42 protein-coding genes and 2 pseudogenes (2 of these 44 cut by a window edge) are annotated in these 57,671 nt (G+C 40.6%); 19 read left to right on the top strand and 25 right to left on the bottom strand.

Annotated elements, in window-relative coordinates:
- On the bottom strand, window positions 1-2,704 hold the 5' portion of the coding sequence (gene rapA / locus PSI06_RS02465; protein ID WP_273602732.1) for an RNA polymerase-associated protein RapA. 191 nt of this gene lie to the left of the window's left edge; the window shows 2,704 of its 2,895 coding nt (coding positions 1-2,704); the start codon lies at window positions 2,702-2,704; its stop codon lies off the left edge, out of view.
- Between the two features lie 306 nt (window positions 2,705-3,010).
- Between rapA and PSI06_RS02460 the strand changes: the two genes are divergently transcribed.
- Window positions 3,011-4,375 (top strand): PhoH family protein, encoded by a 1,365-nt coding sequence (locus PSI06_RS02460; RefSeq protein WP_273602731.1) that lies wholly within the window; start codon window positions 3,011-3,013, stop codon window positions 4,373-4,375.
- On the top strand, window positions 4,375-5,757 hold the full coding sequence (locus PSI06_RS02455; protein ID WP_273602730.1) for a PhoH family protein: 1,383 nt from the start codon (window positions 4,375-4,377) through the stop codon (window positions 5,755-5,757). Before PSI06_RS02460 ends, PSI06_RS02455 begins: the two co-directional genes overlap by 1 nt.
- A 206-nt stretch (window positions 5,758-5,963) precedes the next feature.
- Here the strand turns inward: PSI06_RS02455 and PSI06_RS02450 are convergent, their stop codons facing one another.
- The 5 genes and pseudogenes from PSI06_RS02450 to PSI06_RS21465 form a co-directional block, all read right to left on the bottom strand.
- A complete protein-coding gene (locus PSI06_RS02450) occupies window positions 5,964-6,680 on the bottom strand; it encodes a hypothetical protein (protein WP_273604975.1) in 717 nt (238 codons plus the stop codon).
- 82 nt (window positions 6,681-6,762) lie between these two features.
- Window positions 6,763-7,101: a hypothetical protein gene (locus PSI06_RS02445; RefSeq protein WP_273602728.1), complete on the bottom strand. Its 339-nt coding sequence runs from the start codon at window positions 7,099-7,101 to the stop codon at window positions 6,763-6,765.
- 574 nt (window positions 7,102-7,675) lie between these two features.
- Window positions 7,676-10,969 (bottom strand): bifunctional diguanylate cyclase/phosphodiesterase, encoded by a 3,294-nt coding sequence (locus PSI06_RS02440; RefSeq protein WP_273602727.1) that lies wholly within the window; start codon window positions 10,967-10,969, stop codon window positions 7,676-7,678.
- Between the two features lie 89 nt (window positions 10,970-11,058).
- Complete coding sequence (locus tag PSI06_RS02435) at window positions 11,059-12,612, bottom strand: methyl-accepting chemotaxis protein (protein ID WP_273602726.1); 1,554 nt, start codon at window positions 12,610-12,612, stop codon at window positions 11,059-11,061.
- An 84-nt stretch (window positions 12,613-12,696) separates the two neighbouring features.
- Window positions 12,697-12,972 (bottom strand): annotated as a pseudogene (locus PSI06_RS21465) (integrase); the annotation flags it as partial.
- Window positions 12,973-14,063: 1,091 nt separating this feature from the next.
- On the opposite strand from PSI06_RS21465, the gene PSI06_RS02425 reads away from it, so the two are divergent.
- From PSI06_RS02425 to PSI06_RS02385, 9 genes and pseudogenes are all read left to right on the top strand, one after another.
- Window positions 14,064-14,912, top strand: coding sequence for a WYL domain-containing protein (locus PSI06_RS02425; protein WP_337943619.1), 849 nt, complete (start codon window positions 14,064-14,066; stop codon window positions 14,910-14,912).
- Between the two features lie 101 nt (window positions 14,913-15,013).
- Window positions 15,014-16,531: a type I restriction-modification system subunit M gene (locus tag PSI06_RS02420; protein ID WP_273602723.1), complete on the top strand. Its 1,518-nt coding sequence runs from the start codon at window positions 15,014-15,016 to the stop codon at window positions 16,529-16,531.
- Window positions 16,521-17,744, top strand: a complete 1,224-nt coding sequence (locus PSI06_RS02415) for a restriction endonuclease subunit S (protein WP_273602722.1) — start codon at window positions 16,521-16,523, stop codon at window positions 17,742-17,744. Before PSI06_RS02420 ends, PSI06_RS02415 begins: the two co-directional genes overlap by 11 nt.
- A 9-nt stretch (window positions 17,745-17,753) precedes the next feature.
- Window positions 17,754-20,282, top strand: coding sequence for a toll/interleukin-1 receptor domain-containing protein (locus PSI06_RS02410; protein ID WP_273602721.1), 2,529 nt, complete (start codon window positions 17,754-17,756; stop codon window positions 20,280-20,282).
- A 1-nt stretch (window position 20,283) separates the two neighbouring features.
- Complete coding sequence (locus tag PSI06_RS02405) at window positions 20,284-23,586, top strand: type I restriction endonuclease subunit R (protein ID WP_273602720.1); 3,303 nt, start codon at window positions 20,284-20,286, stop codon at window positions 23,584-23,586.
- A gap of 5 nt (window positions 23,587-23,591) precedes the next feature.
- Complete coding sequence (locus tag PSI06_RS02400; RefSeq protein WP_273602719.1) at window positions 23,592-24,434, top strand: M48 family metallopeptidase; 843 nt, start codon at window positions 23,592-23,594, stop codon at window positions 24,432-24,434.
- Between the two features lie 258 nt (window positions 24,435-24,692).
- Window positions 24,693-24,941: pseudogene (locus PSI06_RS02395) on the top strand (PhoH family protein); the annotation flags it as partial.
- Window positions 24,942-25,007: 66 nt separating this feature from the next.
- On the top strand, window positions 25,008-28,799 hold the full coding sequence (locus PSI06_RS02390) for a PAS domain-containing hybrid sensor histidine kinase/response regulator (RefSeq protein WP_273602718.1): 3,792 nt from the start codon (window positions 25,008-25,010) through the stop codon (window positions 28,797-28,799).
- Window positions 28,783-29,688, top strand: a complete 906-nt coding sequence (locus PSI06_RS02385; protein WP_029774391.1) for a diguanylate cyclase — start codon at window positions 28,783-28,785, stop codon at window positions 29,686-29,688. Before PSI06_RS02390 ends, PSI06_RS02385 begins: the two co-directional genes overlap by 17 nt.
- A gap of 88 nt (window positions 29,689-29,776) precedes the next feature.
- On the opposite strand, the gene PSI06_RS02380 is transcribed toward PSI06_RS02385, so the two are convergent.
- Window positions 29,777-30,157: a DUF3192 domain-containing protein gene (locus tag PSI06_RS02380; RefSeq protein ID WP_004585870.1), complete on the bottom strand. Its 381-nt coding sequence runs from the start codon at window positions 30,155-30,157 to the stop codon at window positions 29,777-29,779.
- Window positions 30,158-30,452: 295 nt separating this feature from the next.
- Window positions 30,453-31,397, bottom strand: coding sequence for a D-2-hydroxyacid dehydrogenase (locus PSI06_RS02375; RefSeq protein WP_004585871.1), 945 nt, complete (start codon window positions 31,395-31,397; stop codon window positions 30,453-30,455).
- Between the two features lie 430 nt (window positions 31,398-31,827).
- Between PSI06_RS02375 and PSI06_RS02370 the strand changes: the two genes are divergently transcribed.
- Window positions 31,828-32,967, top strand: a complete 1,140-nt coding sequence (locus PSI06_RS02370) for a 1-acyl-sn-glycerol-3-phosphate acyltransferase (protein ID WP_004585872.1) — start codon at window positions 31,828-31,830, stop codon at window positions 32,965-32,967.
- Window positions 32,968-33,075: 108 nt separating this feature from the next.
- On the top strand, window positions 33,076-33,321 hold the full coding sequence (locus PSI06_RS02365; RefSeq protein ID WP_004586824.1) for a DUF1289 domain-containing protein: 246 nt from the start codon (window positions 33,076-33,078) through the stop codon (window positions 33,319-33,321).
- A gap of 15 nt (window positions 33,322-33,336) precedes the next feature.
- Here the strand turns inward: PSI06_RS02365 and PSI06_RS02360 are convergent, their stop codons facing one another.
- Window positions 33,337-34,035, bottom strand: coding sequence for a substrate-binding periplasmic protein (locus PSI06_RS02360; protein ID WP_004586825.1), 699 nt, complete (start codon window positions 34,033-34,035; stop codon window positions 33,337-33,339).
- Window positions 34,036-34,191: 156 nt separating this feature from the next.
- Here PSI06_RS02360 and PSI06_RS02355 point away from each other — a divergent pair, with 156 nt between their 5' ends.
- Genes PSI06_RS02355 through PSI06_RS02345 form a run of 3 tightly spaced genes read left to right on the top strand, consistent with a single transcriptional unit; the run spans window position 34,192 to window position 39,326 of the window.
- Complete coding sequence (locus tag PSI06_RS02355; protein ID WP_004586826.1) at window positions 34,192-34,395, top strand: DUF3283 family protein; 204 nt, start codon at window positions 34,192-34,194, stop codon at window positions 34,393-34,395.
- Between the two features lie 3 nt (window positions 34,396-34,398).
- Window positions 34,399-34,800 carry a GNAT family N-acetyltransferase gene (locus tag PSI06_RS02350; protein WP_004586827.1) on the top strand — a complete coding sequence of 134 codons (402 nt, stop codon included), beginning with the start codon at window positions 34,399-34,401 and terminating at the stop codon, window positions 34,798-34,800.
- A 20-nt stretch (window positions 34,801-34,820) separates the two neighbouring features.
- Window positions 34,821-39,326 (top strand): EAL domain-containing protein, encoded by a 4,506-nt coding sequence (locus PSI06_RS02345; RefSeq protein ID WP_273602717.1) that lies wholly within the window; start codon window positions 34,821-34,823, stop codon window positions 39,324-39,326.
- An 8-nt stretch (window positions 39,327-39,334) separates the two neighbouring features.
- Here PSI06_RS02345 and PSI06_RS02340 read toward each other — a convergent pair whose 3' ends face one another.
- Window positions 39,335-40,279: an ion transporter gene (locus tag PSI06_RS02340; RefSeq protein ID WP_273602716.1), complete on the bottom strand. Its 945-nt coding sequence runs from the start codon at window positions 40,277-40,279 to the stop codon at window positions 39,335-39,337.
- Between the two features lie 8 nt (window positions 40,280-40,287).
- The gene (locus PSI06_RS02335; protein ID WP_028835638.1) at window positions 40,288-42,954 is read right to left on the bottom strand and encodes a bifunctional acetate--CoA ligase family protein/GNAT family N-acetyltransferase; all 2,667 of its coding nucleotides are present in this window, start codon (window positions 42,952-42,954) and stop codon (window positions 40,288-40,290) included.
- A gap of 380 nt (window positions 42,955-43,334) precedes the next feature.
- Here PSI06_RS02335 and PSI06_RS02325 point away from each other — a divergent pair, with 380 nt between their 5' ends.
- The gene (locus PSI06_RS02325) at window positions 43,335-44,051 is read left to right on the top strand and encodes an SIMPL domain-containing protein (protein ID WP_008467710.1); all 717 of its coding nucleotides are present in this window, start codon (window positions 43,335-43,337) and stop codon (window positions 44,049-44,051) included.
- Here PSI06_RS02325 and PSI06_RS02320 read toward each other — a convergent pair.
- The 8 genes from PSI06_RS02320 to PSI06_RS02285 all read right to left on the bottom strand — a co-directional run bounded on the left by PSI06_RS02320 (window position 44,043) and on the right by PSI06_RS02285 (window position 51,055).
- Window positions 44,043-44,702 carry a hypothetical protein gene (locus tag PSI06_RS02320; protein WP_273602715.1) on the bottom strand — a complete coding sequence of 220 codons (660 nt, stop codon included), beginning with the start codon at window positions 44,700-44,702 and terminating at the stop codon, window positions 44,043-44,045. The two genes, PSI06_RS02325 and PSI06_RS02320, sit on opposite strands and share 9 nt — an antisense overlap.
- Window positions 44,703-44,785: 83 nt before the next feature.
- On the bottom strand, window positions 44,786-46,618 hold the full coding sequence (locus PSI06_RS02315) for a DUF885 domain-containing protein (protein ID WP_273602714.1): 1,833 nt from the start codon (window positions 46,616-46,618) through the stop codon (window positions 44,786-44,788).
- Between the two features lie 86 nt (window positions 46,619-46,704).
- Complete coding sequence (hemW, locus tag PSI06_RS02310) at window positions 46,705-47,841, bottom strand: radical SAM family heme chaperone HemW (protein WP_004586834.1); 1,137 nt, start codon at window positions 47,839-47,841, stop codon at window positions 46,705-46,707.
- Window positions 47,838-48,437 carry an XTP/dITP diphosphatase gene (locus PSI06_RS02305; protein WP_004586835.1) on the bottom strand — a complete coding sequence of 200 codons (600 nt, stop codon included), beginning with the start codon at window positions 48,435-48,437 and terminating at the stop codon, window positions 47,838-47,840. Before PSI06_RS02305 ends, hemW begins: the two co-directional genes overlap by 4 nt.
- A gap of 4 nt (window positions 48,438-48,441) precedes the next feature.
- The gene (locus tag PSI06_RS02300) at window positions 48,442-48,885 is read right to left on the bottom strand and encodes a DUF4426 domain-containing protein (RefSeq protein ID WP_004586836.1); all 444 of its coding nucleotides are present in this window, start codon (window positions 48,883-48,885) and stop codon (window positions 48,442-48,444) included.
- A gap of 57 nt (window positions 48,886-48,942) precedes the next feature.
- On the bottom strand, window positions 48,943-49,476 hold the full coding sequence (locus PSI06_RS02295; RefSeq protein WP_004586837.1) for a YggT family protein: 534 nt from the start codon (window positions 49,474-49,476) through the stop codon (window positions 48,943-48,945).
- Between the two features lie 26 nt (window positions 49,477-49,502).
- On the bottom strand, window positions 49,503-50,324 hold the full coding sequence (proC, locus tag PSI06_RS02290) for a pyrroline-5-carboxylate reductase (protein WP_004586838.1): 822 nt from the start codon (window positions 50,322-50,324) through the stop codon (window positions 49,503-49,505).
- Window positions 50,325-50,341: 17 nt separating this feature from the next.
- Entirely contained in the window at window positions 50,342-51,055 is a 714-nt protein-coding gene (locus tag PSI06_RS02285; RefSeq protein ID WP_004586839.1) for a YggS family pyridoxal phosphate-dependent enzyme, read from the bottom strand.
- Between the two features lie 2 nt (window positions 51,056-51,057).
- Between PSI06_RS02285 and PSI06_RS02280 the strand changes: the two genes are divergently transcribed.
- Together PSI06_RS02280 and PSI06_RS02275 are read left to right on the top strand one after the other, a co-directional pair.
- Window positions 51,058-52,098: a type IV pilus twitching motility protein PilT gene (locus tag PSI06_RS02280; protein WP_004586840.1), complete on the top strand. Its 1,041-nt coding sequence runs from the start codon at window positions 51,058-51,060 to the stop codon at window positions 52,096-52,098.
- A gap of 9 nt (window positions 52,099-52,107) precedes the next feature.
- Window positions 52,108-53,241 carry a PilT/PilU family type 4a pilus ATPase gene (locus PSI06_RS02275; RefSeq protein WP_054983574.1) on the top strand — a complete coding sequence of 378 codons (1,134 nt, stop codon included), beginning with the start codon at window positions 52,108-52,110 and terminating at the stop codon, window positions 53,239-53,241.
- Window positions 53,242-53,374: 133 nt separating this feature from the next.
- Here PSI06_RS02275 and ruvX read toward each other — a convergent pair whose 3' ends face one another.
- From ruvX to PSI06_RS02245, 6 genes are all read right to left on the bottom strand, one after another.
- Complete coding sequence (gene ruvX, locus PSI06_RS02270; protein ID WP_004586842.1) at window positions 53,375-53,824, bottom strand: Holliday junction resolvase RuvX; 450 nt, start codon at window positions 53,822-53,824, stop codon at window positions 53,375-53,377.
- Between the two features lie 9 nt (window positions 53,825-53,833).
- Window positions 53,834-54,391 carry a YqgE/AlgH family protein gene (locus PSI06_RS02265; RefSeq protein ID WP_004586843.1) on the bottom strand — a complete coding sequence of 186 codons (558 nt, stop codon included), beginning with the start codon at window positions 54,389-54,391 and terminating at the stop codon, window positions 53,834-53,836.
- Between the two features lie 124 nt (window positions 54,392-54,515).
- Window positions 54,516-55,466, bottom strand: a complete 951-nt coding sequence (gene gshB, locus PSI06_RS02260) for a glutathione synthase (protein WP_029772385.1) — start codon at window positions 55,464-55,466, stop codon at window positions 54,516-54,518.
- Between the two features lie 75 nt (window positions 55,467-55,541).
- Complete coding sequence (gene rsmE / locus PSI06_RS02255) at window positions 55,542-56,276, bottom strand: 16S rRNA (uracil(1498)-N(3))-methyltransferase (protein WP_273602713.1); 735 nt, start codon at window positions 56,274-56,276, stop codon at window positions 55,542-55,544.
- A 72-nt stretch (window positions 56,277-56,348) separates the two neighbouring features.
- On the bottom strand, window positions 56,349-56,825 hold the full coding sequence (locus tag PSI06_RS02250) for a hypothetical protein (RefSeq protein ID WP_273602712.1): 477 nt from the start codon (window positions 56,823-56,825) through the stop codon (window positions 56,349-56,351).
- Between the two features lie 81 nt (window positions 56,826-56,906).
- On the bottom strand, window positions 56,907-57,671 hold the 3' portion of the coding sequence (locus PSI06_RS02245) for a DUF350 domain-containing protein (protein WP_273602711.1). The gene runs 129 nt beyond the window's last position; only the last 765 of its 894 coding nucleotides appear in the window; the start codon falls outside the window, past its right edge — the gene reads right to left on this strand; the stop codon is at window positions 56,907-56,909.

Here is a 57,671-nt window from a genome sequence, read left to right as displayed (position 1 = left end):
CACTGCGAATAACCTCAAGCTGTTGCTGAGCCATCTCTTTTGCGGTGTTGATCATTGGGTGAACCGCACCTTGTAAAGCGCCTGCTAATTTACTTGCAGTTTGACGCCCAACGGCTGAAAGCTGTTGGTTAAAGCTATCAAATGCCACGTTTTCGCCGAGGTTATTACTGGCTTTATCAAGTAATATGCGAATAGGCGTTGGCGGTAAAAAGCGACCTACTTGCAGGGCTTTTGGTGCCATAGCTTCGGCTACAAATATCAGCTCAACAAAAAAGGTACCTGGTGGTAATTTTTTGTTTTTAAGCAAAGCTACAGAGGCACTACCAAAGTCATCATCACAAATCATGTCCATCGTGCCTTGCACCATAGGATGATCCCAGCTAATAAAATGCACGTCTTCTTGCGAAAGGGCGGTATCGCGGTCAAATGTAACCGTCATGCCATCTTCTTTTAAGCTTGGGAACGATGCACTTAGCATATGCTCTGTTGGCTTTAAAATAATGGTGTTTTCGCCTTTGTCTTCTTGGCTTACTCCAAAGGTGTCGAATACGTTGATCATGTAACTTGGTAACTCAAATTGGTTATCAAGTGCTTCAATTTCTTCAACCAATGAATCGGCAGCGCCTTGGCCAGATGAATGCAGCTCTAATAAACGGTCACGGCCACTTTCCATTTGTTTGCGTAGCACGGCATTTTGTTTGGCTACTTGCTCAAGTAGAGGGTCGAGCTCTTCTTCATCACAATTATGGGCAGCAATGTAATCAAGTAGGTCTTCACTAAATTCTTTATACAATAGCTGGCCAGTGGTTGATGTGCTTTCAAATGCATCAAGGCCTTCGTTGTACCAACGCAGTAATACTTCTTGCGCTGTATTTTCAAAATACGGCACATGAATATTAACATCTTTTGTTTGCCCAATACGGTCTAATCGGCCGATACGTTGTTCAAGTAAGTCAGGGTTTAGTGGTAAATCAAATAACACTAAGTGATGCGAAAACTGGAAGTTACGTCCTTCTGAGCCAATCTCTGAACACAGCAGTATTTGTGCGTTGTCGTATTCATCGGCAAAAAAGGCTGCTGCGCGGTCGCGCTCTATAATCGACATGCCCTCGTGGAACACAGATGCTTTTATTGCTTCACGCTCACGCAAAATTTGCTCAAGGCTAATAGCGGTTTCGGCTTTGGCACAAATAAGCAGTACTTTTTCGTGCTTTAGGGTTTTAAGTGTTTCGATTAACCAATCTACACGCGGATCAAATGCGCCCCAGCTTGCACTTTCACCTTCAAACTCTTGAAATATTTTTTCTGGAAACAGCGCGCGTTGTGCGCTTAGCTCTGCACTTTGTATACCGCTCATGCTGCCAAGTACTGACATTGCTGTTTTATATTGCTTTGGCAGTGCCATTGGGTAAGCATGTAATTTACGGCTAGGGTAGCCATCAATTCCGCTGCGACTGTTTCTAAACAAAATACGACCTGTGCCGTGGCGATCAAGCAGCATGTTAAGTATTTCTTTACGCGCCGGTAAATCACCTTGCTGAGCTTGTTCAAGCACATCAGTAATATCGGTTTCTTTTAATAGCTCAATAAGTGTGGCTTTGGCTGTATCATCAAGGGCTTGCGCTTGCAGTAGCTGATTTGCCGCTTCGGCAACGTCTTTGTAATTAGCTTCTTCTTCTTTGAATACATCGTAGTCGTAAAATCTATCTGGGTCGAGCAATTGCAAGCGGGCAAAGTGGCTACGGTGACCAAGTTGATCAGGCGTTGCTGTTAATAGAATAAGACCCGGAATATCTTGGCTAAGCTCAGCCATGCGCTGATATTCGGTGCTCGGCTTACCATTGTTAATGCTTAGGTGGTGAGCTTCATCAACAACTAATAAATCCCAATCAGCAAGTGTTGCTTGTTCAAACCAGCGTTTTTTCTTGGTTAAAAACTCAAGGCTGGTAAGCACTAGCTGCTCGGTATCAAATACGTTTGGCGAGTCTGCAAAGGCTTCGTCGCAGCGCTCTTCATCAAAAATAGAAAAACGTAAATTAAAGCGGCGTAGCATTTCTACTAACCATTGATGTTGCAGGTTTTCTGGCACCACAATGAGTACACGGCTAGCACGGCCACTAATGATTTGTTGGTGTAAAATCATGCCGGCTTCGATGGTTTTACCAAGGCCTACTTCATCTGAGAGCAGTACCCGTGGGGCAAAACGTTTACCTACTTCTTGTGCAATATAAAGCTGATGCGGAATAAGGTTAGCGCGCTGGCCAATTAAGCCTTTAATAGGCGATTGCTGGCGCTCAAATTGGTGTTGCCATGTTTGGTAACGTAAGGTGTAGCGATCAAAGCGATCTACTTGGCCTGCAAATAAACGATCTTGCGGTTTATTAAACTTAATAAAATGATCTAAAAAGGTTTCTTTTAGCTTTGTTTCTTCGCCGGTATCAACGCGAGTACCTACGTAGCAAAGTAGTTCACCTTGCACTTCAATAGACTCTACTTCTAATTCCCATTCTTCAACGCTTTTGATCACATCACCTGGATTAAATGCCACACGGGTAACCGGTGCTTCTGCACTAGAATAAACACGGTTTTCACCACTGGCAGGAAATAAAATGCTGACCTGGCGGCCTTCAATGGCAACTACGGTGCCTAATCCTAAATCTGACTCTGTATCACTGATCCAACGCTGACCTAAGGAAAAATTCATGTATGTCTCGTCTATGAAGAAAAAGGCGGCTATGTTACCTGTTACATAACACCACTGCAAGGCGCTATTTGACTCACTTTTAATTAATTTTATAAGTGCGAATTAATCCCATTAACAGTGCTAACAAATGGCTCTTTTTTAGGTAAATAAAAACTATATCGTGTTTGTAATAAAACGGACTTTTATGACAAATAGACTAAACTTAGATTATGCCTTAGCAATTAAGTATTGCAGGTTTGAATTTAGGCCCGTTTTACTTAGTTATTTTGGTATAGCATAAAAATCATAAAACGTAAGGAAAGTGCTATGGAAAAAGCTTCGAACCTTGAAAGTAAAATGTATGTGCTAGACACCAATGTATTACTCCACGAACCCCTCGCTTATTTGTCTTTCCAAGAACATAACGTTGTCATTCCCATGACTGTTTTAGAAGAGCTGGACCACATTAAAGATAGAAAACACGACGTAAGCCGTGATGCACGAGTGGCTATTCGCGGCTTAGATGAGGTACTAAAAGACGCAACTCCTGAGCAAATGTTGCAAGGTGTTGCACTGCCTAGTAATAAAAAGGCAAATGCCAATTCCACCGGCACGCTCATTATTGTTAATGACCATCTTTTTGCAGATTCTATTTCGGGTTTACCGGGGGATGAAAACGACCACCGCATTATTAACTGCGCCGTGTATTTACAAAAACAGCACAGCGATTCAAAAATTGTATTGGTGACAAAAGATATAAACATGCGCCTTAAAGCAAAAGGTGCAGGCCTTAAATATGTTGAAGATTACCGTACCGACCAACTAATTGATGATATTGCTTTATTAACTAGCGGCTATAAAAAAATAGAGGGTGATTTTTGGCAGCACGTAGGGCAATGCGAAACACAGCAGCACGGCCGTGATACATTTCATTATGTGGCTAAAAACTTAATTCCAGATGTGTTTTGCAATGAGTACATACTTGATGGCAGCGAGCACTTTGCTGCGCGGGTCAAATCTTACGATAACGAGCGTATTAAATTAAAAGATATTAGTGTTGAGCGTTTAATGCACCAGCAAGCGTGGGGCGTAAAACCTAAAAATATTTACCAAGGTATGGCACTCGACGCTTTGCTTGACCCTAGTATTGAGCTGGTTATTTTAACCGGCGCAGCTGGGTGCGGTAAAACATTACTAGCACTGGCCAGTGCGCTTGAAATGGTGATTGAGCGCGGTATTTACGACAAGGTCATTGTAACGCGTAATACCCCCGAAATAGCTGAGTCTATTGGTTTTTTACCCGGTACCGAAGAAGAAAAAATGGCGCCGTGGTTAGCTGCAATTACCGACACCTTAGAGGTACTACACAAAGGAGACGAGAACCCAATTTCGAGTCGCAATTACATAATGGAAAAAGCCAATGTACAGTTTAAGTCGGTGAACTTTATGCGTGGGCGTAGTATTCAAAATGCAGTGGTAATTTTACAACCCCGAATTGAAAATAATTTAAAGTTTTTACCTCATTGTTTTTCATGGCCTATAGCAAAAGTAAAAAGAATTTTCAAAAAAATTGATTTCTTTAACTACTCTAAGCAGTCCCATAATTGCAAACTTTTACTAAATATTCGAAATTTACGAGAAGAGTACTACACAAAGTCTAGCAACAATTTAACTATTTTGGAGGCTGCGTAATGAAAAGCTCTATTGATAATCGAAATCCTCGTGTACTTGATACATCAGCATTGGTCCATGATCCTAAATCGCTTCTTTCCTATCGTGATGATGTATACATTTGTTTAACCGTGTTGGAAGAATTGGACAATCTTAAAGAGAGAACTAATAAATCTGTAAGTGCAGATGCACGGATGTGTATAAGAATGTTGGAAGACATCATAAATGGACATACAGCCGAGGAAATGGAAGTAGGTATTCCTTTACCATCTACCGAAACAGCCCAGAGAGGAAAGCTTTTCATCGGAATTGACACTCAATTGGATATGGCTAGGGAGTTAAAGCACGGGATAGGAAGTGACGCTGATAACAGAATAATTAATTATGCTTTATATCTTCAAAAAGAACTCGATAAAAATGTAACAATTGTTAGTCGTGATATTAATATGCGGTTGAAAGCTCGAACAGTTGGAGTTAGGGCTGAGGATGTTGCCGTAGATAATCAAATATCAGATATTGATCTTTTATACACAGGGGTACAAGCCTTTGAAGGAGATCTTTTTGATCGAATTAAAACAGACAAAGACTTCAAGGTTTCAGGAGAAGTTTATACATTCCCAGTAAGCTTATTTAACGATGAAGTTCAGCCAAACATGTATTGGTACGATGAAGCTGGACACATTGGGCGAATTTCAGAGGTGACAGATACTGAAGTATACACAAAGCTATTGCCTCGTAAGCACGAAAAAGTATGGGGTATTTTGCCTAAAAACCAGAGACAGGCGGTGGCTTTAAGCCAATTAACAGACCCTTATTATGACTTAAATATCATACTTGGCCCAGCAGGCTCTGGGAAAACTTTTTTAGCCGTTGCGGCAGCGCTACATCAAGTATTAGAGTTGAAAAAATATAAGAAAATAGTAGTTGTTAGGTCTCGGGACTTCATGGACGACGATCCCGGCTTTTTACCCGGTGATTTAACCGAGAAATCAATGCCGTTATTAGCAGGTATCACAGATGCACTTATATCAATGCATTCAGGTGATAATAATGAAGGTAATATCAGTGCAACTGTTGAGCATATCATAGAGCGTGCCAATATAGAGTTTACCTCTATGGCTTATTTTCGAGGTCGGTCAATTGATGATGCTGTTTTAATTGTTGATGAAGCACAAAATATGACCCGTGCTCAAATTAAAGGAATGCTTAGCCGCGGTGGGAAAAATTGTCGAACGATTGTACTTGGTAATCTAGCGCAAATAGATGATAAATTTGTAACAGCAGCTTCTTCTGGTGCAAGTGCGGCTGTTAATGTTTATAGGAATTATGAAAAAGGCTCGGTGCTCATATTTGATGAAGTAGAGCGCAGTAGCTTGGCTGAATTCACTGAAAAGAATATGTAGAAGTCAAAGTTCAATTCAAATCATTTAAAATATTGCCATAATAGCCACTGCTTTTAGTAGTGGTTTTTTATTTTTTAAAGAGGGCTCTACTCACTATAGCGGACAAAGTGGGTTTAATCTAACTCAAAAGCTAAGTGTCCTGCCATGCATATCTAGTAGCATTATTTTTTGTATCAGAAAATATTCTTAAGTATATATTTGAGTGCTCACAATGCATTCTCAATAAAATCAACACAAGCGAATGGCCTAACCCAAAAAAAACATGAGGCTGGCTCCAAAGCTATAGGGTAGTCGCAAGCATCTTTATGACTTAACAGATTCTTTTTAATTTCGTGATAGAACTGAGGGAATCTAACATGTTCATCATCTACCACTAAATACTCTAAAGTTAGCTTTTGCAATCCAAAATTAATGATAAATCTCTGTTTTTCATTTGTATTTTTTACCAAGAAGTTCACTTCAGGCGAAGCTACAACACTTTTAATTGAAATAGTAGGACAGAGCGGAAAGCCGAATACAGTATATTCTTCACCCTCAATTTGAAATGGAATGGGTAGTAAATCTGGATTATTGTTACCTATATCTGTTAAAAAATCCGTACAGTTTAAGAGCCAGTCGAGATGACATTCTGTATTTTTACAAGATGTGTACTCGGCTCGATTAACTTTAGTTTTTGCCTTATTACTCAAAGAATAAGCTGACAACTCATCTAATTTAAATTTGGTGGCAATCAATCTAAATGGGGTGTTATTCACTTGAATATCTGAAAATAAAACAAAGTGGTTATTTGTCTGTGTATTAAAATATGGCTCCCAGCATAATTTTAACTCATCAACTTTAATAATATACTTTGATTCGTCATCAAGCCCAAAGAGTTTGTATAAAAGTGAAATAAGTTGAGTTCGTGTTATGTTTATAGTCACTAACTTTTCTAATCGAAGAGCCATTTTTTCTATATTTTAATTTATACAAATGTTATTTTATTTTTCTCATGAAATCAGAAGGTTAAATACCAAAAGCTTTAATTATAATATCTTCTATTTTTCCATCCACATAGTTGGTGTTCAATGTATTGTGAAGGTTATGCACAATATTGTTCATATGGGCATCAAGTAATTTGTATAAGAAAATATCAGAATTTGGCTGAAGCGAAGCCAGCAGCAATAATTGGTTATCAAATAGGTCTGAATTTAGCGAATCTCGTAAGTGAACCCAATCATCACATTGGTAGACACACATAGCTAAATGAGATTGAGCTTGTCTTAATGGAACATTAGTATTTTTAGAGAGACGTTTTGCTTGACGTTTAATGTTCGAAAGAAGTTCGTCGTTTGATAGCGACATTATTTCACCAATAGAAATACTTCAACACAAAGCCCACGCACTTTATATCGAGTATACTTATTGGAAAAACTTAAATTGATAATTCAGGGTAAACTATTTGGCTCGCCAGTGGGAGCTGGCCTCCCTGCGAGGCCACAGCTTTAAAAATTAAGCTATGGCTATTATTACATATTTTTATAAATAATGAATAAAGTAATACTTTAAACAATGTTCAGCGGAGTTAAATTTCGACTTCAATATTTAGTCGCTCATATTTGGCCTAAAAGTTTCGATGAATAAACTAGGACTTTATCTTATAGGCAGCTAAGAGCGATCAAGAGACACTTACTGTAATCATGTGCTATCAGCTCAATTCTATAAAGCGGACATTCCCGCAACTCATTTATGCCCCACAATAAGTTAACTTAATTACTCTAAAGATGGCTTTGAGCGAAAAACAGGCTTTCAGGTCATATGCACCAAAGGCCGGCACTGCTCAAAAAGCATACGTTAATAATTACTTTCTTATATTAATCATAAAAACTGGGACATAAAACGCTAATCATTGCCACATAATTGCACTCATGTACCACACTTATAATTTTAGCTCTTCAAGTCTGCATGGCTTTCCAAAAAGGTATCCCTGATAAGTATTGCAGCCCATTCTATGTAACAATGCTCGCTGATCCTCTGTCTCGACGCCCTCAGCGATGACTTGCAGACCCATGGAGCTAGCTAATGTTATAACAGCCTGAGCAATCGCCTTGTCATTGATACTGTTAATGATGTCCCGGACAAAACTCTGATCTATTTTTAACTGGTTTATAGGCAACTGTTTCAAATATGATAAAGATGAATAACCAGTACCAAAATCATCAATAGAAAACGTAACACCGCATTGCTGCAATTCTCGCATCTTAGCTTTAACATCTGGAATATTATTAGCCAAGAGTGACTCTGTTATTTCTAACTTTAGCAGTTGAGGATTAGCGCCTGAACTTCTCAATGAGTTGATCACTTTCTGAACAAAGTTATCTTTGCTAAATTGAACCACGCTAATATTAACCGCAACGCTTAGATTTTTCGTAACAGGTTGTTTAGCCCAATTGGCTAAAGTCTCACACGCCTGTTGTAATATCCAATCCCCAATAGGCACAATAAGGCCTGTTTCTTCTGTTAGAGGGATAAATTGTGCCGGTGAAATCATCCCTTTTTCTGGATGAAACCAGCGTAACAGCGCTTCGACACCAACAACCCGCCCATGCTGGTCAATCTGCTTTTGATAGAAAAGAGTAAATTGTCTTTGCTGTATTGCGTTATACAAGTCGTGGATCAAGGTCGCTTTTGAGCTAACTGCAACCTGCATCTTGGGATCAAAAAATTGCACGGTATTGCGACCAGCCTCTTTAGCCTTATACATTGCCATGTCGGCTTGTTTTAATAGGTCCTCTGTTGGGACGCTTGTGCTATTAAACAGTGTTACCCCGATGCTTGCGGAGCTATTGCAAGTTAAACCCTCTAAGTCATATTCCTGCGCTAAGTGAGCCATGATTTTTTGCGCAAGTGATTCAGCCTGATTAGCAGCTGTTTCTTTATCATTACTTAAGTCTGATACTACGACAACAAACTCATCCCCCCCTAACCGTGACACCGTATCACCCTGCCTAACTGAACTAACCAATCGTTCAGCGACTCGGCATAACAATAAATCGCCTTTATTGTGACCAGCACTGTCGTTAAGATTTTTGAAGTTATCTAAATCAAGAAACATTAAAGCCGCAAAATTGTTGGCGCGTGAACAATGTGTCATTGCCCCCTGTAATCGGTCTAATAACAACCGTCGATTTGGTAGTAATGTGAGTGGGTCATAAAATGCTAACTGATGTATTTCTTGCTCACGCTTTTTACGCTGAGTGATGTCCCGCACGATTCCAATGAAATTAGTTTCACCAGCCATTTTTACTTCAACAACACCCAGCTCAATAGGAAATGTTGTACCATTTTTGTGCAATGCATCAAGTTCACGAATACGATCGGTAATGTCGCTGATACCACGGTTAATATAATTTGATAAGTAGATATCGTGATGTTCACGATGCGGTGAGCCCATAAGCATACTGATATTTCTGCCTATAATTTCTTCATCAGAATAACCAAAAATTTCATTTGCAGCTTGATTAAATGTAAGTACCTTACCCTTGCTATCAATGGTAATAATGCCATCAAGTAAGCTCTCGACAACAGCTTCCATCTGTTTTGATTTTTCGTTGAGTGAGCTTTCGGCCTGTATTTGGTCATTAATATCGAAGTGCGTACCCAGCATCCACTCAGCGTTACCATCATTTGTCCTTGCAGACACTCGCCCCCTGGTGTTTATCCATACCCATTCGCCATTTTTATGTTTCATTCGAATATTGGCTTCGTATATCGGAATAAGACCGGCTGCATGTTTTTCGATTTGTTCAGCACAATAGGCTAAATCATCAGGATGGGTCAGTCGTTCCCAGGTTTCTCTGGTAGTTGGCAGTAGTTCAGAAAATTCGTAGCCCAACAATGACGCCCATTTGTCATTAGTAACTAACTCGCCATTTTGTAAATTAAGACGCCATGTGCCAATAGTATTGGCATCAATCACCGCCTTAAGTAAGTTCTCACTATTGTGAATGAGCTCTTCATCCCGCTTCTCTCTCGTGATATCGGTCTGGATTGCAATATAGCCACTAAGCTCGCCTTCTTCATTGAGCAGCGGATTACAAGCTATTCTCGCCCAATATGGTTTCTGCTCTTTTGAGTAATTGAGTACGTCAACATTGAAACTCTGCTGTAAAGACAGGGCCTCTCTCATTTCGTCAACAATTTCGGGGTCAGTGTCGGCTCCCTGCAATAGTTCACCTGGCTTTTTACCCAGCATATCTTCGATGCTATAACCAGTGATGTTATTAAACGCCTCATTTATCCAGACAACAAAACCACGTATATCCGTTATCACTACGCCATTCGTTGTTTGCCTGGCAACTTCCGAAAGACGTCTGATGGCAGAATGGGCAGCGGTTTGCTCAGTAGTATTGCGAATAATAATCAGAACTTCATTTTCATCAATTTTCTTATATCGCGCCTCAAAGGATTTATTCAATTTTTTAAAGGTGTAGTTGTGATGAATGACATTGCCATTATCAAAAGCCTGCTTAACATTATCCATCAGTTGATGACCTAATTCATTAGATAATACATCAAGGATTTTCTGCCCTAAGATTTCATGTTGAGGCTTGGGTAGATCAGGATGTTCGTTACACATTGAAAAACGAAAGTTTCGGTCAATGACAAAAACCATATCTGGCAACGTTGCCATTATTGATGCCGTTCTTGTCATGCCAGCTGACAGTTTTTGTTGGAGCGTTTCCTGATCTAGTCTTGCAATCTCATACTCAACCATGTCAGCTAACTCACGTAATACTCGTTTTTCGATTATCGTCAAGTCACGAGGCTGTGGATCTATAAGGCATAATGTGCCAATAGGTTGCCCACTTGGGTCGCAAACTGGCGCTCCTGCATAAAAACGTATATGCGGCTTCTCTGTCACAAGCGGGTTAGCAGAGAAACGGTCATCTTTTGTTGCGTCAGTAACGATAAAAATATCCGAGTGTAGTATTGCATGTCCGCAAAAAGAAATTTCACGGTCAGTCTGACAAGCATCGAGCCCTACCTTAGATTTAAACCACTGCCTGTCAACATCGACTAGCGAAATTAAGCACGTTTGGACATTAAAAATTAAAGCCGCCAGTCGAGTGATACGATCAAAGCGCTCTTCAGCAGGCGAGTCCAGTAATGCTGTGCGTTTTAACGCGAGTAAACGAACGGCTTCATCAGCAGGATAATCAGGTGCACTCAAAAGTCTCTCCAGTAGTGTTTTACTCAGTCGTAAATTACCAATAGTGTTTTAGAAAGATATTCTTAAACACTATGACCGTATTTATGAATTTATCGTTTAAACCGAACAACCAGCTCATGTAGTTCATCAGCTATTTTATTAAGATAAATAATGGTTTCTGATAATTTCATCGAGCTTTCAGAGCTCATATCGGCAAGCGTTGAAATGTTCACTATCTGCCGGTTTATATCCTCAGCAACATGAGCTTGCTCTTCAACTGCGGCAGCCATTTGAATAGACATATATGCAATTTGACCAACAGACTCGCAAATGCCACTTAACATTTTACCACTCTCAATGACATGAGAAAGACCATCTTCTGCATCAGTCGCGCCAGCATCAGCGACGTTCACAGCATCACCTGCACGTTGCGTTAATTCGGTGACGATACCATAGATTTCTTTAGTGGATTCTTGAGTTCGCAGGGCAAGATTTCTTACCTCATCTGCAACCACTGCAAAGCCTCGCCCTTGCTCACCTGCACGAGCAGCCTCAATAGCAGCATTTAAGGCAAGTAAGTTAGTTTGATCTGCAATCTGTTCAATTATTTGCGCGGCACTGGCGATATGTGAAGTTTGTTCTGACACACCGCGCACAGAACTACCAATTTGCTCTACTGTATGTTTTAGCTTTTGAATAGAGTCGCGGGTAATATTCGCCACATTAGTGCCTTTTACTGCAAGGTTGTTAGCAGTGTCTGCCTGCGTAGCGGTATCACTGACATGCTTAGATACTTCGGCAATAGTAGTCGACATTTCATTCATAGCAGTAGCCACCTGAATGGTTTCTGCTTGCTGACTTTCAATGTCTTTTCTGGTTTTATCTGTTAATTCTGCGCCTTTCTCCGACTCCTTGGCAACAACAAGAGCGGCACTTTCGATGCGGGTAATCACTGTTCCTAAATGCGCTAGCTGACTTAAAATTGCAACTTTAAGCTTGCCTAAATCATCAGTTTCATCGGTATAACTTTTTACTGCCAGTTCATCTGAAAATGAATGACCAAGCATATCATTCAGCGCATTAAGAGTTTTCTTTCTGCTTAATGATACCCAAATAGCAAAAATAATTACTGAGGCTAGTAGTACATCCTCAGAAAGTTCTTTGAAACCAAAACCCAATAACCCAACACACAGGGCTATCGATAATACCAAGAAAGCATTCTCAAGCGATATGGGTAAAGTAGAGCGACTACTTTTTCCTGCATTGATATCACTATAAAGTTTAGACGCCCGCTCCACGTCCTGACTTGAGGGGCAGGAGCGAACTGATTCATAGCCTATTATTCTGCCGTTCTGTGTTACAGGCGTCACATACGCATCCACCCAATAATAGTCGCCATTTTTACAGCGGTTTTTGACCAGGCCCATCCAAGGCTTTCCCGCTTTCAAATAGTGCCACATTTTTTTGTACGCCTCTGGCGGCATATCAGGGTGCCTGACCATATTATGAGGCTGGCCAATCAACTCGTGCTTTTCAAAGCCACTGACTTCAACAAAGGCATCATTACACTCAAGAATAGTTCCTTTAGTATCAGTCACTGAAATGAGTTTAGTTGTACTTCCAAATTTTTTCTCTCGATCAGTAACTGGCAGGTTTTTACGCATAAGTGTTTCTTATTTGTACAGAATATTATAATTCAATAGCTTAGTATGCATTATAGTGTAGTATTTTAACTATAAAAGTGAAACTCAAATATCAAGATTTTCAGCAAATTCAAGCGCATCCTGCACATCAATACCCAGATAGCGAACCGCACTTTCAATTTTCTTATGACCCAGCAACAACAGTATGGCGCGTAAATTTTTATCTCGCTTATAAAGAAGAATAGACACTTTGGTTCTACGCTTAGAGTGTATGCCATACAGGCTATTATCAAGACCAATCGAGCTTACCCATTTATGTACCAACCTGTTATAAGCACGGGTGCCAAGATGCGGCACCGAATGCTTGCGTGAAGGAAATAAATAATCATTATATTTTTAATTTACGAGAGTAATCCATTCGAGCAATGACTAGCGGGTGTGAGCGATGATTTCAAACATCACTGGGGTGCCAATTTTATGCTGAACAATTCTGGCTCTCGTTAAAATTTCACCAGCTCGCATGACATCTTTTCAAATACGTTTGCAAATACGTTTATTAAATAAGTCACACATTTGAATTTGAGTGAGAATCATTGTTGTGAACCATCTGCTTTTTCTTATCTAACCTGAACTCTGGTTAAGAGATTTACTAACGTATTGAATCAAAAAATGATATTTATGTTTATTTTTCTCTAGCCAGAGATTTCCAGTGAAAACAAGGCGAAATTACGCGTCAATAGCTAGCCTATTGCAAGTAAATTCAACGCAGTTAGCGCTGAAAATAGCTGCTTGAGATAGATTTATTATCCAGAGTTCAGGTTATCTAGCTTCTTACGATTTATTTCCCTCGAACAGGCTACATATGGTTCTTCAATGGCTTAATTCCAAAGTTCATCCGCACGCATTAAAGTGTCTTTAAGTTTTTGTGTAAATGTGATGAATTTTATTGGCATTAAGATACTTAACCTGAACTCTGGTTAAGAGATTTACTAACATATTGAATCAAAATGATATTTATTTTTACTTTCTCAAGCTAGAGATTTTTAGTGAAAACAAGGCGAAATTACGCGTCAATAGCTAGCCTATTGCAAGTAAATTCAACGCAGTTAGCGCTGAAAATAGCTGCTTGAGATGGATTTATTATCCGGAGTTCAGGTTACTTATCTATACTGATAGTATCATTTAGTATTTTAATTATAGCCAATTCGCCCTAATTAAATTTGATGTCACAAATGCGACCTTAAGTTTCTCTCTTGGCTTTTGGCTCACACTCGATATTCATATATGCTTCCAGGTTATAAGCCTAATTCAAACTTGAATATTTTGATTAACTGTAAGCTATCCGTCGTTTTTTAAGAGGTGCACAAAAAAGCAATCAAAATGATTTCATCATATTGATTGCTCCTTTTTTCTATTTCGGCTAATGTACTGTGATTAAAACTTGGTTTTATTAGACTATGAAGCTAGAAAATTTGACCCATTCACAACGCGAGCGCCTTGCTTTTATTGACTTTAGCCTTGAGTTCTTTGGTCAAATAGCAAGAGCCGACCTTATCCAAAAATTTAAAACTGGTTTAGCGTCGTGTACGCGCGACTTAGCGCTATATAAAGAATTAGCACCAGGCAATGCGGTGCTGATGCACGAGAATAAGCGCTATATTCGCTCAGAGGGCTTCAGAGCCGTTTTTAATCATAACCCTGAATTTGTGCTTAATACATTAGCAAAAGGCTTTGGTGATGGCTTCTCGGTGCCACAAGAACGCTCTGAGGTATGTTTTGATGCAATTCGATTAGTTCACCCTAAGCCGAACGTTGTTTCGGCTATCGTAAGAGCAATCTATACACACTCTGCAATTAAGTGCCAGTATGAGTCGCTAACCAGTGGCACAACTCAACGAGAGCTAGTACCTCATGCCATTGTTAATAATGGGCACCGCTGGCATGTGCGCGCTTACGATCGAAAAAGCGGTGAGTTTAGAGACTTTGTCTGCACACGATTTGAGCGCGTCGAATTAATTACAGAAACACCAAAAAATAATGAATTAGCAGATAGAGACACAGCATGGAATACCTTATGTGAATTGCAATTAGTACCCCACCCAAAGCTCATTCATAGCAGAGCAATTGAAATGGATTATGGCATGATTGATGGCGTACTCACACTAAAAGTCAGAGCAGCATTAGCAGAGTATTTACTCCGACAGTGGAATGTTGATTGCACTTATGAGGCAACATTAACTAGTGGTGAGTACCAATTACATTTAAAAAATAAAAATAGCTTGGTTGATTTAATCGACTTTTCTATAGCGCCAAGTCAATAACACATTGCAATATACGGCTTAAAGCCATTGTCGCTCATGCACTTGAAAGCATTGACTGATACAAATCAGATTGAACAAATTAATAACAAGGACTAAAAAATATGACCAATATCCAAATCAATCAGGACGATATTAACAAAGCTGTGTGGAACGCCTGCGACACCTTCCGTGGTGTGATAAGTGCCGATACCTATAAAGACTTCATCCTCACTATGCTGTTTTTAAAATACATCTCTGATGTATACAAAGACGAATACAACAAGTTGGTAACTCAGTACGGTGACAACCCAGACCTAATTCACGCTATGATGTCTAAGCAACGTTTTGTATTACCCGAAGGCGCGAGCTTTTGGGATTTATACGAAAAGCGTTATGAAGCAGGTAACGGCGAGCGTATTGATAAAGCCCTACACGCACTAGAAGAAGCCAACGGCAGTAAGCTTAAAAACGTATTCCAAGATATCAGCTTTAACACTGACCGCTTAGGCCAAGAAAAACAAAAGAACGACTTACTTCGTCACTTGTTAGAAGACTTTGGTAAAGACATTTTAAACCTAAGCACAGAGCGTGTGGGTAGCCTAGACATTATCGGTAACGCCTATGAATACCTTATTAAACACTTTGCGGCAGGCAGTGGCGCGACCGCTGGTGAATACTACACCCCGCCTGAGGTCTCAACCCTTTTAGCCACCGTTTTAGAGCCCGTTGAAGGCGACCAAATCTGCGACCCATGTACGGGCAGTGGCTCACTGCTATTAAAATGTGGCGCTATGGTGCGTAAAAACTCTGGTTCAAAAAAATACGCCTTATTTGGACAAGAAGCGATTGGTTCAACATGGGCACTCGCCAAAATGAACATGTTCCTACATGGTGAAGATAACCACCGCATTGAATGGGGCGACACCATTCGTAACCCACTACTACTTGATAAAGACGGCAACGGCTTATTGCACTTTGATGTAGTAACAGCTAACCCACCGTTCAGCCTCGATAAGTGGGGGCATGATGATGCCAGCAGCGACCCTTACGGGCGTTTCCGCCGTGGTGTGCCGCCTAAAACTAAAGGCGATTATGCGTTTATTAGCCATATGATTGAAACCCTTAAACCAGACACTGGCCGTATGGCGGTTGTAGTGCCACATGGGGTGCTATTTCGCGCATCAAGCGAAGGCAAAATTCGCCAACAACTGATTGAAGAAAACCTGCTAGACACCGTTATTGGCCTGCCAGAAAAATTATTCTTCGGTACAGGCATTCCAGCGGCTATATTGATTTTCAAAAAGCAAAAAACCGACAACAACGTGTTATTTATTGATGCCAGCCGTGAGTTCAAATCAGGTAAAAACCAAAACCAGTTAACACCTGACAACATTCAAAAAATCATCGACACCTACAAAGCGCGTGAAACCACCGATAAGTATTCATATTTAGCCAGTTTTGACGAAATTGCCGAAAACGACTTTAACCTAAACATCCCTCGCTACGTTGATACCTTTGAAGAAGAAGCAGAGATTGATTTAGTGGCAGTACGCACTGAGCGTATGCAACTCAAAAACGAACTGCAAACCCTCGAAGTAGAGATGGAAGGTTACTTGAAGGAGTTGGGTTATGGTGCCTAATGGATGGACATTAACAAGCTTAGGAAATTTATGCGAAATCAATCCTAAAAAGATAAAGAAGCCTGAAAATGGCAAAGTTTCTTTTATTGCCATGAACCAATTATCAGAAGAAGGTCAGCTAATTTCTCATTTACCGAGAGAGTATGAAGAAGTATCTAAGGGGTTTACCTCGTTTAAGGATGGTGATGTATTGGTTGCCAAGATCACGCCCTGTTTTGAAAATGGAAAAGGGGCGCTAGTTCTTGGGCTAACAAACGGTGTAGGCTTTGGGAGCACTGAATTTCATGTGTTGAGAGCTAAGGAAAACACATCCCCTGAATTTATATATTACCTTACCAGAACTAAGGAACTTAGAGTCAGAGGTGAAAATAATATGCAAGGCTCAGCAGGTCATAGGCGTGTCACTGCTGATTATTTCAATACATATAAAGTGCTAACGCCCCCACTTCCGGAACAACGCAAAATCGCCAAAATCTTATCCACTTGGGATAAAGCAATTAGCACCACCGAGCGTCTAATCGACAACAGCAAACAGCAGAAAAAAGCTCTAATGCAACAACTGCTCACAGGCGCTCATACCCAACGTAAACGCCTACTTGATGATTCAGGTAAACCGTTTGAGGGTGAGTGGGAAGAAAAACGCCTTTCAGAATTAGGAGATATTTCTTCTGGTGGCACACCAAGTACAAAACAGCCTGAATACTGGGATGGTGATATTAATTGGGTCACACCTACCGATATTACTAAGCAAGATAGTATTTATATTGAGTCAACTGCTCGGCTAGTCTCTATGGACGGTATTAAAAACAGTTCGGCAAAACTTCTCCCTAAGGGCACATTGCTTGTTTGTACTCGTGCAACTATAGGTGAAATGGCAATTGCACGTCATGAAATGAGCACCAACCAAGGTTTTAAAAACATCGTTCCAAATGAGAATACAAATATTGAGTTTGTGTATTACCTTTTAAATTTCTATAAGCATAAACTAATTAGCAAAGCGAGTGGCTCAACGTTCTTGGAGCTTTCCAAGAGTGCTTTTGAAGGACTGCACTTTTATGTTCCCGAATATCAGGAGCAGAAAAAGATCGCAGCAGTATTACTGAATGCTGATCGTGAAATCGATGCATTGCAACAACAGCTTGCTGACTTAAAACAAGAAAAGAAAGCCTTGATGCAGCAATTGTTAATTGGCAAAAAACGAGTATTAATTTAAGGAAGAATAATGGCAGTAAAAGTATTTATAAGTTATGCACACAAAGATGAGCAATTTAAAGACAGTTTAGTCGAGCACATGTCTGGGTTAGTTAGAGCGAATGTTGTAAGTGAATGGAATGATAGAAAAATAGTACCCGGTCAAGATTGGAGTGACGAGATTTCTGAAAACTTAGCCTCGTCAGAAATAATTTTATTTTTAATTAGCTCTTCTTTTATGAATTCTGACTATTGTATGGGCGTTGAAGTGCAAAAAGCACTTTCAATGCATAAGGAAGGCAGAGCACAACTAATTCCTATAATTATTAGAGCTGTTGATTGGACTGATTCAGAGCTTTCGAAAATACAAGGGTTGCCAAAAGATGCTGTACCTATTGCATCTTGGGGTAACGAAGATGAAGCTTGGGTGAATGTTATTGGAGGTGTTAAAAAGCACATCCAAGAGTTTAAGCCTAAATTACACCCAATTAAAAAAGCTAAAGCACAAGGAGTGCAATTAACTGATAAAGCGAGTTCTTGGCTCAGTGATACCGAAATAGTGCTCACACATCGTAAAGTTAACCAAGTAAGTTTAGATGATATTTATGTTGTTCCAGATGTTGAATTAGATAGCTCCAATGATTTAGTAGACATAAAGCCAGCAAAACATTTATTACAAAATCTTGGTCATCACATTATATCTGGCGAAGAGCAACAAGGTAAAACTTCGCTTCTAAAATATCTATACAAAGAGTTACTGAAACTATCATTTCTTCCAGTCTATCTTGATGCATTAAACATAAAAAAAGCGTCCGCTGAGCAAGAAATATCGAGGGCATTAACCGAGCAATATGAAAATCTCACGTTTGAAAGCTTTAATAAAAATGAAAAAGCTGTCGTTCTCATCGATAACATTGATGAAATTGGCCTAAATAAAAAATTCAAAAGCAAATTTCTTGAAGAGATAAATCAAACAACCGACAACACTTTTATAACTTGTCATAGTTCATATACGTTTATTTATGGTGATATTCCCGCTCTCGATGAACATGACCGAATCGAATTGATGGGGCTTGGGAACAAAAAAAGAGAGGAATTAGTTCAAAAATGGATTTCTCTTGGTGTTGAAGAAAGCATTGAAGAAGGTGAACTTTACGCTAAATGTGATGAACTTAAGGCTCGACTTAATATTGTCATCAAAAAAAATATTGTCCCGCCAAAGCCAATATACGTCTTGATGCTATTGCAGATGTTTGAAGCAAATGCGCAACTTAACTTAGACTTAACATCATATGGTCATTGCTATCAGCAGTTAATTTACCAATCATTTGATAAAGCGAATATTGATAAACAAGATTTTGATAAATACCTCAATGTACTAACGGAATTGGCTTGGGAAATTTTTCAACATGGCTCCGATCTCAACATTCATCAGATTGAAGAATTTTTTAAAAATTACAGCGAAGTCTATTTGCATGTTGATAAAGAAAAAGTACTAAGAAAGCTTGTTGGACACTCAATTTTATCAAGCAACGGTATTAATGTTGGCTTTAAGTACCCTTATATTTACTACTTCTTTGTTGGCAAAAAAATTGCCGAATCATATAGAGATAGCGAAGAAACCCAAGCCAAAATTCAAGATTTATTAGAAAGACTACATAGAGAAGACTTTGCAAATATTCTAATCTTTATTACGCACCACACAAAAGATTCGTGGGTTTTAAATGAAATAAAGTCGATATTAACTTCATTATTTGATGATCAAAAGGAAGCTACTTTAGATAAGGAGCAGCTTTCATTTATGTCTGAGTTTATGAAGGCTATCCCTGAATTAATTATTGAACAACGTGAAATTCAAAATGAACGTGACAAGCAAAATGAACGTTTAGATCAAATGGAACGAAATTCTGATGATAAAGATGAAGTTGAGCTGGATATATTAGCCAATATCAACAAAACCTTTAAAGGTATGGAGATTGCGGGACAGATTATTCGCAATCGACATGCAACACTTACTCGTGATGCAATGGAAGAATTAGCTAAAACAGGAGCGAATGCTGGTTTAAGGTTTTTGGAATATTTTATTAAGATCTCTGATACAGCGAAAAAAGAAATCGTTAAGTTGATATCAACTCACTTATCTGAACACCCAAATTTGACAAATAGAGAGATTGAAAAACAAGCAGAAAATGCGTACCTACATCTTACTTATGGCGTAATAAATGGTATCACAAGGAAAATTGCATCTTCTGTAGGCTCGAAAGAAGCTTTGGAAGTTTACAGAGAAATGGAAAAAAATGTTGGTACACCTGCTTTCCATTTGATACGACAAGCAATCGAACTTCAGTTCAATAAATCTATAAATATTGAACACATTTCTAGCTGCGTTAAACAACTTAAAGACAATCAAGTCTGCCTTAGAATTTTGAAAGAAATGGTAATTCAGCATATTTACCTTTTCCCTGTGGACTATAAAGAGAAACAACAATTGTCGCACCTTTTAGGAATATCAGTGCAAGGACAGCGATGGATGGATACGAAAAAAACAGGGAAAGGCTAAAATGACAGTCAGTGTTAACTTCCAAGAAGAATTTAGCGCAAAAATACCCGCACTCACGTTGCTGACTAACTTAGGCTATACGTTTATTCCACCGAGTGAGTGTGAAGCTCTGCGCGGGAACACGTTAGCAGGTAACAAAAAAAGCACCCATCAGGTTATTTTACTCCCTGTAATGCGTGCCTTTTTAGCCAACCAGACGTTTTCGTTTGCAGGTAAGCAGCATACGCTCTCAGAAGCGGCCATTGATAAGGTAATGCATGAGCTGAACCCTGCTATGAACTTAGGGTTAAAAGCCGCTAACGAGAAAATTTATGATGCGCTAATGTATGGCGTGAGTGTGACTGAATTTATTGATGGTAAAAAAGCCTCACCCACTATTAAGCTGATTGATTGGCATAATATTGATAACAATGCGTTTCATTGTACCGAAGAATTAGTGGTACAAAATGCCGAGGGTACGGGCAACCGCAGACCTGACATTGTGTGTTTTGTAAATGGCTTGCCATTAGTGGTGATTGAGGCAAAACGCCCCGATTCAAACAAAGAGGGTAAATCGACCAACTTTGAGGCAATTTCTCAGCATATTCGTAACCAAAAACAGGATGAAATCCCTCATTTATATGCCTACAGCCAGTTATTGTTAGCCATAAACGGGCATGAGGGCTTGTATGCAACATGCGGCACCCCTGAGAAGTTTTGGGCAAAGTGGAAAGAAGAGCACTCTTATTTAGGTATTCCTGAAGCAGAATTTGTAAGGCTTAAAAACCATACATTGCGTGATGCGCAATTAAATGCACTCTTTAATCATCGCCCTGCAAAAGATAAAGCTGATTACCAGTCACTTATTGCCGCAGGTGAGCTGACGGTAACCGACCAAGACAGGCTAATTGCAAGCTTATTACGCCCTGAGCGCTTATTGGATATGACCCGACTGTTTACGCTGTTTGATAAAAAAGCAGGCAAAATTGTCGCACGTTACCAGCAGGTATTTGGCATTAAGGCGCTTATTGAACGCATTAATACGTTTGATGACTCAGGTAGCAGAGAAGGCGGAGTTATTTGGCATACTACAGGCAGTGGTAAGTCGTTTACGATGGTGTTTTTATCAAAAGCACTTATTTGGCTTGAAGAGCTAGCACAATGCCGTTTTATTATTGTGACTGACCGAGTGGATTTAGAAGACCAGCTAAGCCGTACTTTTACCTCTGGCGGTGCACTAGACGACCAAGATAAAGTAAGTGCAATGGCGACCACTGGTAAGCGTTTAGCTGAACAAATTGGTAAAGGTAATGAGCGAGTTATCTTCTCGATCATAAATAAGTTTGGCTCAGCGATTAAATATAAAGAATGCTACAACGATAGCCCAAACATTATTGTACTTGTGGATGAAGGCCACCGCAGCCAAAACGGTGAAAATAATATCCGTATGCAGCAAACCCTACCTAAAGCGGCTTTTATCGCCTTTACAGGTACGCCGCTATTAAAAGACGATAAAACTGAGAACAAGTTCGGTAAAATCATTCACTCTTACACGATGCAACAAGCGGTTGAAGATAAAACCGTAACTCCACTTTTGTATGAAGAGCGTATACCAGAGCTAAACGTTAACGACAAAGCCATTGATGCATGGTTTGATCGTAGTACCAGTAAGCTGAGCGACAAACAAAAAACCGATTTAAAAAGAAAGTTTTCGCAAAAAGGTCAAATATATCAAACTGCCGATCGCATTATGTTAATTGCCTACGATATTGCCGACCATTTTCAAAACTTTAAGCATCAAGGTTTAAAAGGTCAGTTAGCCTGTGACTCTAAAGCCTCTGCAATACGCTACAAAGAGGCATTAGATAAAATTGGCACCGTGACATCAGTTGTTGCAATGTCGGCTCCTGACACGCGTGAGGGGCATGATGTAGTTGATCAAGAAAGCAAAGACATTGTACAAAATTGGTGGAAAGCCAATGTTGATAAAATGGATGAAAAAGCCTACACCAAAGCCATTATTGAAGACTTTGGCAGAGATGACGGCCCTGACATCATGATAGTGGTTGATAAACTGCTAACGGGCTTTGACGAGCCAAAGAACACCGTACTGTATATTGATAAACCTCTAAAAGAACATAACCTTATTCAAGCCATTGCCCGTGTAAACCGTTTACATAGCAAAAAGCAGTTTGGTTACTTAATTGATTACCGAGGCATTTTAAAAGAGCTTGATACCACCATTGAAAAGTACCAAGACCTTGCTGAGCGTACTCAAGGCGGCTTTGACATTGACGACCTAAAAGGGTTGTACAATCGCATGGACACGGAATACAAAAAGCTTCCGGGACTGCACAGTGATTTGTGGGCGATATTCGATGGCGTTAAAAACAAACAAGATGGCCCCGCTTTACGCCAAGCACTAGCACCGAAAGTGCATGAGGTTGATGGTAAGCTTACCGACACCAACCTTAAAAAGCGTGATGATTTTTACTCTATACTTACGGCATTTTCAAACTGTATGAAAGTAGCGCTGCAATCTGCCACCTACTTTGAAGATAAGTCATTCGACAACAAGCGCGACCTATACAAGCGTGACTTAAAAGCCTTTGTAGATTTACGTAAACAAGTACGTGAGGATGCCGACGAAACCATTAATTATGATGAATACGCAGAAGATATCCGTAGCTTACTCGATAAACACATAGCGGGTATTGAAGTAAAAGAACCTGACGGGGCGTATTTAGTCGGTAACTTGGGCAAAGACGTTAAGCCACAGGATATGAGCGATGACGAAGCGCGTAACCAAACAGATAAAATCACTGGCCGAATCACTAAGATGATTGAGCAAGACTTAGCAGACGATCCGTATGCGCAGGAATATTTTTCTAAGATGCTTAAAAAGGCCATTGAAGATGCCAAAGCGATGTTTGATGCGCCAGTAAAGCAGTACATATTGTTCGCTGATTTTGAGCAAGAAGTAAAAGACCGCAAAGTGGCTGATGTTCCCAATGACTTTATGGATGACGCAGGCAAGTTAAACAAACATGCCCAAGCCTATTTTGGCCTGTTCAAACATTTATTCGATAGTGCGCTTTTAACTGAAAAGGCACTGGATAATGAGAAATTGGTAGCGCTTGCTTTTGATATTGATGCCGTCGTGAATGACGCGGTTGCTGAGTATTCAATTAATCCAGCAGAGATTGAAAACGCCATTCACATGAAATTATTACCCATACTGTTTGCTGAGCTTGGCCTTGATAACGCACAAAAACTGATTGAAGAAGTGTTAAAGATAACCCGATTAGGCATAGCTAGAGGCTAATGTAAGTGACACAAAAAACGGTAGCCGCTGCTATTCATTCTGAAAAAAGCAGCGCAACAACCAACGAACATGGTGTTTTTACTTATGGTAACGACACCATTCGCTATGAGGTTATTCGAAAACCAAAGCCTAGTGATACCGCTAAAAAAGTAGCACGTAAGGTCATTATTAAGGTTCACCCTGATCAGCGTGTTGTTGCGACTGTGCCTCATGATGCGAGCGAAGGTGCTATTGTTGATGCCATGCACAAGCGTGCAAGGTGGATATGGCAAAGTATTAATGACTTTGCAAAGCAAAAAGACACGGTATTGCATAAGCGTTATGTAAGTGGCGAAACCCAATTTTATTTAGGTAAGCGCTATGTACTCAAGGTCATTGTTGATGCTGAGCAAGTGCCCAGTGTGAAGCTCAGCCGTGGTAAATTAAACGTCACACTCAAGTATGAAATAAGCAAAGATACTGCCCCGGATAGTCAAGGTAGCCGCGCTGCGAAAATTAAACCGCTAATCGATAAATGGTATCAGCATAAAGCAAAAGCTATTTTCCATGAGCGACTAGCCGAATTGCTGCCTAAAGCTTCATGGGTAACAGGCATTCCGTCTTTTCGTGTGATGGCAATGAAAAAGCAATGGGGAAGCTGCTCTACCAAAGGTAACTTGATGCTCAACCCCCACCTTGTTAAAGCCCCGAAAGAATGTATTGATTACGTGATACTGCACGAGCTTTGCCATATTGCAGAACACAATCACAGCGAGCGCTTCTGGCGCTTATTAACCCAAGTAATGCCAAACTGGAAAGAAGTAAAAGCTAAACTGGACGATATGGCTGAGATGTATTTAAATGAGTAAAGCACTTCTTAGTAATTTAACTAATAAGTGTTGAAGCTATTACTAATCACTACCGGTGTGCTAGATCTGACGTTACTTATTCTCCTGCTTTATCCAGATGAAAATACATTCCTTTTCCAAAATTGACAGGTTTATTAATAATTTTAGATTTTGTTGTAGTTGATGCAATCATGCTTATTCACCTCTGGGTAAATCTTATTTGTAAAAACTTTTTTATTCAAGGTTCTTTTAGGTATGATAGTATGGTATCAGTTCGGGGTGATTTTGGATGAAAGCCAAAACTTAACGGCATCTCAGCTTAAAACTATTATTACCCGTTGTGGCGAGGGAACAAAACTAATTTGTAGCGGTAATTTAGCGCAAATAGACAGTAACTACTTAACCCCCGTTACCTCCGGCCTTACTTATATTGTTGAGCGTTTTAAAGACTTTGAAGGCAGTGCAACAGTTAATTTAAACGGGGTAGTGCGCAGCCGTTTAGCCTCCTTTGCAGAAGAAAATTTATAACTTGCGCAGAACAATTTGGCTCGATAGTCTAGTGGCTGACTATCGGGCCAAAACTTAGGCAAAACGTTGAAATTTTTACCTCTAAAAGACTATTACCGCTCTTTATTTGTAGCATTATTTGTTCCCTTATTTGTGGCATTTTTACTGTGTTTGCACTTGTATAATATAAAAGTTGAGCGCGCCATAGAAAAACGTCAAGCCGATTTTGAGCAAGTGTCGGCTCAAGTTAGCCATATAATGAGCTCGGTAAATGACTTTTTTGACAATGCCTTTATATCGTATCAGCAGCCTAGTGTTGAGCAGTTCAATCGCAACTTATTAGAAGGTATTAATCAATACGACAATTACTACTACCGCCACTTTAGCGAGCGCCAAGGCGAAATAGTCGGTAAAGGGCAGTTTGCTTTTTCTAACCGGGCGTTGATCCAATGGCAGCAAGCTACAACCCTAAGCCCAACGTTTAATACCGCGTTATCGCTTATGCAATCGTTGTCGGCTGTTGCCTATGTTGATGATTCGGGGTTTGCCTATGTGGTAAGGCGTAATAAAAGCCAAAGCACTATGCTTAATAAAATTTTGAATGGTAATTTTAAGCCCACATTTATACCTGGCCAGCTTACCTCAAGCGCCATTGTTAAAATACGCGATAGCGCTTATTTTGCTATTGGCCGTAAAAAACAACCTAATTCGTCAGACTACATCATTTTAATATACGATTTAGAGGCCATGTCTAGCTGGCTTAAAAAGGTGGCACCAAGCGAAGGCGAATATGTGTTTATGAACCAGTCGCATCAAGTGATAGCCAGCTCTGTTAAGCAGTTAAATGAAGCAACAGCCTTAAAAGATTATTGGCCTGAATTAGCCCATGACAATGAAAAAATAAACTTAGTCAATAACACAAATGCGCAGTTTTTTATGCAAGCAATGGGGAACCTGCCCATTCATGCCGCCTTTTATGAGCCGCAAATAAAAGTGATCACGCCAATTAGGTATGAAGTTCTTTTGGAGTTTGCGTTTTTAACGTTATTTTTAAGCTTAATGTTTGCGGTATTTTTTTGGTTAAGCCAACGTATTTTTGTTAGACCAATGACTCATTTAATGCAATATTTTGAACAAAATGATGCCCCTAAAGCCGCGCTTTCTAATTACCCCATTCCTTTAAATTGGCAGCCTTGGTTTTCTCGCGTTAAATATGTATTTGATAAAAATGCACAGTTAGTTGAGTCGCTCCAAGAGGCTAATAAAGAACTCGATGAACAGTTACAGCTGCAATCTCAAAAGCTAAAACGCAGCTACGAAGCAAAAGAGCGACACCTAGCGCTATTAAATACTATGCTAAATAGTGTGCCTGATCTTATTTACTTTAAAAATATTGATGGCTCTTTTTTAGGCTGTAATAAAGCATTTGAAGCCTATGTAGGCAAAGAGCAAGCCATCCTAGTCGGTAAGCGTATTGAAGATTTAGACAGCGACGATTTACAGTTAAGCCTACTAGAAAAGCAAGTTTTACAAACCAAAAGTAGCATTGAGCAACGCATAGATAGCACCGACAAATCGTATCAATTAACGATTGCCCCATTTTATAACGAGCACCAGCACTTATTAGGCACTATGGGAATTGGGCGAGACATTACTGAGCAGCAGCAAACTCTATCGGCATTAAAAGCGTCAGAATCTAAATTTAGAAGTGCAATAGAGTTTGCAGCAAACAGTGTGGTGTTACTTTCGCTTGAGCACACCATATTGCAAGTTAACAAAGCGGCTCGTAAGTTATTTTCACAGCAAGATATTTTAACTGGTGAGCCACTAAAAATGCTGTTTGATGAGGCGCAGTGGCAAGAAATAAAAAATGCGCTTTGTCACTTATTAGATGATAAAAAACGGGTTTATCATTTAACGCTCTCACAAGGAAAACTAACAAGTTGGCTGCAGCTGAGTGTGTCGCTGGTGTGGGATGAAAACCGTGATCCCTCTTATTATGTTATTCATATTCAAGATGTAAGTGCGCTGACTAAAGCTAAGCATGACGCAGAACGCGCAACAATAGCTAAAAGCCGCTTTATTGCTAATCTAAGCCATGAGATCCGCACCCCTCTTAACGCTGTGTTAGGGCTGTTAGATATGATAGTAGAGCAAGGCTTAAAAAATAAGCAGCTGCAACAAACTAAGCTGGCTAAAAACGCAGCTCAAAGCTTATTGCTGATGCTAAACAGAATGCTCGATTTTGCCCGAGTAGAAAGTTCGCAAGCGCAAATTAAACCGGTGCCTTTTTGCTTAGTTGAACTGATTGATATTTGCGAGAGCTTAACAGCGCCATTGTGTCAAAACAAAGGGTTAAGCTTTAATATTGAAATAGATCCACTCATTAACCCCGCGCTGGTGGGGGATTCAATACGTTTGCAACAAATATTAGGTAACTTACTCACCAATGCCGTTAAGTTTACTAATAAAGGCAGTATTACTTTAAAAATGGTGCTTGAAGAAAATGACGTTTTAGATCAGCAACGTATTTGTTTTCACGTAATAGACAGTGGTGTAGGTATTGCTAAGGCTGACCAACGACGACTGTTTGATGCTTTTACTCAAGGCGATGAATCTTCTACGCGTATTCACCAAGGGGTCGGGCTTGGACTTGCTATAGTTAAACATGGTGTAGCCTTAATGGGAGGCGAAATTGCAATTAATAGTGACAAAGGCCGTGGATGTGAGTTTTTCTTTACTCTAGCGCTTGCGGTAGATACGGCTAAAAATAGTGTATTTATACCTAATACATTAGCCATTGTGAGCGATGACACTGTACAGCTAAACGAAGTGGTTAATGCCTACTCACAAGTGGCGGCCATTGATTTAGAAGAGGCGCTTCGCTACCCAATAAAGCTTGCTGATGCACAGCAACTGATTATTGATGAAACCACATTGAACGATTTATTAAAGGTTGAATCTATACACGAAACGCTCAGTGGCAACTCATACCCTGTGGTTGTGGTTAATCACGAGCACACTTTAGCATTGCCTTGTACTACGCAAATTAACGCACAACATGTTAAAGCTACGGCGTTAGCTCAGCGCTTGATTAGCTTAACTGCTAATGCGGGGGCGGAGCCACCTAAAGCCGCTGAAAATAATGAAGAAGTAAAAAAAGATATATCGGGTCTACTTATTATGGCGGTTGATGATAACCCGCTTAATTTAGACATTATTAGCAGTGTGCTAAAACAGGCCCATATAAATGTAATAACGGTTACCAATGCGCCAGATGCAATAGAGCTGCTACAAATATTAAAACCAGATTTAATTTTGATGGACGTGCAAATGCCGCATATTGATGGTTGCCAAGCAACGCAATTAATTCGCCAACAGTTTGACGCGCGCCAGCTGCCTATTTTTGCTTTAACAGCACATTGTGAACCTGCAGATGTTGAGCGCTCACTTAGTAGCGGCATGAATAAGCATTTAACTAAACCTGTGGTTGCAGCTGTGCTGTTAGATGCAATTAGAGATGTAGACTTTATAAAACCTAAGTTTTATGACCAAAGCTTTGCGCTCACCCAGTTTAATTTTGATGAAAATTTACTGGCAACCATGGTCGGAAAGTTTGCGAAGCTGTGTGAAACGCAGTTAGAACAAATTGAAGAAAACACCCAGCGAGATGAAGTGGTACGCTTAGTGCATAGCATTAAAGGCGTGGCGGGTAACTTAGGTTTTATTAGGCTTTCATTGTGTGCAAAACAATGTGAAACGCACCTTAAAACAACTAACGAGCCGCTTCAGCACACTTTAAAAGAGCTAATCATTCAGCTAAAGCAAGTGATTATATTTATTGAAACCTTAGGGGGACGGGATGCCAAAAAGAGCTAAAATACTAATTGTGGATGACGATCCCCTTAACCGGCTGGTGCTTGAAAAAACACTGGGCTCGGAGCATGACGTATTTTTAGTCGAAAGCGGCGAAAAAGCGCTCACCTTTATTAAATCTAATCAGGTCGATTTAATTATTTTAGATGTGGTGATGCCAGGCATTGATGGTTATGAAGTGCTTGTACAGCTTAAAGAAAACCCTATTACTCAGTCTATTCCTATTGTGTTTATATCTGCTAATAATAGCCACACCGATGAAGCAAAAGGCCTTGAATTAGGTGCAATGGATTACATCACTAAACCCTTTAATGCGTCTATAGTCAAAGTGCGGGTACGCAACCAATTACTGATCAAGCAAAAAAATGATTTGCTAGAAATGCTTGCCTCAATAGACGGTTTAACGGAAATACCCAACAGGCGTTATTTAGATGAAAACCTCTCTCGTGAATGGCGCAGAAGTAAACGTAATGGCTCGTGTTTGTCTGTTTTATTAGTAGATATAGATCACTTTAAGCGTTACAACGATTGCTATGGCCACCGAGCGGGGGATGAGTGTTTAAAGCAGGTTGCCCAGGCGTTAGCAGCGCAATGTGAGCGTAGTACTGACTTTATTGCCCGCTACGGGGGGGAAGAATTTGCAGCGGTATTACCCGATGTTAATAAACAACAGGCATTAGCATTTGCCCAAAAGTTAAGAAAAGCAGTAAACAGCCTCAATATAGAGCACAAAGCTTCGTTAAATGCAGATCACATAACAATCAGTATTGGCATTGCCAGTATGGAAAACGGCAATGCAAGTGCCGAACAAGCCTTACTCGAACAAGCTGATCTAGGGCTATATGCCGCAAAAGATGCAGGGCGAGATCAGGTGGTTGCGCTTAACTTATAATGTGGCTGTGTTTATATTAAAGCGTTATTAAAATCGGCCCCACACGTTAATGTTATTACCAAGTGGGGCTGCTTTACGCTACTAGCGATTATTTTGTGATCATGCCCAGTGCGCTTTCACCAATACCCACCAATTTATCATTTTTAAATACCAATGGCGTGCATTCATCTTTTGTTGTTTTGCCATCAGAGTGAATGCTGTTAGTCACGTAAAACAGTACCTGATACACATCATCGTCTTTTTTCAATAGCTCGGTAAAGTTTGGCGTTTTTAATTGCGCTAAAACAGATTGATAGCTGCTATCCATTGTTAAATCTGCAATCGCTTCACGGTTTTTTTTATGCTGATGTTGCCAGCTTGATGAGTCGTTACCTGCCCAGTGCGTTTCTGCTTCGCCATCTGATACGGCAATAACACAGCCTGTTAAAAACGGAGCAATAAGTGCAGCAGCTAAAAGTGATTTTTTCATTGTTATAGTCCTTGATGAGTTTTAATTTAATTATTTACTTATAAGGAGCAAGTAATAGGCCAATATAACAAAGTTATAAAATTCATGGGGTTAGGTTGTGATGGCTGTTTTTAAGTGATTAATTATAAAAATCATTAGCAAAAACAGCCACTTTTTAGGTTTTTTAACGATTGAGCTAGCCTGCGTTTATTTAGCCTAGCGAAAACACGTTACAGCTATTTACTAAATAGAATAAGGCACTTTGAGGCAGGTAAAACCTAGCCTCAATGCGGCTAATTATTATTGCAAATTGTTATTATACCAAGCGGTTACGAGACTCACCGTTAGTAAAGGCTGCAATATTTAGGCTTACCTCATTAATTAAGCGCACGATTGACTCTGTGCTGGCCCATGCAATGTGAGGTGTAAGAAGCAAGTTTTCGCCTGTGTAATTAGCCAGCGGGTTAGAAGGCTCTGCCGGCTCTTTAGTAAGTACATCAACTCCCGCACCGGCAATTAAATTTTGCTCTAGGGCTGTGGTTAAGTCGGCTTCATTTATAATGCCACCACGTGCGGTATTGATAATAATACTGCTGGGTTTCATCATTTTTAGCTCATCTAACGAAATTAAATCGCGTGTTTCATCAGTAAGCGGGCAGTGCACGCTAATTATATCAGCGGTTTTTAATACTTCTTCAAAAGGTGTACGGCCTTCTCTACAAGAGGCGCCTTTACGCTCTGCAACCACTACATTGGCTCCAAAAGCTTGCGCTACTGTCGCCACACCTTTACCTAGCGTTCCACCACCTATAATGGCAAATGTTTTACCTTGTAAATCATTAAAGCTGTAATCTAATCGGCAAAACATCTCGCTTTTTTGCCAAGCGCCTTGCTGGCAGTCGCGCTGGTAGCGGTGTGTATTACCTAATAAATTAGTCACTAACGAAAACGTGTGCTGTACAACCGAAGGGGTTGAGTAGCCTGCTACGTTGGTAACGGCAATACCAAATTCTTCAGCGGCGTTTAAATCAACATTATTAGTGCCTGTTGCACTTACGCAAATAAGCTTAAGCGTTTTAAGTTGGCTTATCGTATCGCGATTTAGCACAACCTTGTTGGTAATAAGGACGTCCGCGCCTTGGCTGTGAGCAACAACTTGCTCAGGTGACGTAAGTTCGTAAGTAGTTAGCTCACCTAGTTCTTCAATGCAAGTTAACGAGGTTTTAGCTAAAGTAGCGTTATCGAGAATGGTGATTTTCATTGTGTGTCCTATCTAAATGCGTACCGTAAAATGGCAAGAGCGTTTAAGGTACTACGAATACACACCTTTGTTAATGCTATTACTACCAAATGCTTAGTACAAAAAGTCAGGTTGCTGTTAAAAGTTTAAATTGGCTGGTCTGCCCACTCAAATATAAATAACATGATATTTTAGCGGGCTATATCGCTGGGGCCTGTTTATCAATTGAGGTTGAACTCACTTTCCTGTGAAAGGTCAACAAGCCTTATTAACGTTGATAAAACTAAAAAACAATGCACCAACCCCTTTTTGTGTGGTCATAGACTGAAATGGCTCGCAAATAAGCATAACCAAATGGCTATTTCTTATTTAAGAGTGGCTGAGTTATAATCAAAATTATATATAAACGGTACGTTTTGCGTGCCGTTTTTTTAACATTGTAGATGCAGTAATGAGTGAATTAGAAGATAAGTACGCAGACATAAGACCTTACAACGACGATGAAGTTGCGGCCTCGCTAGCGCGTTTAATTAACGATAATGCGTTTATAGATGTAATAGCAAAGTACAACTTACCGCGCTTTATATCCGCTATGCCTTTTATTGCTCGCACACTGGTGAGAAGCCAGTTACGAAAAAAATGGGGTAAATTTACGAGCGTTGAAGATGTACAAAACGAAGTTGCAAAGTATTTAGATAAACTTATAAAACGCACTACCTCAAAAGTTACCTTTTCGGGTTTAGACAAATTAGACCCGCAGCAGGCGTATTTATTTATATCAAACCACCGCGACATAGTGCTGGACCCTGCACTTGTTAATTGGGGTTTGTATCAACATAAAATGAAGACGGTGCGTATAGCAATTGGTGATAACTTATTGCAAATACCGTATATAACCGAGCTGATGCGCTTAAATAAAAGCTTTATCGTTAAGCGCTCAGCCAAAGCACCTAAAGAGATGCTTAAGGCGCTTACGCAGTTGTCGTCGTATATTTATGACTCGTTAACAGCAGGAAATTCTATTTGGATTGCGCAAAAAGAAGGGCGTGCAAAAGACGGCTTTGATCAAACAGATCCGGCGCTTTTAAAAATGCTGCAACTTAATGGTCGTAAACAAAAGAAAGGATTTGGCGAGTACATTAAAGAGTTAAAAATTGTTCCTGTGTCTATTTCTTACCAGTATGAGCCTTGTGCAATTTCTAAAGCAAAAGAGCTTTATCATAAACAGCAGCACGGTGAATACGTAAAATCAGAGGGCGAAGACATAGCAAGTATTGTTGAAGGGTTTAGCTCTGCTAAAGGGCATGTGCACTTAGCATTTGGACAACCGGTTGAAAGCGGTTGCGATGATGCTGATGAGCTGGCGCAAACAATTGATAAGCACATTGTTGAGTCTTTTTACTTACATCCAGGAAATTACATTGCCGGTGGGTGCAAGCAAGCAGTTATTGATGAGCCCGATACCGCCACTTTTGAACAGCGTTTAGCCTTAGTGCCAGAAGAGCTAAAGCCACTTGTTTTAGCTATGTATGCCAAGCCATTTCAACGCAAAACTGAAATCACAAACAAAGTATGTGAGCAAAGCCATTAGGCATCTGCGTTGGCAAATAGTGTAATAAAGCAGCGTAAACGCTGCTTTTTTTTTGTGCATAAATAACGCTATACTCATACAAAGCAATTAATCTACTTAGGGGGCGCAATGCAACAAATTGAAATATTTGATATTCCAAGCCCCTGTAAAAGTATTTGCCAAGTAAACAACCGAGGTTATTGCAAAGGCTGCTACCGAAGCCGGGATGAGCGCTTTAATTGGAATGCGTTAAGCAATGCGCAAAAAAAGAAAGTACTTAGCTTGTGCCAACAACGTTACAAACGGTATTTACAAAAGCGCCAAGCTGCGCAATCACAAGCCACTTTAGATAAGCAACAAGGCTTTGAATTTTAAACCTTGCTGTACATGCTAGAGTTTTAAATTGTATTTTGCGCGCAATGCGCGACTAGTGCCGTTATCGTGTAGCTTATTTAAAGCATTCAATAATTTACTTACCAAAGCCGCGTGCTTTTTATGTACATAATGATAGAGCGAAAACGTACTTAGCAGCTGGGTTTGCATACACGTCTCTGGCAGGGAAAAGTTATCGGCTTTAAGCACAAAGTCGAGCATAATTACCCCATCAACTTTATGCTGGGCTAGTAGGTTAAGTTGGGTCGTAATATTTTTTACTTCAATAATATTGCCGTTAAACTTATGCTCATTTAAGTAATGGTGTTGAACTGGATAGCCTGATAAAACCGCAATACTATCGAGCTTATCGAGTGTATTGGGTTGGCAGTTTTTAAACAGTAAAAGCTTATAGTCAAACAGTGGGTAGTTAATTCTGATCAGGTTTTTATTGTCCGCCTCTATACTTATATCGCGGCCAAGCTGGCCATCTAACACCCCATTATTGGCTGCTAATAAGGCATTTTGGCGATTAAAATCAATTATGTGTACTTCATAATTAAGTTCTTTATAGGCTAATGTGAGTAAAGCGAGCGCATAGCTTGCTTGAGCTGAGTCGGCCGGGCGGTTAAATATAACGCTATTGTGATTGGCGAGTGTAATTTTACTAAAAAATAAAACGACTAATAAAAACAAAGCATTGAGCTGTATCTGCAAGGTTACTTCCGTTTAAAATAAGGAGAGGGCAAATGAACGCAGCGAATAATACCAAAATAGTTTGGTTTTTGCCCATGTTTGTTGCTTTTTAAACAGTAAATGGGTTCAAATATACGTATAATAAATGCGGATAACTAACCGTACTTAGGAGTGGTTGTGAGTTTTAATTTATGTGCTTTACCTCGAGAGCAAAAATACCAGATTCAATTAGATTACGAAGCCTCATTTTGGGCTTATCAAATTAAACGTAATAAAAAAACACGTGAGCAAGTTTATAACACGATTCATAGCCGCCCAGTGGCAGAGCAAACTTTTTTAAAGCAACAGTTTGAGCAGTATTTGGCGTTAATGCTAAGCTAATATATGTACACAGTACAAAAGTTAGACACACTTAAGATTCCATTAGTTAATAAGTTTTATGCACTGTATAGCGTAAGAGGACGTGCTAATAAGCAAGATCAGGTTTGGGTTGTTTACAGTGAAATGCAGATAGTTGCGGCGTGTCGGATACAAAATAAACACGACTTTTTATTTTTATCGACCGTATTTGTTGCCCCGCAGCACCGTGCAAAAGGGCTGGCAAAGCAACTTGTATGCGCCGCTATAAAACAGCAAAGCATGCCGCTTTACACCTTTGCTTATAAAAATATTACAGCTTTATATACGAGTCTTGGTTTTAACCAAGTATTAACATATACTCCTGGTTTAAAAGCACTTTTTGATATTTATACGCATCGAAATATAGTCGCTCTCGAATACTTATAACAAAAACAACGGATCAAGCCATGAGTAAAGGCGTTCATTGGATCATTAGTTGCTGTATAGCTTTAATCGCTATATTTAGTTGCCAAGTTGGCGCACAGGTTAAGCGTTTATCCCCCAGTGAAGGCCTGTCGCAAAGCTATGTGAACACTATGCTGCTTGATGATAACGGTTACCTATGGCTCTCTACCGAAGGGGGGTTAAACCGCTATGATGGTTACCAAGTTGTTTCAATTAATGGCCCTAATGGCGAGCTTGAAGAAGCCATAATTGATTGTATTTACCAAGACCCCGCAGGCAATATTTGGATAGCCTCGTTACTTGCCGGCTTATTTAAATACGACCCAAGTACCGACACCTACCAGCAATTTATTTCTCAACCTACCAGCGAAAAACAAATTTTAAGCCAGTCGGTATTTAGTATGGTAGCGGTTGATGACAAAACCTTATGGATTGGGCGTGGTCGCGACTTTGCTAAATTAGATATTGAAACAGGTAAAATAACCAGCCTATTTGAGCTGCCTAAAGAATACGAAAACACCTTAGTCAGAGAGCTTTTTCATTACAATGGGTATATTTTTATAGGCACAAGCCATGGGGCGTTTGTATTTGATATCGCCTCTGAGCAAATTAGGCCGCTGCAGCATTTAAAAAGCAAAGCTGAGCATATTTATCAAAACAACGTTAAATCGTTTTCGGTTATTGAAAATAATCAGTTGTTAGTAGGCACCGTTAAAGGCTTGTATCAAGTTGATATTAGCGACTTGCCAGGCATGTTTGAACGCCCCGACATAGCATTTAAAAACCAAGCCGTTATTGCCGATTTAAATGTATGGCGCATCATCAACGAAGGCGAAAAGCTAGATCTGGCGACTAATAAAGGGCTCTTTAAATTTGATTTAAATAGTAAAGAGTTGGTAAAAAACACACGGATTACGCAAAGTAAATACAGCCTATCTGATACCAGTATGATAGACATGGTAAAAGATAAATCGGGAGGGTATTGGCTCGCTACTAAAACCGATGGTGCATTTTATCTGTCTAATAATACCTATCACTTTAGCAATATAGATGGTAGTAAACTGGGTGGCGATGGCCTTTCTCATCCTTCGGTTTGGGGCATTACGGAGTATGGCAACAGCCTATGGCTGGCAACGCATAATGGCTTAACCGAAATTGATTTAGCCACTAACATTAGCCAAGTTTACTTAAAAAACCACAAAGTAGACTTACTGACTACCGAATTTAGCGTGTATGAAATTATTCCTTATAAGCAAAAGCTTTGGTTACATACAAACCGTGGGCTGTTTGAGTTTGACCCCATAACGCATCAAATTAACGAGCCAACAATAACAAACCCCAACAATAGAGCCTACATAGAAGGCTTGGTACACGGCGTAACCTTAATGCCTAACGGTGATTTGTACTATGTGCACTCAGATCACGGTATGTTTGTATATAATATTGATACTCAGCAGATCACCCGGTTAGAAGGGGCTTTTAGCAAAATAGAGCCGTTTTTGGCGCATGGTTTTTCGCCAGCGCTGGCAACCAAGCCTGATATGCCCCTGTTTTTTAATGCGGGTATTTTATATCAGGTAAACCCAACCACATTAGCATTAAACACCATTTATAAAGTGCCAAAACAGCACGATAACGTGGCTATTAATGTGCTTTCTTACGTGGTCGATAACAACAATATTTTATGGATTTCGCTATCTAATTTTGGCCTGATTGGGCTTGATGCAGCCAGTTACAAATTGGTACACACGATTGACTTAGAAAAAAATAAGTTAGGTACCTTACTTTATGACATGGTGCTTGATGATAATGGCATGATTTGGATGAGTAGCCATAAAGGCATATGGCGACTAAACCCAGAAACACTTCATTTTCAGCAGTTTACTACATCTGAGGGGCTGCTTTCTGCTGAATTTAACAGCAGTGCCATGGCGCATTTAAGCGATGGGCGCATTGCCTATGGCAGCTTAAAGGGCATTACATATTTTCATCCGATGGAAAATCAAAATTACCACTCTTTAATTGATCATGTAAATATAACGCGAGTTGATTTAATGTCGCGCGACTTATCTATCGATTTAAAACAGCCATTAAATGAAATAGTCCTCAACCATGATGATATCGGTTTAGAGGTGGCGTTTTCGGCGATGGCGTTTAGCTATCAAGAGCGCATAATTTATGAGTACCAGCTCGATAACGGCCAAAAAACCTACACCCGTAATAATAATCGGGTGTTATTTCCTAAATTAAATCCAGGTAATTACCAGCTCAAAGTATGGGCTAAAGATCCATTAACCGGCGAGTACACGCCGCCTGCAGTGCTAAAAATTCGTGTTAAGTATCCCCTGTGGCGAGCGCCATATTTTATGGTGCTTTATGGCGTTTTGTTTATCGCATTTATTGCTTTTTGGGTAATGCGCCGCAACAAAATTCAGCGCATATTACTGGCCGCTAATAAGGAAAGTAAAGAAAGTGAAGCGCGATTAAAACTAGCCTTAGAGGGCAGCGAGTCGGGCATGTGGGATTGGCAGTCTACATCGAGTAGTATTTACCAGCCGCGCTTATGTAATGAACTGGGGTATGATCAAGAAAGCGTGAGCCTAGATGACTACCTAGCTAAAATTCACCCGCAAGATAAAGCGCTTTTCAGATTAGAATGGTTAGAATTTTTATCAACCGATAAAGGCTACTTTAATTGCACTTATCGGTTACGCCACGCTAAAGGCTATTGGCGTTGGTATAAAGACTTTGGCAAAGTGGTGGAATGGAGCGGGCAACTTCCTAAAAAAGTAGCGGGTACTTACACCAATATGACCCGCGAAATGGTGTTTGAAGAGCATGCCCGTTTATTTACCGCTGCGTTTGAGCAAACCCGCGATTGGGTATTTATTCTTGATAAAAACTTTACGGTTCGCGCCTCTAACAAGTCGTTGCAAACGGCCTTTAACTTTCCTAGTGAGCCACGCTCTAGCCGTGCCCTTAATTTAGGCATATCGCGAAGTAATCGTTTTGACTACTTACGGATAATGCAAAAGCTGAATGTGGGTGAGCATTTTTCCTGTGAAGACTTAGTCACCCTAGCCAGTGGTGAGCAGCGCCATGTGTTAGTAAAAATAAGTGCAGTGGCCGACACTGAACACCGTTTAAGCAGCTACGTTATTATTTTAACCGACATTCATGCGCAAAAATTGGCTGAAAATGAGCTTCATATTTTAGCCAACTATGACTCATTAACCGGTTTGCCTAACCGTATGCTGTTTAACGACAGGGTTGAGCATGCGATTGAGCAAGCGCAAAATCATCAATGTAAAGTAGCTATGCTGCACATAAACATTAAGCGGTTTAAATACTTTAACGACTCATTTGGACGTGAAGCGGCTGATGAGCTAATAAAGCAAGTGGCTAAGCGTATTAAGCGCTCCTTGCGTCCTTCTGCAAGTGTTGCGCGCTTTGGTGGCGATGAATTTGTGGTGCTGGTGGAAGATGTGCAGCAAATTGAAGAAGTATTGCTTATTTGCTCTAAATTAATAGATTCTGTAAGCCAAAATATGGAATTTAATGGCCAGGTGGTAAACGTTAATTTAAGTATTGGTGTAGCAATAGCGCCTGATGACGCCGCAGATCATGCTGCGCTGTTAAAAGCTGCCAGTATAGCTTTGTACCATGCAAAAGAGTCGCTCGAAAGCAGTTATAAGTTTTACAAGCAGGAGATGAATCAGCATGTACAAAAAGCCCTGCATTTAGAGTCTTTGCTAACTAAAGCGTATCAAGAGCAAGAGTTTTGCAATTACTACCAGCCTATAGTGAATGCGCACACTCAAAAAACCGAAGGTTTTGAAGTGTTGTTACGCTGGCCAGAAAACACTTTAGTGCCCACGCAAGAGTTTTCTTTAGCGGCTGAGAGCATAGGGTTAATAACAAAAATTATGCTGCAAACCTTTGCCCGTGCGTTGCAAGCCCTTAAACAATGGCGTGAGATTTCACCTCAGCTGTACTTGTCGATAAACCTCTCAGCACTTGATTTTGAATACGAAGAGCTTGTAACCGACATTCATAAAGCGTTGAGCCACGCTAATGTGCCCTCAGAAGCCATAGTGTTTGAAATTACCGAGTCTATTTTAATGCGTGACTCTAAACATGCGCTGCACAGTATGGAAATGCTGAAAAAGCTTGGCTGTAAGCTCTACATGGATGACTTTGGAACAGGCTATGCGTCATTAACGTATTTAAAGCGTTTTCCTATCGATGTACTAAAAATAGATAGAAGCTTTGTGCAAGATATTGGCGTGGACTCGGATGATGAAGCCATTATTCAATCAACGCTTACCTTAGCTCATAGCTTAGGTAAAGAGTGTGTGGCTGAGGGCATTGAAAACAAACAACAGCTGCAGTTTTTAAAGCAGTTAGGGTGTAAGCATTTTCAGGGCTATTTATTTAGTAAGCCAGTACCTAAAGAAGCTGTTCCCGCACTGATCAAACAAGATTGGGGCAACATATTTAACCAGTAAAGATAAGCTTATTGGCGTTTACCACAGTGGCGGCAAAATAAATGGCTGTTGCGTTGATTAAGCTGCGTTTTAATTGCTTTATTGGCCTCTAGTTTACTTAGCCCTAGTTTGTAGCGTAACTCCTCAAGGTGATGCATCTGCTCATCAGTGAGCTTACCATCGGTTATTTTCTCGTGGGTGGCATCTTCAAATAGCTGGCGACGTTTGCGTACTTGCTCTGAGAAACTCGACGCTAATAAACCGGTTGGTATGGCAACCATCCCCATACTCACCAAAGTGATTACGCCACCAAATAGTTTACCAATGGGCGTTATAGGTACAACATCGCCATAACCAACCGTAGTTAGGGTTGCCATTGCCCACCACATGGCTGCAGGAATAGAGCCGAACTTGTCTGGTTGAATGTCGTGCTCTAATAAATAAATACCGCAAGAGGCTAAAATAAGTACCACAGACATAATAAAAAATGCCGCCAGTAATGAACTCGACTCATCAATAAACGCCTGCAATAACAATTGCATTGCTCGAGAATAACGGGTGAGCTTAAATACCCGCAACAACCGCAGTACCCGTAAAAAACGTAAATCGATAGCAAAGAAAAACATTAATAAACTAGGCAAAATGGCAATTAAATCGATAATTGCCAGTGGTGATAAAATATATCGAATCCGTTTTTGTGTATTTGAGCAATTCATGGAGGCGTACTTTACGCGATCGACACAAGTCCAAGCACGTATTAGGTATTCAGCACTAAATATAGCCACTGATACCAGCTCCAATATTAAAAACTCGCTATAGTACTCGGTTGCGATGCTGTGCACCGACTCAAGCACAATCGCCACCACATTAATCATAATGATGCTGATCAGTATGACATCTAAAATGTGTCCCGCTCGCTGATACTTACCTGACGCTTCAAATACTTGGTTTATGGTTTGTCTTAGTTTACGCATAGTACCTATTACAATGTGAGCAGCATATTGATACTGCCTTCTTCAAAATCACGACTTATTTTAAACCCGAGTTTACGAGCCAACTCAATCATGCCGGTATTTTCTGGCAGGGTGATACCTTCAACCGTTTTCACGCCTTGGCGTCTGCAGTGAGAAATAGCCGCGTTCATTAAAATACGCCCTAACCCAAGTCCTTGGCAATCAGAACGTACCACAATGGCAAACTCTGCTTGTAAGTTATCGGGATCCATAATCACTCGCGAAACCCCTAATGTGTGCTGTTGCTCGTCTTGTGTTTGGGTAACAATAAATGCCATTTCGCGGTCGTAATCAATTTGCGTCATTTTAGCGAGTTGATCATGGTTAAATTGTGGCAATTCACCAAAAAAGCGCTTGTATCTATCTTCTTTGCTTAAGGAGCGGTCAAACTCTTGATGTGCCTGCTCATCTTCTGGTTTGATTGGTCTGAGCGTTGCTAAGGTCTTATTTTTTAGGGTCACCGTTTCAACCAGCTCAATAGGATAAGGGCGGATTGATAAACGTTTTCGGTGCGCCTGAACCTGATACTGATTTAGGTTCATGGTGGCATCAAGGACTAAAAACTGCCCATTACTGGCTAAAATAGGATTTAGCTCTAACGAGGTGATATCCGGTTGATCTACGACCAATTGAGAAATTCGGGTCAGTAGCGCACATAAACGATATTTATCTACTTTTTCTGGCAGAATGCGATCTTTAAGAACTCCCTTATCATGGGCGGCGGCAATTAAATATTTAGCTAGGTTCATATTCAGTGGTGGCAAGGCCACCGCCGCTTGAGCGTACTCAAGCCCTGTGCCAGCTTCACCTAATAAAATAACTGGCCCAAAATTAGGCTCTGTTTTAATGGCTATGCGCAGCTCATTGGCGCCTGCTCTTGGCGCCATTTTTTGTAATGAAAAGCCATCAATAATAGCATCAGGGTAGGTGTTTTTTATTCTTAACAGCATGGCAAATGCCGTTTGCTCGACCTCTTGTGCATCATTGAGGTTGAGTACTACGCCACCGACTTCAGACTTAGAGGGAATACTGGGGCTCATCAATTTTAATGCGACCGGAAAACCTAGCTCTATTGCTTGCTCTTTTGCCTCGGTAGGGGTGTAGGCTACTTCAGTTTGGATACAGTCTATACCGTAGCTACTTAAAATTTGACTCGCTTGATGGGTTGATAAGTAATGTTGCTCATCATTTAAAAACTCTTTAATAGCTGCTTTCGCTGCTACTTTATTAATAGTCGCATCATCGGTGTTTGATTCTGGCGTTTGGGTTAAATGTTTTTGGTTACGACGATAGCTTACTAAGTGCATAAAGGCACCTACTGCGCCTTCTGGGGTACGATAGGTCGGAATGGCGTTATTTGCGCAGATGCGTCTGGCTGCGAAGGCGGCATCTTCTCCCATGAAATTAGTGATCACATACGGGCGTGCCATTTTTGGTAATTTGTTCAGTGCCTCAACAATAACCTGAGCGTAATTTTCACTCGGGGCCAATGCCGATGGAGTATGAATGATCAGTAAGTTTTTAACTTCTTTAGCGTTAAGCAGTATCTCTAATGCGTGTTTGTAACGCACTGGCGCAGAATCGCCAAAGATATCGACAGGGTTGGATGTTGTGTCTGAATGTGGGATCACTTTATTGAGTGCTTCGCGCGTTTCATCACTAAGCTGAGCAAGTTTACCTGAGCTTTGAATAAGTTCATCAACGGCCATCACTCCAGGGCCGCCGCCATTAGTTAATATAGTTAGCTGCTCTACTTGCAATAATTTGGGGTGCATTGCTAAGGTTTGAGTGGCGGCAAAGAGTTCACGCAAATCATTTACTCTTAACATCCCTGCACGTTGAAACATGGCATCATATACAGCATCTGAGCTTTGTTTTCCGCCGGTGTGTATTTCAGCGGCAAGAGCGCCTGCACTGGTTCTGCCTGTTTTAATAGCGATCACGGGCTTAGAAAATGCCGCCGCACGCGCGGCAGAAATAAAGCTGCGAATATCATTAATGTTATCTATGTAAAGTAGGATAGCTTTGGTTTTAGCATCGCGGCCTAAAAAGTCGAGTATTTCGTCAAACTCAATATCTAAACAATCTCCCATAGATACAAAGTATGAAAAGCCAATTTCTTTATTTTTAGCCCAATCAAGAATCGTTGAACAAACAGCCGCTGATTGCGACACAAAAGCCAGTTTACCTGGCGTGGCAACAGTGTGCGAAAAACTCGCGTTTAAACCTATGTGCGGAATAAGTAACCCTAAGCAATTTGAGCCAAGCAGCGTCACTTTATGCTTTGCAGCGTTATCTTTAAGTTCTTGTTTTTGAGTACTTGTTAGACCATCAGCAATAATAATAGCGCTATGGCACCCCAGCGTACCTAGCTGTTCAATAATTTTCATTAAGGTGTTTTTATTGGTACAGATAACGGCTAAATCAGGTACTTTGGGGAGGGCTTCAATACTTGGGTAAGCCAATACGCCATGCACTGCAGTATGATTGGGTGTAACAGGCATGATGGGCCCTTTAAAGCCCCCTTGTAATAAATTACGCATTACCACATTACCAGCCCGAGTGGGGGTGTTTGATGCCCCAATAACAGCGACTGAGCTTGGATTAAAAAACTGGCTAATACGTTTTAGACTCATTGCGTTTCCTTGGCTGATTAAGTTTTGCTATCTATACCTTCTCAATGTAACCTGTTTATAGTGTTTTTTCGAGCGTGAACGTGCATATTATTGATATTAGGGTCTGTTGACCTTTCAAGGTTAAACTTGCAGCAGTCTGTTTGGTATTTAGGCAAGGCAGAGCCTATGTGGTGTGGTTATTCCCCATAAATAGGCGATAACGCAGCATCAATGCCAAACAGGCGCTGCCCGAAGGGTTCTGCCTAGGGGCGATTTACTCTTTGTTGCTCGGTTTTTACTTAGCCCACTAGGTTACAAACCTCGCGCCGCGATTAAATCGCCCCTAGTTTGAACAAGTTTTAATCCGCAAAGGTCAACAGACCCTAATCAAGGAGAATGAAGTGAATAAAATATCGAATGTAACCGTTGTTATGGCAGCGGCGTGTTTAAGCATTGGCCTAATTGCATTGGGTTTTATTATAAAAGGGGCTGCGCTTGATATTAAAGGGATGGAGCGCACGGTGCAGGTAAAAGGGTTAGCTGAACGTGAAGTTGTGGCTGATACCGTTATTTGGCCTTTGCAGTTTAACGATGCCGACAATAATCTTGAAAAGCTTGTTGAGCGAGTTGAGCAAAAAAATGATGCGGTGATTGCTTTTTTAAAGTTACACGGCTTTGATGATCAAGAAATATCGACAGGTACTCAATCTATTATTGATAAGCAAGCCCGTGAATACGCGAATGATAACCAAAAGTTTAGGTATGTTATTAGCTCAAATATTATTGTTTACTCCAATGCTCCTGATAAAGTTAAAAACGCACTGAGCAAAGTGAGTCAGCTAGCTAAACAAAATATAGCTATTGTGCAAGACAACTATCAAACCCGTATTGAGTATATTTTTACTGGGCTTAACGATATAAAACCAGCCATGGTGCAAGAAGCCACAGAAAAAGCTCGTGAAGTGGCAGATAAGTTTGCTAAAGATTCAAATTCACGCTTAGGTAAAATTAAAACCGCTCGCCAAGGGCAGTTTAGCATTAGCGATCGGGATTCAAACACGCCGCAAATTAAAAACGTACGTGTTGTTACCAGCGTAGAATATTACTTATCAGATTAGAGCCGCCACTTGTTCAGTAGAGCGCTGTAAATAAGCAGCGCTAAGTAAAATACTGGTTTCGTTTATATCAGCGCCTTTTAATATATTTGCCAGTTGCTGTTTAGCGGTTGGATTTTGTTTTTGCTCTATTTCCATAAGCGCTAATAATGCTGAAAATTCATGCTTTATTGGTGTGCTAGGTTTATCAGCATAGGCGATATAACAGGCAACAGGGGTAAGGCCGCGAGCATTTGTTTGTGCAAGGGCTTTTACTAAATTATCGTTAGATTCAAATAGCATTAATGAGCGCACATAGTTAAACGCCAGCTTTTGAGCATTGGCGTGTTTAAATACATTGTGCAGTACATTATTTCCTTGGCTGTCTTGTGCTAAAAAGCCGTTATTTTCTTTTAATGCAGGTGTAAAAAACGTTAATGCATCAGTTGTTGTTAATTGGTTTATAAAAGGTGCTGGTGGGGTGTTGGTTGTTAAAATACGTGTTGCCACATTTTGCATAAAGTCGTATTTAATACTCATCCGCAAAGCACTTTCGTAAAGGTGGTTTAGCTGTAATGTTTGCTGAGCCGGGCTTAACTGTTTAAAGTCGTTATCGAGCTCGTCTAGCTGATGCTTAGCAATGCGCGCATTAAGTAATTGTATGCTTAAATCCATTCTTAACCCTACCTCTGAGCGTTTTTATTACTATAAAACAAAAAAGGCCGCATCAGCGACCTTTTTCTATTTATAACCAAGTATTAAGCTTTTTTACTTGCTACCCACTCGTTTACAAAGTTCTCTAGTACGTTAAGTGGTACAGGGCCATTTTTAAGTATAACGTCGTGGAACTGACGAATATCAAACTTATCGCCTAGTTGCTTTTTAGCATCTTCACGCAGCTCTAAAATTTTAAGCATACCCACTTTATAAGCTGTCGCTTGCGATGGCATTACAATGTGACGCTCAACCATTTTAACACCGTCAGATGTGGCGTTAGGCGTATTATTTACGTAGTAATCAATACCTTCTTGGCGAGTCCATTTCATTGCATGAATACCGGTATCAACGACTAAGCGACACGCACGCCATAATTCCATAGAAAGGCGGCCAAAGTCTGAGTATGGGTCTGAGTAAAGGCCCATTTCTTTAGGAATGTACTCTGAGTATAAGCCCCAACCTTCAATGTAAGCGGTGTAGCCACCAAACTTACGAAACTTAGGTACACCTTCAAGCTCTTGTGAAATAGCAATTTGCATGTGGTGACCCGGAATACCCTCATGGTATGCTAATGCTTCCATTTGGTACGTTGGCATTGCTTCCATGTCGTAAAGGTTTGCGTAGTAAATACCAGGGCGTGAGCCATCTGGCGCAGGTTGTTGGTAAAATGCTTTACCTGCTGCTTTTTCGCGGAATGCTTCAACGGCTTTAACTTTAAGATCAGCCTTTGGCTTAACAATAAATAACTCATCTAGACGAGTTTTCATTGTGTTGATTAGGCCAGTGGCTTCATCTAAATAACGCTGTTTACCTTGCTCGTCATTGGCATAATAAAATTGTTTATCCGTTTTCATAAACTGCATAAACGCTTTTAAATCACCTTTAAAGCCTACTTTGTCTTTAATTTCACGCATTTCATCATGAATACGTTTTACTTCAGCAAGGCCAATGGCATGAATTTCTTTAGCGGTTAAGTCAGTTGTTGTGGTGCGCTTAAGTGCGTTATTGTAAAACGCTTTGCCGTCAGGCAGTTTCCATGCGCCATCGCGGTTATCTGCACGTTTTTCTAACTGTGCTAAGTAATTAATTAACTTAGAGTAAGAAGGCTTAACTGCTGATTTTAATGCATCAGTTGCCTCGCTAATTAAGGCATCTTTTTCATTTTGGTTAATTTCAAGAGCGCTTACTTTACGTTTAAAATCGGCTAATAGTGTTGAGTCTTCACCTTTTTCAAACGGCGCACCATGAATGATGTTTTTGCTCGAATCTATAACATGTGGGAACACAAATTTAGGCGCAATAATGCCTTTATCAGCACGGGTTTCTAAATCAGTAATTAGCTGATCAAATACAGTCGGTACACCGTTTAAACGCGCAATATAATCTTTAGCTTCTTTAACATTACTAATTGAATGTTGGTTTATTAAAAACGCAGGCATCATAGAGTGCGTACCAAACATTTGGTTAACCGGGTAGTTATGGTAACGCCATTTAAAATCAGCAATCGAGCTTTCTAGGTCTTGTTTTTTTAAGTCGTAACTTACTTTAGTGGCATCATCAAGCAGGTCGCGGTTAATAGCATTTAAAGTAACTAAGTCTTCTTTTGCTTGCGCAAGGTCTTTTAGTTTTTGCTCTTCGCTGCCGTCATCCCATTTATCGTAATCTTTTTTAATACCCATGTAAGTTTGATAAACCGGGCTGCTCATTACATCGCGGTTAAAGGTATCTTCAAAAAACGCATTCGCTTTGTCGATTTCGCTTTGCACAGGTTGCGCTTGCACTGCAGGCGCCGGGGTTGTTTGTTGTGGTGCCTGCTGGCAGCCGGCTAAAATAGCAACGCTCACGGCTGCTGCAATAAAGGTAAGTTTACGCATTGTTTTCCCTTTGTTGTTAGAAACCCATTAGGGTGTATTATATTTATTTGCTTGTATTTTATGTTTATCGCGCGTGGTTAAAACCACTACACGAACAATTCTAGCAGGTCATTTAAAAAACGATGCCCTTTGAGGCTAACTTGCCAATGGCCGCTTTCTTGTATTAACAAACCTGCATTTATTGCTTTAGCTAACGCTGTTTGTTGGCTTTGCAATGGCTGATTAGTCAGCGCACTGTAATCATCAATAGGGCAAGGCTCGACTAAGCGAAAGCGATTCATAAAAAATTCAAAGGCTAAATCTTCTTGCTCTACTTGCCAGCTTTTATACAAGTACGGCTTAAGCATATCCATGTAACCGCGCGGATGCTTAATTTTTTCAGTACGGGTAATAATGCCGATTTTTGCATCAGTCACCTTACCATGAGCGCCACAGCCAATACCGAGATAATCGCCAAAACGCCAATAATTCAAGTTATGTTGGCATTGAAAGCCTGGCTTTGCATAGCCCGATATTTCGTATTGTATGTAACCGGCTTGAGCAAGTAGTGCTTGGCCTTGCTCTTGAATATCCCATAGGGTTTCATCTTGTGGCAAAGTTGGCGGCTTGGATGCAAATTGTGTATTAGGTTCAATAGTGAGCTGATACCAAGATATATGTGGCGGATTTAAAGCAATTATTTTTTTTAAATCGCTCAGTGCATCGTCAAGGCTTTGCCCCGGTAAGCCATGCATTAAATCAAGGTTAAAGCTATTTAACCCGGCTTGCTTAGCTTGCTCTGCAGCGTAGTGCGCTTCATCGGCACCATGAATACGGCCAAGTGCTTTTAACTTGTCGTTTTGCATGCTTTGCACGCCAATAGAAATACGGTTAATACCCGCTTTAACGTACTCTTTAAAGCGTCCGGTTTCTACGGTACCAGGATTAGCCTCAAGGGTTATTTCGCAGTTGTCGCTTAGGCCAATTAGGTTATCGACTTCGTTTAACAAGCGGGTATATGCATCGCCAGTTAATAAGCTTGGTGTACCGCCGCCAATAAATATACTGTGAATTTTACGCCCTTGCACCAAGTGTAAATCGGCTTTTAAGTCGTCAATTAAATGCTGAACATATTCAGCTTCAGGAATGTCGCCTTTTTGCCCATGGCTATTAAAATCGCAATAGGGGCATTTTTGCACGCACCAAGGTACGTGCACATATAAGCTCAGTGGTGGAAGGTTCACAGGCCGCCTTTGCTTTGTAGCTCTAGTAATAACTTTTTAAGTGCTTGGCCGCGATGACTCACTGCATTTTTTTGCGCTTTGGTGAGCTCGGCGCTGGTACAGTTTTGCTCTTTAACAAAAAATACTGGGTCGTAACCAAAGCCGCCTTCGCCATTTTGGGTTTGTGTAATTTCGCCTTCCCAGCTTGCGCTGCAAATAAGTGGGGTAGGGTCATCGGCGTGGCGCATTAATACCAGCACACACCAAAAGCGGGCTTTACGATTTGGGTTATCGGCTAATTCGTTAAGTAGTTTATCTATGTTGTCTTGATCGCTGGCGCTTTCACCGGCAAAACGAGCTGAGTACACACCCGGCGCACCATTTAAGCCATCTACCTCTAAGCCTGAGTCATCTGCAATGGCTGGCATGCCGGTAATTTTAGCAGCATGGCGGGCTTTAATTATCGCGTTCTCTACAAAGGTGGTGCCGGTTTCGGCCACTTCGCCTACGTTAAAATCGCTTTGCGGAAGCACATTTATATTAAGCGGGCTAAGCATATTGGCCAGCTCGTTAACTTTGCCAGGGTTGCCTGTGGCAAGCACTAATGTTTTGGTCATGTTTTTAATCTACGTAAAATTTTTGCTGAAACGTGAGTTTTTGAGACTGACTACCTTGCTGGATGTTTATCTCAAAACGTAAAATCTCTTCGTTGGTGTAGTCTACTTGCGCAAGGTAATAAATTGATTCACCTTCTTTTACTTCTTTAAAAGTAAGGGCTTGCTTATTGCCGAGTAGGTTTTTTGCGGTGCCGCTGAGCTGAGCGGTTTGCGCGGTTTTATCGCTATTGTTTTTCAGTACTGAAATATTAACAATGCCTTTATAACCACTACGCTCAAGGCCATATGTTTTAGCTATTTGCGGCTGAATAAAGGTAGATGGAAAAGCAATGTAATGCACTTGCCAAGGGCCCAGCTCTTTGTACTGTGCGCCTTGCATGTCTTCACTGTGGGCATTAAAAGCAAAGGCTAAAAAACTAATAAAGCAAAACTTAATTAAACGGTTCATTATGATGTCCTATATAAAAAAGAGGCCAAAGGGCCTCTTTTGCTTATAACAAAAAATTTAGGCTAAAAAGTCCATTAGCAGCATTTGTAAAAACTGAATACCAATAATTAGTACAAGCACCGATAAATCTAAGCCACCCATTGGTGGAATAATTTTACGAAGTGGCTTGAGCATTGGCTCAGTAAGCTGATGGAAAACCGCTTCTATTGGGTTATAACCTTGACTTACCCAGCTTAAAATAGCGCGAATAATCAATACCCAAAATACAAGGTTTAAGCCTTCTTTAAGTACGGTAATAAGTGCTTGTATAAACACAGGTTGCGCAGCCCATGCGCCGTATATCACCAGCATTAAAGTACTAATTTTGGCAACGGCTACAATAAATGCCAGCAATAGAGAGGCTAAATCAAGCCCACCTAACCCGGGTATAATTTTACGTAACGGGTTAACTGCAAACGACGTTGCTTTAACCACAAATTGGCTCATTGGGTTGTAAAAGTCGGCTTTTGCCCACTGTAGCCAAAAACGCAGTAGTACCACCATTAAAAACAAATCAAACAGGGTACTGATCAAAAATTGCATGGCATTCATAGTGTAACCTTCAATAAAAAGTAATTTTAAAGTTCTTTTTCCATTTGCATTGCACGCGCAATACACGCATCCATTGCATCGCTAACTGTTTGCACTAGGCCTTCGCCTTTTAAATGCTCAACCGCAGCATGGGTGGTGCCGCCTTTAGAAGTTACATTAGCGCGTAATTGCGAAATGCTTATCTCTGGTTGGCTCAATGCCATTTCGGCTGCACCCAGCGCAGTTTGCTGTACTAAGCGGCGCGCATCTTCATCGTTAAAGCCAAGTGCTTTCGCTTTTTCTTCAATGGCTTCCATAAATAAGAAAAAGTAAGCGGGCGATGAGCCTGTCACAGCAATGACATCGTTAATTTGCGACTCTTGCTCTACCCACACAACAATACCTGTGCACTCAAACACTTGTTGTACAAAGTCGTGCTCTTCGGCTGTTTCATCTGCGCCAAATAAACCCGATACACCACGCCCTAGTAGCGATGGCGTGTTTGGCATACAACGTACCATTTTAACGTTTTGGCCAAGCATTTCGCGTAAACGCTTAACGGTTAAGCCAGCCGCTACCGAAATAAACAGTTTATCACTAAAGTCGATACCCGATTCTTGAAACGATTTACATAAATCGCCCATCATTTGTGGTTTAACAGACAATACAATGACATCAGCATCGCGTAAGGCTTCGTTATTGTCGCTGGTGGTTTTCACCTTGAAATCGTCTGCTACCTTGGCAAGCTTTTCTTGGTTGCGGTTTGTAGCAATGATGTTGTTTGCATTAAAACCGTTTTTTACCATGCCACCAATAATGGCGTAGCTCATGTTACCTGTGCCTATAAATGCGATTGTTTTATCTGACATATGTCTGTTATCACCTTTTAAGTTCGAGTTCCAAAAATATCTGTGCCGATCCTCACCATGGTTGAACCTGCGCTAACGGCGGCTTCAACATCATTGCTCATCCCCATCGACAACGTATCTATATGAGGATATTGGGCCTTTAGTTTATCAAAGCAAGTTTGTAATTGCTCAAAAGATTGACTTTGCTCACTCGGATCGTCGCTTTTAGCCGGAATAGCCATTAAACCACGCAAAGTGAGTTGCTCACATTGGTCAATAAACTCAGCTAGTTCGGGGATTTGCTCTACGCTGCAGCCCGACTTTGCCTCCTCGGCGCTTATATTTACTTGAATAAGCACATTTAAAGGCGCTAGGTTTTCTGGACGTTGACTGTTTAAACGCTTAGCTATTTTTATTCTATCTACGCTTTGTACCCAATCAAAATGTGCAGCAACAAGGGCGCTTTTATTTGATTGAATAGGGCCAATGAAATGCCAAATGATGTCGCTAAATGTGTGTAGTTGAGCTATTTTATCTACAGCCTCTTGAACATAAGACTCACCAAATTGGCGCTGGCCATGCTCGTAGGCAGCAATAATATCGTCGCTTGGTTTTGTTTTTGATACAGCTAGCAGCGTAATAGCGTCGCTACTACGTTTAGCATTTTTAGCCGCGCTGGCAATTCTAGCGTAGGCGGATGTGAGTCGTTCTGCTATTGTAACCATATATTTATCAGTTAGTTGTGGAGTCATAAATGGATATTACCGAATTATTAGCGTTTAGTGTGCAACACAAAGCATCTGATTTACACTTATCGTCAGGTGTTTCACCTATGATACGCGTAGATGGTGATGTTCGCCGCATTAATATACCTGCACTTGCAGACAAAGACGTAAACAGCCTTGTTTACGACATTATGAACGATAATCAGCGCAAGGACTACGAACAAAATCTAGAAGTGGATTTTTCGTTTGAAGTGCCTAACCTTGCACGATTTCGTGTTAACGCATTTAACTCAAACCGCGGCCCTGCAGCGGTGTTTCGTACCATCCCTAGCGATGTACTGACGCTTGAGGATTTAGGTGCGCCAGATATTTTTAAAACAATATCAGATAACCCGCGTGGTTTAGTATTGGTTACCGGCCCAACTGGTTCGGGTAAATCAACAACGCTTGCGGCTATGGTCGATTATATAAATCAAACAAAACATCACCATATCCTCACCATTGAAGATCCTATCGAATTTGTACACGATAATAAACTCAGTCTTATTAACCAACGTGAAGTACACCGAGATACGCACAGCTTCTCTAATGCACTGCGCAGCGCGCTGCGTGAAGACCCGGATGTAATACTCGTTGGTGAGCTACGTGACTTAGAAACCATTCGCCTTGCGATGACCGCCGCAGAAACCGGCCACTTAGTGTTTGGTACGCTACATACCACCTCGGCACCAAAAACGATTGACCGTATTATTGATGTATTCCCAGGTGAAGAAAAAGATATGGTGCGTTCAATGCTTTCTGAGTCACTGCGTGCCGTTATTTCGCAAACACTACTTAAAAAAATTGGCGGTGGACGCGTGGCCGCGCACGAAATTATGATTGGTGTACCGGCGATTCGTAACTTAATTCGTGAAGATAAAATTGCACAAATGTATTCGTCTATTCAAACGGGTGCATCACACGGCATGCAAACCATGGATCAATGTTTAAATAATTTAGTTAATCACGGCATTGTGACAACCGCAGCCGCAAAAGAAAAAGCCCAAGATAAAACCCAGTTTGGTGGCTAAGGACATATTATGAATTTATCTTTAAATCACTTTTTACACATAATGATTGATAAAAAAGGCTCGGATTTATTTGTCTCTAGCCAATTACCAGTCAGTGCAAAAATTAATGGTGAGCTTATCGCTCTTAGCGACGATAAGTTAAGTGATGAGCAATCGCTTGCGCTTGTAGAGTCAGCGATGAGCGATAAACAAAAAAACGAATTTCATACTACTAAAGAGTGTAACTTTGCGATAGCCACAGACGAAGGGCGTTTTCGTATATCGGCTTTTTGGCAGCGCGATAGAGCGGGTATGGTTATTCGCCGCATTGTAACGCAAATACCTGATATAAGTGATTTAGGGCTGCCCTCTACACTTACCGATGTGATTATGTCAAAGCGCGGGTTAGTGCTGTTTGTTGGTGGTACTGGCACGGGTAAATCAACTTCACTGGCTGCCTTAATCGGCTACAGAAACCGCAACCAGCGCGGCCATATACTCACCATTGAAGATCCGATTGAGTTTGTGCACGAGCACCGTAAAAGTATTATTACTCAGCGCGAAGTAGGGCTTGATACCGACAGCTTTGAGTCGGCACTTAAAAGCTCTTTACGCCAAGCTCCCGATGTTATTTTAATTGGTGAAATACGCTCGCAAGAAACCATGGAATACGCACTGAGCTTTGCCGAAACGGGTCACTTATGTGTGGCTACATTGCATGCTAATAATGCCAACCAAGCCATTGACCGTATTATGCACTTAGTGCCTAAAGAAAAACACGACAAGCTTAAGTACGACTTAGCGCTAAATTTACGCGCCATTGTTGCCCAGCAACTTATTCCCACTTCTGATGGGGAAGGGCGTGTAGCCGCGATTGAAATATTATTAAACTCACCCATGGTGGCAGAGCTAATTAAAAATGGGGATATTGGTGGCATAAAAGAGGCCATGTCTAAGTCTAAAGAAATGGGTATGCAAACCTTTGACCAAGCCTTATTTGAGCTATACAAACAGCAGCGTATTAATTACGCCGATGCACTACATCATGCTGATTCGCCAAACGATTTACGCTTAATGATTAAGCTGCGCAATAATGAGCAACAAGGTGCAGGATTTTTACAAGGTGTAACTATTGATGGACTAGATGATAAAAACAGCAATTAACACTGTATTTTATCCACAAAAAAAGCGCCGCTGGGCGCTTTTTTTATGGATAAAATTACTTATAACGTTTTATACCACTGCGGTGTTTTTCTACCTTTAAAATAGATTACGTAATTAAAGGAGTCTGCATTACTTATTCACCATAACTGGCTTCAAAAAAACTCTCTAAAATAATTACTGCCGACATATTATCGACATTTCCTTTCCCTAAATTTTTATAGCCACCGTGCTCAAATAAACGCGCTTTTGCATCGGCGGTTGTGAGTCGCTCATCTTGTGTTTGCACCGGTATGCCGTAATGGTTGTGCAAGCGATTAGCAAACTTTTTAGCCTTAAAGGTTACCTCTTGCGAAGTACCATCCATATTAAGGGGTAACCCGACGACCATTAAGTCGGGTTGCCACTCTTTAACTTGAACCGCAATATGATCCCAATTAGGAATACCATCTTGGGCTTTTACCGCTTTTAAGCTAGACGCACTGCCTGTGAGCTCTTGTCCTATGGCAATACCAATGCTTTTGGTGCCAAAGTCAAAGCCCATTACGGTGCGCTGGCCTTGCGGCTTAAGGTTTTTTTTCGTCATTATCGTTCTTTAAGCGTGTCCAGCTTCGCTGCAAAGTTGGCTAACATCAAAGCCTAGCATTGAAACTGCTTTTTCCCAGCGTTTTTCTACCGGCGTATCAAAAATGATCTTCGGATCGGCTTTAATGATCAACCAACTGTTATCTAAAAGCTCTTTCTCAAGTTGTCCTTGCTCCCAGCCCGAATAACCAAGCGTAATAATAAATTGCTCAGGTGCGTGGGCGGTGGTCAGGTTGGCAAGTACGTCTTTTGATGTGGTGATCATTATATCACTGCTAAGCTTTTGGCTTGCAGAGTAGCCTGGCTGAGGTGAATGAAGTACAAAACCTCGGTCGGTTTTAACCGGACCACCTGCAAACACAGAGACTTGCGCGGCTTGTTGGGTTTTGTCGTTGTCTATTTCTATTTTATCTAAAAGCTCACCAACGGTCACATCAATAGGCTGGTTGATCACCAATCCCATAGCCCCATCTTCATTGTGCTCACAAATATAGGTAACGGCACGTTTAAAAAAAGGGTCTTGCATCGACGGCATAGCGATTAAAAAATGATTTTCTAATGATTGCATAGATTTCACCCTTTTAGTTTATGAATACTTATTGAACTTTGAGTATGGCATAGATATATACGTAGCGTATAAAAAGTCCATTAATTGTATGAAATACTTAAATTAATGGACTTTTAAATGGTGTTTATTTAGCGAGCTTACGCTCAATTGCGTCAAACAAAATACCGGTAATAGATATATCGTAAGCGGCTTCAATTTCACGTACGCAGGTTGGTGCTGTTACGTTAATTTCGGTGAGCTTGTCGCCAATAATATCTAACCCTACAAACACTAACCCTTTTTCTTTAAGCGTAGGGGCAACTGCTTGAGCTATTTTAAGGTCTGACTCGCTAAGGGGGCGGGCTTCACCACGGCCACCTGCAGCTAAGTTACCGCGGGTTTCACCATTTTGTGGAATACGCGCTAAACAATACGGAATAACTTCACCATCAACAACCAATACGCGTTTATCACCTTGTTTGATCTCTGGAATGTAATTTTGCACCATGGCAAAGCGACTACCATGCTCAGTTAAGGTTTCGCAAATAACGCCAATGTTTGCATCATCTTCTTTAATACGAAAAATAGATGCGCCGCCCATGCCATCGAGTGGTTTTAAAATAATGTCTTTATGCTCAGCTAAAAACGCGCGTATTTGAGCTTGGCTGCGTGTTACTAGCGTATCGGGCGTATGCTCGCTAAACCACGCTGTAAATAGCTTTTCGTTAGCATCACGCAGGCTTTGTGGTTTATTAATAATTAACGTACCTTCTTGCTCTGCACGCTCTAAGATATAAGTTGCGTAGATGTACTCCGTATCGAACGGTGGATCTTTTCGCATTAAAATAACGTCTAGGTCGGCAAGCGCGATTGTGGTCTTTTCTTCAAGTTCGTACCACTTTTCGGTGTTGTTAAATACCTGCGCTTTTGCTGCGGTTGCATACGATTTACCTTGGCGAAGCGATAAGTCATCCATCTCCATGTAGTAAATTTCGTAGCCACGTTTTTGCGCTTGCATCATCATTGCAAAACCGGTGTCTTTTTTGATGTTAAATCCACTAATAGGATCAGAAATAATACCTAACTTTATCGCCATGCGCTGTGCCTTAATCTAATTATAATGACTACTAGAGTGCTAATAGTTTTAATATGAGGGTGCCATTGAGCTATTTCAATTAGCTAAATCGCCAAATTGTAATTGTAATGCACTTAAGACCGTTAAAGCGGCCGTTTCTGTTCGTAAAACACGCGGCCCTAAGCGAATATCAATAAAGTGCTGATCTTTAGTTTGCAGCATTTCTTCATCGGTAAAGCCGCCTTCAGGGCCTACTAAAAAGCGTACACCGGTACTTGGAACGGTTATTGTTTTAATGCTGTGCTCGGCACGAGGGTGCAAAGTGAGCTTAATGGCGTCTGTTTGTTGTTCAAGCCATTGCTTTAAATCAACCGGTGTGTGAACAACTGGCACAAAGTTACGCCCCGATTGTTCGGCGGCTGAAATTGCAATTTTTTGCCATTGTTGGTGTTTTTTTTCTAACCGGTCGCCACTAAGTTTAACGCCACAGCGCTGACTAAAAATAGGGGTGATTTCGCTAATACCAAGCTCAACAGATTTTTGGATGGTAAAGTCCATTTTGTCGCCACGCGATACGCATTGCCCTAAATGAATTTTAAGCGGCGATTCGACATCATGCTCATCAAAACGTTGTGGCATAACAACAACTGATTTTTTAGTTACCTCAATAATTTCACTGAAGTATTCACCGCCTTCGCCATTAAAAATAGACACATGTTCGCCTACTTTCATGCGCAATACGCGGCCAATATGGCCCGCTGCATCGTCGTTTAAAGAAACCGGGGTGTTTAAGGCAATACTCGATGCCTGATAAATATGAGGTACTCGCATGGGGGTCACTTATTTTATAGCGTAAAGGTGTATAGCGCTATGGTAAGTAAGCAGGGCGTTGTACGCAATTATTTATTTTTGTTTAAGTGCCTTGGCAAGTGCGATTAAATCTTTAGGTGTTTCGGCAATATCAGTATCGCACGATAAGTGATTTTTAAAGCCTTCATCAGTAATACGATTAAATGTATAGCCGTTGTCGTCAAAGCTAACTACGTAGCGTTTTTCATGCAGGGAGTTATATATAAAACGTTGTTTGTCGTCGGCAAGTAGGTAGTCGGTGTTATTAAATAACACGCCCTGAATATCTTGGTGCTCGTGCAGGTAAGTGGCCAGTTCAGATACGCTAATTTCGTTTTCTAGGTCGCAATAGCAATAGTCTTTAATGAGTTCGTCAAACATCATTTTGACCAGCTTACGGGTGTTACTGCCTGCAACTATTAAGGTGCTGGGTGTATTGGGTGCCGTGTGCTTAAAATAATACTCGGCAAATGTACGACTAAATTCGTTATCTATATCAATTAACAAATAGTTAGTTACTTCAAATGACATAGGGCCCCGTTGCTTTATGCAAATGTGTTATGCCAGTTAACTAAATACGGGGCGCTTGGCGACTTATTTAATAGCCTGGCGTTAAAGTGAAAACATGCTAATAAGTAAATAGCCTATAGCACAAAAAACAGCAAACTCAATGCATGCTATGCCTATATTGTCTTGATGGTCGACCTCTAAAGCGGTATCAATATTGGGTAATGAAATTGCTTTTATTACAAAACTTAAACAATATAATAACACCCACATTACACCGCAATGCATTACCAGTGTAAATATATTTTCGACCATTTTTCCATTTTGAAAGGCCGCACTAGATAATCCAGCATACACGGCTAGGGCTAAACCTATTGATTTTCCTGCATATCTAATGCCAATAGAGGTGTTTTCAAGGTTAAAGTTACTTTGCAGTGAGGCACCTTGGTTTGCTTTAGCGAAGCGGTATTCACGGATTTTGCTATCTAGCGCAAACATCCCTTGTAGCGTAAAAAAGCTAACAAAAGCAATAAGTAAGTTACTAAACCCTTGTGCATGAGTCCAGGTATACAAGCCAAGTGCAATAATACAGTTGGCTAATAACATACCAGAATCAACCAATGCAGCGCATACATTTTGCTTTAATATAGCAGCTTCTTCATTAAATCTATGTAATATCCACTTTCTATGAATTAAATGTCCGGCTTTTATAAATGTAAATAATAGAACAATTAAAATAACCACTTTTAATGGATTATGTTGTGCCGTACTCATACTTATTTCATCAAATAAAAACGCCATAGTGGCAATAACCACGGTAATTTCTGAGGCGAAACTAATCCCCATTGCAAAATTATCATGCTGCGCTAG

Origin of the sequence: Pseudoalteromonas sp. GABNS16E, assembly GCF_028598715.1 — a bacterium.
In the GTDB taxonomy this organism is placed as follows: Bacteria; Pseudomonadota; Gammaproteobacteria; order Enterobacterales; family Alteromonadaceae; genus Pseudoalteromonas; species Pseudoalteromonas atlantica.
This window is presented reverse-complemented; position numbering and strand designations above follow the sequence as displayed.

Coding starts and splice junctions, on each gene's coding strand:
- PSI06_RS02460 (WP_273602731.1), top strand. CDS start 3,011: ATGGAAAAAGCTTCGAACCTTGAAAGTAAAATGTATGTGCTAGACACC.
- PSI06_RS02455 (WP_273602730.1), top strand. CDS start 4,375: ATGAAAAGCTCTATTGATAATCGAAATCCTCGTGTACTTGATACATCA.
- PSI06_RS02445 (WP_273602728.1), bottom strand. CDS start 7,101: ATGTCGCTATCAAACGACGAACTTCTTTCGAACATTAAACGTCAAGCA.
- PSI06_RS02435 (WP_273602726.1), bottom strand. CDS start 12,612: ATGCGTAAAAACCTGCCAGTTACTGATCGAGAGAAAAAATTTGGAAGT.
- PSI06_RS02420 (WP_273602723.1), top strand. CDS start 15,014: ATGACCAATATCCAAATCAATCAGGACGATATTAACAAAGCTGTGTGG.
- PSI06_RS02415 (WP_273602722.1), top strand. CDS start 16,521: ATGGTGCCTAATGGATGGACATTAACAAGCTTAGGAAATTTATGCGAA.
- PSI06_RS02410 (WP_273602721.1), top strand. CDS start 17,754: ATGGCAGTAAAAGTATTTATAAGTTATGCACACAAAGATGAGCAATTT.
- PSI06_RS02405 (WP_273602720.1), top strand. CDS start 20,284: ATGACAGTCAGTGTTAACTTCCAAGAAGAATTTAGCGCAAAAATACCC.
- PSI06_RS02385 (WP_029774391.1), top strand. CDS start 28,783: ATGCCAAAAAGAGCTAAAATACTAATTGTGGATGACGATCCCCTTAAC.
- PSI06_RS02380 (WP_004585870.1), bottom strand. CDS start 30,157: ATGAAAAAATCACTTTTAGCTGCTGCACTTATTGCTCCGTTTTTAACA.
- PSI06_RS02375 (WP_004585871.1), bottom strand. CDS start 31,397: ATGAAAATCACCATTCTCGATAACGCTACTTTAGCTAAAACCTCGTTA.
- PSI06_RS02370 (WP_004585872.1), top strand. CDS start 31,828: ATGAGTGAATTAGAAGATAAGTACGCAGACATAAGACCTTACAACGAC.
- PSI06_RS02365 (WP_004586824.1), top strand. CDS start 33,076: ATGCAACAAATTGAAATATTTGATATTCCAAGCCCCTGTAAAAGTATT.
- PSI06_RS02350 (WP_004586827.1), top strand. CDS start 34,399: ATGTACACAGTACAAAAGTTAGACACACTTAAGATTCCATTAGTTAAT.
- PSI06_RS02345 (WP_273602717.1), top strand. CDS start 34,821: ATGAGTAAAGGCGTTCATTGGATCATTAGTTGCTGTATAGCTTTAATC.
- PSI06_RS02340 (WP_273602716.1), bottom strand. CDS start 40,279: ATGCGTAAACTAAGACAAACCATAAACCAAGTATTTGAAGCGTCAGGT.
- PSI06_RS02335 (WP_028835638.1), bottom strand. CDS start 42,954: ATGAGTCTAAAACGTATTAGCCAGTTTTTTAATCCAAGCTCAGTCGCT.
- PSI06_RS02320 (WP_273602715.1), bottom strand. CDS start 44,702: ATGGATTTAAGCATACAATTACTTAATGCGCGCATTGCTAAGCATCAG.
- PSI06_RS02315 (WP_273602714.1), bottom strand. CDS start 46,618: ATGCGTAAACTTACCTTTATTGCAGCAGCCGTGAGCGTTGCTATTTTA.
- PSI06_RS02305 (WP_004586835.1), bottom strand. CDS start 48,437: ATGACCAAAACATTAGTGCTTGCCACAGGCAACCCTGGCAAAGTTAAC.
- PSI06_RS02300 (WP_004586836.1), bottom strand. CDS start 48,885: ATGAACCGTTTAATTAAGTTTTGCTTTATTAGTTTTTTAGCCTTTGCT.
- PSI06_RS02295 (WP_004586837.1), bottom strand. CDS start 49,476: ATGAATGCCATGCAATTTTTGATCAGTACCCTGTTTGATTTGTTTTTA.
- proC (WP_004586838.1), bottom strand. CDS start 50,324: ATGTCAGATAAAACAATCGCATTTATAGGCACAGGTAACATGAGCTAC.
- PSI06_RS02285 (WP_004586839.1), bottom strand. CDS start 51,055: ATGACTCCACAACTAACTGATAAATATATGGTTACAATAGCAGAACGA.
- PSI06_RS02280 (WP_004586840.1), top strand. CDS start 51,058: ATGGATATTACCGAATTATTAGCGTTTAGTGTGCAACACAAAGCATCT.
- PSI06_RS02275 (WP_054983574.1), top strand. CDS start 52,108: ATGAATTTATCTTTAAATCACTTTTTACACATAATGATTGATAAAAAA.
- ruvX (WP_004586842.1), bottom strand. CDS start 53,824: ATGACGAAAAAAAACCTTAAGCCGCAAGGCCAGCGCACCGTAATGGGC.
- PSI06_RS02265 (WP_004586843.1), bottom strand. CDS start 54,391: ATGCAATCATTAGAAAATCATTTTTTAATCGCTATGCCGTCGATGCAA.
- gshB (WP_029772385.1), bottom strand. CDS start 55,466: ATGGCGATAAAGTTAGGTATTATTTCTGATCCTATTAGTGGATTTAAC.
- rsmE (WP_273602713.1), bottom strand. CDS start 56,276: ATGCGAGTACCTCATATTTATCAGGCATCGAGTATTGCCTTAAACACC.
- PSI06_RS02250 (WP_273602712.1), bottom strand. CDS start 56,825: ATGTCATTTGAAGTAACTAACTATTTGTTAATTGATATAGATAACGAA.